General features: G+C 51.3%; 56 protein-coding genes and 1 riboswitch (2 of these 57 running past the window's edge). Of the genes, 29 read left to right on the top strand and 27 right to left on the bottom strand.

The features are described 5' to 3' along the window. Positions 1-245: the 3' end of a PQQ-binding-like beta-propeller repeat protein gene (locus RQP18_RS04275; RefSeq protein WP_342388926.1), read on the top strand. The gene continues 1,105 nt to the left of window position 1, outside the view; only the last 245 of its 1,350 coding nucleotides appear in the window; the start codon falls outside the window, past its left edge; it ends in the stop codon at positions 243-245. A 141-nt stretch (positions 246-386) separates the two neighbouring features. On the opposite strand, the gene RQP18_RS04270 is transcribed toward RQP18_RS04275, so the two are convergent. From RQP18_RS04270 to RQP18_RS04260, 3 genes are all read right to left on the bottom strand, one after another. After that, on the bottom strand, positions 387-1,970 hold the full coding sequence (locus RQP18_RS04270; protein WP_342389364.1) for an SLC13 family permease: 1,584 nt from the start codon (positions 1,968-1,970) through the stop codon (positions 387-389). Between the two features lie 159 nt (positions 1,971-2,129). Then, the gene (locus RQP18_RS04265) at positions 2,130-3,530 is read right to left on the bottom strand and encodes a YfcC family protein (RefSeq protein ID WP_342388925.1); all 1,401 of its coding nucleotides are present in this window, start codon (positions 3,528-3,530) and stop codon (positions 2,130-2,132) included. Further along, a complete protein-coding gene (locus RQP18_RS04260) occupies positions 3,505-4,728 on the bottom strand; it encodes a M20 metallopeptidase family protein (protein ID WP_342388924.1) in 1,224 nt (407 codons plus the stop codon). The genes RQP18_RS04265 and RQP18_RS04260 overlap by 26 nt, the downstream gene beginning before the upstream one ends. Before the next feature lie 1,153 nt (positions 4,729-5,881). On the opposite strand from RQP18_RS04260, the gene RQP18_RS04255 reads away from it, so the two are divergent. Then, positions 5,882-7,183 carry an acetamidase/formamidase family protein gene (locus tag RQP18_RS04255; RefSeq protein ID WP_342388923.1) on the top strand — a complete coding sequence of 434 codons (1,302 nt, stop codon included), beginning with the start codon at positions 5,882-5,884 and terminating at the stop codon, positions 7,181-7,183. A gap of 47 nt (positions 7,184-7,230) precedes the next feature. Here RQP18_RS04255 and RQP18_RS04250 read toward each other — a convergent pair whose 3' ends face one another. The 4 genes from RQP18_RS04250 to RQP18_RS04235 all read right to left on the bottom strand — a co-directional run bounded on the left by RQP18_RS04250 (position 7,231) and on the right by RQP18_RS04235 (position 12,013). Further along, entirely contained in the window at positions 7,231-7,599 is a 369-nt protein-coding gene (locus tag RQP18_RS04250) for a PH domain-containing protein (protein WP_342388922.1), read from the bottom strand. Positions 7,600-7,782: 183 nt separating this feature from the next. Then, on the bottom strand, positions 7,783-9,120 hold the full coding sequence (locus RQP18_RS04245; RefSeq protein WP_342388921.1) for a sodium/glutamate symporter: 1,338 nt from the start codon (positions 9,118-9,120) through the stop codon (positions 7,783-7,785). Between the two features lie 95 nt (positions 9,121-9,215). Next, complete coding sequence (locus tag RQP18_RS04240; protein ID WP_342388920.1) at positions 9,216-10,199, bottom strand: LLM class flavin-dependent oxidoreductase; 984 nt, start codon at positions 10,197-10,199, stop codon at positions 9,216-9,218. 35 nt (positions 10,200-10,234) lie between these two features. After that, complete coding sequence (locus RQP18_RS04235; protein ID WP_342388919.1) at positions 10,235-12,013, bottom strand: SLC13 family permease; 1,779 nt, start codon at positions 12,011-12,013, stop codon at positions 10,235-10,237. A gap of 245 nt (positions 12,014-12,258) precedes the next feature. Here RQP18_RS04235 and RQP18_RS04230 point away from each other — a divergent pair, with 245 nt between their 5' ends. The 3 genes from RQP18_RS04230 (at position 12,259) to RQP18_RS04220 (ending at position 13,701) form a co-directional block, all read left to right on the top strand. Then, the gene (locus RQP18_RS04230) at positions 12,259-12,474 is read left to right on the top strand and encodes a hypothetical protein (protein ID WP_342388918.1); all 216 of its coding nucleotides are present in this window, start codon (positions 12,259-12,261) and stop codon (positions 12,472-12,474) included. A gap of 86 nt (positions 12,475-12,560) precedes the next feature. After that, positions 12,561-13,034, top strand: coding sequence for a glutathione peroxidase (locus RQP18_RS04225; RefSeq protein ID WP_342388917.1), 474 nt, complete (start codon positions 12,561-12,563; stop codon positions 13,032-13,034). Between the two features lie 73 nt (positions 13,035-13,107). Continuing rightward, the gene (locus tag RQP18_RS04220; RefSeq protein ID WP_342388916.1) at positions 13,108-13,701 is read left to right on the top strand and encodes a pyridoxamine 5'-phosphate oxidase family protein; all 594 of its coding nucleotides are present in this window, start codon (positions 13,108-13,110) and stop codon (positions 13,699-13,701) included. 107 nt (positions 13,702-13,808) lie between these two features. Here the strand turns inward: RQP18_RS04220 and RQP18_RS04215 are convergent, their stop codons facing one another. Next, positions 13,809-15,263: a protein adenylyltransferase SelO gene (locus tag RQP18_RS04215; RefSeq protein WP_342388915.1), complete on the bottom strand. Its 1,455-nt coding sequence runs from the start codon at positions 15,261-15,263 to the stop codon at positions 13,809-13,811. Positions 15,264-15,440: 177 nt separating this feature from the next. On the opposite strand from RQP18_RS04215, the gene RQP18_RS04210 reads away from it, so the two are divergent. The 8 genes from RQP18_RS04210 to RQP18_RS04175 all read left to right on the top strand — a co-directional run bounded on the left by RQP18_RS04210 (position 15,441) and on the right by RQP18_RS04175 (position 22,844). After that, positions 15,441-16,625 carry a M20 metallopeptidase family protein gene (locus RQP18_RS04210; RefSeq protein ID WP_342388914.1) on the top strand — a complete coding sequence of 395 codons (1,185 nt, stop codon included), beginning with the start codon at positions 15,441-15,443 and terminating at the stop codon, positions 16,623-16,625. Between the two features lie 30 nt (positions 16,626-16,655). Next, on the top strand, positions 16,656-17,366 hold the full coding sequence (locus RQP18_RS04205) for a DUF5058 family protein (RefSeq protein WP_342388913.1): 711 nt from the start codon (positions 16,656-16,658) through the stop codon (positions 17,364-17,366). A gap of 25 nt (positions 17,367-17,391) precedes the next feature. Then, positions 17,392-18,108, top strand: coding sequence for a small-conductance mechanosensitive channel (locus RQP18_RS04200; protein WP_342388912.1), 717 nt, complete (start codon positions 17,392-17,394; stop codon positions 18,106-18,108). After that, on the top strand, positions 18,109-19,359 hold the full coding sequence (locus RQP18_RS04195; RefSeq protein ID WP_342388911.1) for a M20 family metallo-hydrolase: 1,251 nt from the start codon (positions 18,109-18,111) through the stop codon (positions 19,357-19,359). It begins immediately after the preceding gene. Positions 19,360-19,610: 251 nt separating this feature from the next. Next, positions 19,611-20,678: an LLM class flavin-dependent oxidoreductase gene (locus tag RQP18_RS04190; protein ID WP_342388910.1), complete on the top strand. Its 1,068-nt coding sequence runs from the start codon at positions 19,611-19,613 to the stop codon at positions 20,676-20,678. Then, entirely contained in the window at positions 20,675-21,241 is a 567-nt protein-coding gene (locus RQP18_RS04185; RefSeq protein ID WP_342388909.1) for an NADPH-dependent FMN reductase, read from the top strand. The genes RQP18_RS04190 and RQP18_RS04185 overlap by 4 nt, the downstream gene beginning before the upstream one ends. 102 nt (positions 21,242-21,343) lie before the next feature. Continuing rightward, on the top strand, positions 21,344-21,577 hold the full coding sequence (locus RQP18_RS04180) for a DUF3953 domain-containing protein (RefSeq protein ID WP_342388908.1): 234 nt from the start codon (positions 21,344-21,346) through the stop codon (positions 21,575-21,577). Between the two features lie 151 nt (positions 21,578-21,728). Further along, the gene (locus RQP18_RS04175) at positions 21,729-22,844 is read left to right on the top strand and encodes a M24 family metallopeptidase (RefSeq protein WP_342388907.1); all 1,116 of its coding nucleotides are present in this window, start codon (positions 21,729-21,731) and stop codon (positions 22,842-22,844) included. 47 nt (positions 22,845-22,891) lie between these two features. Here RQP18_RS04175 and RQP18_RS04170 read toward each other — a convergent pair whose 3' ends face one another. The 4 genes from RQP18_RS04170 to RQP18_RS04155 form a co-directional block, all read right to left on the bottom strand. Beyond that, on the bottom strand, positions 22,892-24,895 hold the full coding sequence (locus tag RQP18_RS04170) for a CocE/NonD family hydrolase (RefSeq protein ID WP_342388906.1): 2,004 nt from the start codon (positions 24,893-24,895) through the stop codon (positions 22,892-22,894). A gap of 1 nt (position 24,896) precedes the next feature. Continuing rightward, complete coding sequence (locus tag RQP18_RS04165; RefSeq protein ID WP_342388905.1) at positions 24,897-26,414, bottom strand: BCCT family transporter; 1,518 nt, start codon at positions 26,412-26,414, stop codon at positions 24,897-24,899. A 268-nt stretch (positions 26,415-26,682) separates the two neighbouring features. Continuing rightward, positions 26,683-27,426: an SDR family NAD(P)-dependent oxidoreductase gene (locus RQP18_RS04160; RefSeq protein ID WP_342388904.1), complete on the bottom strand. Its 744-nt coding sequence runs from the start codon at positions 27,424-27,426 to the stop codon at positions 26,683-26,685. Between the two features lie 161 nt (positions 27,427-27,587). Then, the gene (locus RQP18_RS04155; RefSeq protein ID WP_342388903.1) at positions 27,588-28,511 is read right to left on the bottom strand and encodes an AEC family transporter; all 924 of its coding nucleotides are present in this window, start codon (positions 28,509-28,511) and stop codon (positions 27,588-27,590) included. Between the two features lie 202 nt (positions 28,512-28,713). After that, a riboswitch (TPP riboswitch) is annotated at positions 28,714-28,810 on the top strand. 81 nt (positions 28,811-28,891) lie between these two features. Here RQP18_RS04155 and RQP18_RS04150 point away from each other — a divergent pair. Beyond that, positions 28,892-29,479 (top strand): YkoF family thiamine/hydroxymethylpyrimidine-binding protein, encoded by a 588-nt coding sequence (locus tag RQP18_RS04150; RefSeq protein ID WP_342388902.1) that lies wholly within the window; start codon positions 28,892-28,894, stop codon positions 29,477-29,479. 48 nt (positions 29,480-29,527) lie between these two features. Here the strand turns inward: RQP18_RS04150 and RQP18_RS04145 are convergent, their stop codons facing one another. Then, a complete protein-coding gene (locus RQP18_RS04145; RefSeq protein ID WP_342388901.1) occupies positions 29,528-29,959 on the bottom strand; it encodes a VOC family protein in 432 nt (143 codons plus the stop codon). 183 nt (positions 29,960-30,142) lie between these two features. On the opposite strand from RQP18_RS04145, the gene RQP18_RS04140 reads away from it, so the two are divergent. Beyond that, on the top strand, positions 30,143-31,630 hold the full coding sequence (locus RQP18_RS04140) for an aldehyde dehydrogenase family protein (protein ID WP_342388900.1): 1,488 nt from the start codon (positions 30,143-30,145) through the stop codon (positions 31,628-31,630). A 274-nt stretch (positions 31,631-31,904) separates the two neighbouring features. Here RQP18_RS04140 and RQP18_RS04135 read toward each other — a convergent pair whose 3' ends face one another. From RQP18_RS04135 to RQP18_RS04125, 3 genes are all read right to left on the bottom strand, one after another. Further along, complete coding sequence (locus RQP18_RS04135; RefSeq protein ID WP_373446159.1) at positions 31,905-32,579, bottom strand: O-methyltransferase; 675 nt, start codon at positions 32,577-32,579, stop codon at positions 31,905-31,907. 64 nt (positions 32,580-32,643) lie between these two features. Then, positions 32,644-33,903 (bottom strand): MFS transporter, encoded by a 1,260-nt coding sequence (locus RQP18_RS04130; protein ID WP_342388898.1) that lies wholly within the window; start codon positions 33,901-33,903, stop codon positions 32,644-32,646. A 36-nt stretch (positions 33,904-33,939) separates the two neighbouring features. After that, complete coding sequence (locus RQP18_RS04125) at positions 33,940-34,473, bottom strand: DUF1572 family protein (RefSeq protein ID WP_342388897.1); 534 nt, start codon at positions 34,471-34,473, stop codon at positions 33,940-33,942. Between the two features lie 187 nt (positions 34,474-34,660). Here RQP18_RS04125 and RQP18_RS04120 point away from each other — a divergent pair, with 187 nt between their 5' ends. The 4 genes from RQP18_RS04120 to RQP18_RS04105 all read left to right on the top strand — a co-directional run bounded on the left by RQP18_RS04120 (position 34,661) and on the right by RQP18_RS04105 (position 36,785). Continuing rightward, positions 34,661-35,578 (top strand): haloacid dehalogenase-like hydrolase, encoded by a 918-nt coding sequence (locus RQP18_RS04120; protein ID WP_342388896.1) that lies wholly within the window; start codon positions 34,661-34,663, stop codon positions 35,576-35,578. Positions 35,579-35,805: 227 nt separating this feature from the next. Then, positions 35,806-36,081 carry a hypothetical protein gene (locus RQP18_RS04115; protein WP_373446129.1) on the top strand — a complete coding sequence of 92 codons (276 nt, stop codon included), beginning with the start codon at positions 35,806-35,808 and terminating at the stop codon, positions 36,079-36,081. Positions 36,082-36,212: 131 nt separating this feature from the next. Next, positions 36,213-36,431: a hypothetical protein gene (locus RQP18_RS04110; RefSeq protein WP_373446128.1), complete on the top strand. Its 219-nt coding sequence runs from the start codon at positions 36,213-36,215 to the stop codon at positions 36,429-36,431. Between the two features lie 177 nt (positions 36,432-36,608). Continuing rightward, complete coding sequence (locus RQP18_RS04105) at positions 36,609-36,785, top strand: hypothetical protein (RefSeq protein ID WP_342388893.1); 177 nt, start codon at positions 36,609-36,611, stop codon at positions 36,783-36,785. Between the two features lie 45 nt (positions 36,786-36,830). Here the strand turns inward: RQP18_RS04105 and ric are convergent, their stop codons facing one another. Further along, complete coding sequence (gene ric / locus RQP18_RS04100) at positions 36,831-37,523, bottom strand: iron-sulfur cluster repair di-iron protein (RefSeq protein ID WP_342388892.1); 693 nt, start codon at positions 37,521-37,523, stop codon at positions 36,831-36,833. Between the two features lie 209 nt (positions 37,524-37,732). Here ric and RQP18_RS04095 point away from each other — a divergent pair, with 209 nt between their 5' ends. Beyond that, the gene (locus RQP18_RS04095) at positions 37,733-38,596 is read left to right on the top strand and encodes a PPK2 family polyphosphate kinase (protein ID WP_342388891.1); all 864 of its coding nucleotides are present in this window, start codon (positions 37,733-37,735) and stop codon (positions 38,594-38,596) included. Positions 38,597-39,545: 949 nt separating this feature from the next. Here RQP18_RS04095 and RQP18_RS04090 read toward each other — a convergent pair. Together RQP18_RS04090 and RQP18_RS04085 are read right to left on the bottom strand one after the other, a co-directional pair. Then, entirely contained in the window at positions 39,546-40,328 is a 783-nt protein-coding gene (locus RQP18_RS04090; protein WP_342388890.1) for a glucose 1-dehydrogenase, read from the bottom strand. A gap of 87 nt (positions 40,329-40,415) precedes the next feature. Beyond that, positions 40,416-41,249 carry a dihydrodipicolinate synthase family protein gene (locus RQP18_RS04085; protein ID WP_342388889.1) on the bottom strand — a complete coding sequence of 278 codons (834 nt, stop codon included), beginning with the start codon at positions 41,247-41,249 and terminating at the stop codon, positions 40,416-40,418. A 207-nt stretch (positions 41,250-41,456) separates the two neighbouring features. On the opposite strand from RQP18_RS04085, the gene RQP18_RS04080 reads away from it, so the two are divergent. From RQP18_RS04080 to RQP18_RS04065, 4 genes are all read left to right on the top strand, one after another. Beyond that, positions 41,457-42,143: a DUF1028 domain-containing protein gene (locus RQP18_RS04080; protein WP_342388888.1), complete on the top strand. Its 687-nt coding sequence runs from the start codon at positions 41,457-41,459 to the stop codon at positions 42,141-42,143. A 27-nt stretch (positions 42,144-42,170) separates the two neighbouring features. Then, a complete protein-coding gene (locus RQP18_RS04075; protein WP_342388887.1) occupies positions 42,171-42,335 on the top strand; it encodes a hypothetical protein in 165 nt (54 codons plus the stop codon). A gap of 99 nt (positions 42,336-42,434) precedes the next feature. Then, positions 42,435-43,328 carry a hypothetical protein gene (locus RQP18_RS04070; protein WP_342388886.1) on the top strand — a complete coding sequence of 298 codons (894 nt, stop codon included), beginning with the start codon at positions 42,435-42,437 and terminating at the stop codon, positions 43,326-43,328. 352 nt (positions 43,329-43,680) lie between these two features. Further along, on the top strand, positions 43,681-44,754 hold the full coding sequence (locus RQP18_RS04065) for a YkvI family membrane protein (RefSeq protein ID WP_342388885.1): 1,074 nt from the start codon (positions 43,681-43,683) through the stop codon (positions 44,752-44,754). A gap of 38 nt (positions 44,755-44,792) precedes the next feature. On the opposite strand, the gene RQP18_RS04060 is transcribed toward RQP18_RS04065, so the two are convergent. Continuing rightward, the gene (locus RQP18_RS04060; protein WP_342388884.1) at positions 44,793-46,292 is read right to left on the bottom strand and encodes an aldehyde dehydrogenase family protein; all 1,500 of its coding nucleotides are present in this window, start codon (positions 46,290-46,292) and stop codon (positions 44,793-44,795) included. 151 nt (positions 46,293-46,443) lie between these two features. Between RQP18_RS04060 and RQP18_RS04055 the strand changes: the two genes are divergently transcribed. Further along, complete coding sequence (locus tag RQP18_RS04055) at positions 46,444-47,649, top strand: hypothetical protein (protein ID WP_342388883.1); 1,206 nt, start codon at positions 46,444-46,446, stop codon at positions 47,647-47,649. Between the two features lie 11 nt (positions 47,650-47,660). Here RQP18_RS04055 and dapA read toward each other — a convergent pair whose 3' ends face one another. From dapA to RQP18_RS04030, 5 genes are read right to left on the bottom strand one after another with little or no spacing between them, the layout of a single operon-like run. Continuing rightward, entirely contained in the window at positions 47,661-48,542 is an 882-nt protein-coding gene (gene dapA / locus RQP18_RS04050; RefSeq protein WP_342388882.1) for a 4-hydroxy-tetrahydrodipicolinate synthase, read from the bottom strand. Further along, positions 48,526-49,947 carry a Na+/H+ antiporter NhaC gene (gene nhaC / locus RQP18_RS04045; RefSeq protein WP_342388881.1) on the bottom strand — a complete coding sequence of 474 codons (1,422 nt, stop codon included), beginning with the start codon at positions 49,945-49,947 and terminating at the stop codon, positions 48,526-48,528. Before nhaC ends, dapA begins: the two co-directional genes overlap by 17 nt. Before the next feature lie 17 nt (positions 49,948-49,964). Continuing rightward, entirely contained in the window at positions 49,965-50,708 is a 744-nt protein-coding gene (locus tag RQP18_RS04040) for a hypothetical protein (RefSeq protein WP_342388880.1), read from the bottom strand. Then, positions 50,705-51,721 (bottom strand): proline racemase family protein, encoded by a 1,017-nt coding sequence (locus tag RQP18_RS04035; RefSeq protein ID WP_342388879.1) that lies wholly within the window; start codon positions 51,719-51,721, stop codon positions 50,705-50,707. The genes RQP18_RS04040 and RQP18_RS04035 overlap by 4 nt, the downstream gene beginning before the upstream one ends. Beyond that, the gene (locus RQP18_RS04030) at positions 51,718-52,896 is read right to left on the bottom strand and encodes an NAD(P)/FAD-dependent oxidoreductase (RefSeq protein ID WP_342388878.1); all 1,179 of its coding nucleotides are present in this window, start codon (positions 52,894-52,896) and stop codon (positions 51,718-51,720) included. The genes RQP18_RS04035 and RQP18_RS04030 overlap by 4 nt, the downstream gene beginning before the upstream one ends. A 134-nt stretch (positions 52,897-53,030) precedes the next feature. Between RQP18_RS04030 and RQP18_RS04025 the strand changes: the two genes are divergently transcribed. The 4 genes from RQP18_RS04025 to RQP18_RS04010 are packed head-to-tail and all read left to right on the top strand — an operon-like array spanning position 53,031 to position 56,218. Then, on the top strand, positions 53,031-54,395 hold the full coding sequence (locus tag RQP18_RS04025) for a sigma-54 interaction domain-containing protein (protein WP_342388877.1): 1,365 nt from the start codon (positions 53,031-53,033) through the stop codon (positions 54,393-54,395). A 51-nt stretch (positions 54,396-54,446) separates the two neighbouring features. Continuing rightward, positions 54,447-54,722, top strand: a complete 276-nt coding sequence (locus RQP18_RS04020; protein WP_342388876.1) for a (2Fe-2S)-binding protein — start codon at positions 54,447-54,449, stop codon at positions 54,720-54,722. Further along, on the top strand, positions 54,715-55,047 hold the full coding sequence (locus RQP18_RS04015; protein ID WP_342388875.1) for a (2Fe-2S)-binding protein: 333 nt from the start codon (positions 54,715-54,717) through the stop codon (positions 55,045-55,047). Before RQP18_RS04020 ends, RQP18_RS04015 begins: the two co-directional genes overlap by 8 nt. After that, complete coding sequence (locus RQP18_RS04010; protein WP_342388874.1) at positions 55,040-56,218, top strand: NAD(P)/FAD-dependent oxidoreductase; 1,179 nt, start codon at positions 55,040-55,042, stop codon at positions 56,216-56,218. The genes RQP18_RS04015 and RQP18_RS04010 overlap by 8 nt, the downstream gene beginning before the upstream one ends. A gap of 121 nt (positions 56,219-56,339) precedes the next feature. Here the strand turns inward: RQP18_RS04010 and RQP18_RS04005 are convergent, their stop codons facing one another. Both RQP18_RS04005 and RQP18_RS04000 read right to left on the bottom strand, forming a co-directional pair. Further along, entirely contained in the window at positions 56,340-56,540 is a 201-nt protein-coding gene (locus RQP18_RS04005; protein ID WP_342388873.1) for a hypothetical protein, read from the bottom strand. 97 nt (positions 56,541-56,637) lie between these two features. Further along, a protein-coding gene (locus RQP18_RS04000) for an ArgE/DapE family deacylase (protein ID WP_342389363.1) crosses the window boundary here: on the bottom strand, positions 56,638-57,671 show its 3' portion. It continues 223 nt past the right edge of the window; 1,034 of the gene's 1,257 nt are visible here — the last part of the coding sequence; its start codon lies off the right edge, out of view; its stop codon occupies positions 56,638-56,640.

Genomic DNA, 57,671 nt, shown 5'->3' with positions numbered 1-57,671 from the left:
CCTATGAAGACGAGGCCGCCAAGGCGCCACCTGTGGCCAAGAACGGAATCGTCTACTTCTCCAATGTAGAAGGCAGGGTCGTCGGCATGGACGCCGAGACCGGCGAACCGGTCAAGGAGAAGGTGCTCGGCGGCACCCTCGCCCCCGCCGGCCCCATCATCGTCAATGACACCCTTATCGTCGGCAGCCAGGACAGTTATGTCTATGTCGTCCCGTTGAGCGATTTCGCAGATGCGAAGGAGTAGAATGATGTGCTGGGACGGTTTTCGTTTCTAATTGTCACTCACTGGAATACTCAGCGACAATTGGACAAACTGACAGGCACTCCCCGCCCTATCCAGACAGAATGCCCCGCCTCATAGAGGCGGGGCATTCTTTTTAATTTGTTATCCACTGAAGTTCAGCAGGTCGATGCCGAAAATGATCGGCATCAGGAGGTAGACGAAAGTCACTATCAGGATGACGCCAAGGATGTTCAGGGCGAATCCTGTCTTGGCCATCTCCTGGATGGTGATCTTCTGGGTACCGAACACGATGGCGTTCGGCGGGGTGCCCACCGGCAGCATGAAGGCACAGTTGGCCGCCATGGCTGCAGGCACCATCAGTGTCAGCGGATGGACTTCAAGTGCGATCGTCAGTCCGGCGAGTACCGGCAGGATCATCGTGGCTGTTGCGGTATTGGACGTGATTTCCGTCAGGAACAGGATACCCAGCGCAACAATGAAGATGATGATGACGATATGGATGCCTTCCACAGCCGTCAGAAGTTCACCGAGCCACTGGTCGACCCCGGTCTCCACGATGGCGGCTGCCAGGGCGAGACCGCCTCCGAAGAGGAGCAGTACACCCCACGGCAGGTCACGGGCGACGGACCAGTCCAGAATACGTTTCGACTTCCTTTTTGTCGGCAGCAGAAACAGGATGACCGCTGCCATCATGGCGATGGATCCATCCGTAAGCATTTCCGTTACAGACCAGTTGGACCAGATGAACCCGCGCGTGATCCACATGAATGCAGCGAACAGGAAAACGACGAGAACGAGAATTTCTTCCCGGGTGATCCTGCCCAGCTTGTCGAGTTCGCTCGTGATGATCTCCCGTCCGCCCGGCAGATGGTCCATGCCATGCTTGAATGAAAAGAAATGCATGTATGCCCATGCCAGGAGCAGGAAGATGATGACGATTGGAACACCAAACAGCATCCATTGCGCGAAGCTCATCTCGATGCCGAAGAGCTCCTGGAGCTGTCCCGACATGATGATGAGGGGCGGTGTGCCGATCAGCGTACCGAGGCCGCCGATCGTACCGGCATAGCCGATGCCGAGCACCAGTGACTTTTCAAACTTGCGCAGGTTGTCATCCAGATCATTTTTGGATAGGGAGTGCGCCTCGCTGATGATCGCCATGCCGATCGGAATCATGATCATGACCGCTGCGGTGTTGCTGACGAACATGGACAATATGCCTGTCGCTATCATGAAGCCGAGCAGGATGGTCGCAGTCGTCGTACCGATTGCCTTTATGATCGTAAGCGCAATCCGCGTGTGCAGGTTCCACCTCTCCATTGCAATGGCCAGCAGGAATCCCCCCAGGAACAGGAAGATGATGTCATTGCCGTAGGCACTTGTCGTCGTATCGCTGTCCATGATGCCACCCAGCGGGAAGAGGAACAGCGGCAGGAGGGATGTCGCAGGAATCGGAATGGCTTCCGTAATCCACCATGTCGCAATCCATAATGTCGATGCCACTACGAACACTCCGGCTGAATCGAGCCCATCCGTCTGCAGGAAGAGCAGTGTGAGTATGAACAGCAGGGGCCCCAGAATCAGGCCAACCATCTGCATGCGGCCGTATGATTTGGCAGGCCCCTCATTTTCAGGTCCACGATTGCCCTGTTCAGCATGCTTCTTGGCTTCGTCCACACTGAAGAATTTAAGCAGCGACTTCGTCCGCTTGGACTCCCGCCACATGTTCCGATATGTATTTTTCAACTTTGACAATTTTTAAACCTCCTCGAAAACGCTTTCTATGAACACTAGATGAAGATATCATATTTTTTTGAATATTGCCATACCAATTTTACACAATTTAGAAAGCCGGCAACCATGAATGGATGCCGGCTTCCCCTTCTATAGTGGACCCCAGTTGATCATGACACCGATGGCCAGGACGGCCATTGCGATGACCGACCAGATGATGAACAGCGGCAGCAGCCACTTCGCCCATTTTATCCATGGCACTCCTGCGACTGCGAGACTTGCCATCAGCGGCCCGGAAGTCGGGAAGATGCTGTTGGAAAAGCCGTCACCGAACTGGAATGACTGTACAGCCACCTGGCGTGTGACGCCGATCATGTCTGCAAGCGGTGTCTGGATCGGCATGATGATCGCCGCCTGCCCACTCCCCGAAGGGACGAAGAAATTGAACACGGTATTGGCGATGAACATGCCGATGGCCGCAAGCACGGGTGTCAGCGCACCGAGCGGTACGGATAGTGCATTGACTATCGTATCCAGTATGTTCGCCTGTTCCATCACCACAAGCACTGCACGGGCCACACCGATGATCAGCGCACCGTAGACAAGGTTCTTGCACCCTTCCAGGAATGTCAATGTCAGCTTATTGTAGTTCATGCCTGCAATGATGCCGGCTACAACGCCGATGATGATGAAGAAGGCTGCCATGTGGTTCGTCGTCCACTGGAACTGGATGACGGCGAATACGAAGAACGCAAGTGCCGCGGCCACCCAGCCGAGGATGAGCTTATGGCGTAAGGTGAACGGCGCATCTTTCATATCCGCTTCGTCCCCCTCGTCTTCGAGAATGCCCATCAGGCTGCGTGAGGGATCACGCATGATGCGTTTGGCATACACCCACGTATACCAGATCGTCACGCCCACCAGCAGGACGAACGAAATGACCCTCAAGAGCATGCCGGAGAAAAGTGGCAGCTCTGCAATCGCATGCGCGATGCCGACCGTATATGGGTTCAGGAATCCGGCAGCAAAACCGATGAAGGTCGCGCCGAACGTAATGGACACCGCAACGATCGCATCGAGCTTGAGGGCGCGTGCCAGCATGACGCCAATGGCGACGAACGGGATGACGGAGTTCGCCACCGCACCTGTTGCGCCACCGAGTGCAAACAGGACGGAGATGACCGCGATCAGCATGAACTCCCTGCCGCGCATCTTGTCGACTGCACTCATGATGCCCCCAGTTATCGCCCCGGAACGTTCCACCACTTCGAACATCCCGCCGGCAAACAGTACCAGGAAGATGAGGCCTGCCGACTCGACCATGCCGGTCTGCAGTGCCATGAAGACATCCATGAAGCCGACCGGGTTCTGTGCAGTACTTTCGAATGTGCCCGAGACCACGCGCTCGACGCCGTCCACCTGCTCCCTTTCAAAGGCGCCGGCAGGCACGAAGTATGTGGCAATCGCCGTCGCCACCAGCACGAGGAATAGAATGACATACGTATCCGGCATTTCAAGACGCTTTTTATTTGGAGGATTCTGCTGTTTCACAAGCCGCAACCTCCAGTCCATTCATATGGTGCAGTACCGCGAGGATGAACACCTTGCCGATTTCCGTCATGGCCCGTTCATCCACATCGAATTTCGGATGGTGGTGCGGATAGACTGCACCGATCTCGGGATTGCGTGCACCCACAAAGAAGAAGGATCCCGGTACATGCTCAAGGTAGTAGGCGAAGTCCTCGGATGTCATCATCGGCGCCTTCTCAGTAACGGCCATATCCGGTAGATGGGCTTCTGCAAGCGCCTTGAGCTGCGCCGTTTCCGCTTCACTGTTGATCAGCGGTACACAGCCATATGTAAAGTCCACCTGTGCCGTCGCTCCGTTCTGCGCAGCCGTCGACTCGCTCATCAGGCGGATCCACTGCTCCATCACAGCTTTCGATTCCGTATCGAATGTACGCGTCGTGCCTGAAATAGTAGCCGTGTCCGGGATGACGTTCGTCGCCTCCCCGCTGTGGAACTTGCCGATTGTGACGACGTTCGATGCGTTCGGGTCCATCTTGCGGCTGACGATCTGCTGCAGGTTCATCACAAGCTGGCTCATCGTGACAAGCGGGTCCACCGTCGTATGCGGAATCGCTCCATGTCCGCCCTTGCCCTGAATGGTGATGTCGAAATTGTCTCCGCCTGCCATCGCATTGCCCGGTCTGAAGCCGATTGTCCCATAGTCATCATCTGCCCAGACATGAGCGCCATATATGTAGTCGACGCCCTCCAGACAGCCATCGGCAATCATCAGCTGCGCGCCGCCCGGCGGCAGTTCCTCTGCAAACTGGTGAATGAAGACCACCGTCCCTGCCAGCTCTTCCCTCACACCGGCCAGAACGGTCTCGACCGCCATCAGCGCCGCCGTGTGCACATCATGACCACATGCATGGCTGACACCATCAATCGTCGATCTGTACGGGACATCCTTCTCATCCTGTATCGGCAGGGCGTCAAAATCCGCGCGCAAAGCCACCGTCGGCCCCGGTCTGCCCCCCTGCAAAGTGCCGACCACACCATTGCCACCGACGTGCATCCTGTATTCAATGCCGAGTGATTCCAGGTGCTGTCTGACATACTCCGGTGTAAACTGCTCCTTGAAGGACAGTTCCGGATACATGTGCAGATGTCTGCGCGTCTTCACCATCTCCGGATATAGGCCTTCCAGCTGTTCAAATAGTTCCTTCTGCAATTTCATCATTCCTCCGTTTTTATTATGATACATATTATTACATAATTATTCACATAAATAAATGTATTTTTAGTTTTCTGCATAATAAAAACACCTTCAGTATATGAGGTGTGCCATCAGAGCGGTCATTCATATGATTGTCCTATAAAAAAAGGCATCCCAAATGACTTCTGTCTCTCTTGCATTTGGGATGCATATATCTCCTTGCTCACTTACTCCTTTGTGGTGTGGATGAGACCACAGTGGATGTTACGGACGGAGAATGATCCTATACCGATCCTCTTAGCTTCATTCTATATCTTCTACAAAGTTCATTTTTTTCTCACACCAAACAAATCCTCACTTCTGGATTCGAATCAGCTGCCTAACCACGAATGGCCCCCGACCAAGGTGCAGCTGACTGAACGAGTGTCAAAATACAGTTCATTAAAGTTGTGCTACGAAACCATGATGAAACGCTCACGTCAATGCATATGCGATGATACATGGAATATGTGGTTTCCAAAAAATATTTATTATTATGATAAAGCTTCATGCACCCTACGCTACCCTCCTTCTGACCGGTTTGAAACTTTATCTAATAATCAAATAACATAGCAAACTTTCATGTGATACAAGTTCATTTTTCCCCTTTTTTCTGTCACTATTAACTTGCTTCCATTATATATCACACGATGTGTATTATCAATACAAATTATACAAATATTCTGAATCATTGAAATATTTACTAGAATTTATTTTCATTTTTCAAAGCTGATATGAAATTATATATTTTGCATTTTGACCCGTCCCCTTCCTGAAATGGATATAGGAGCAATGTGTATGCATGATATATGTAGAGAAGTGAATATAAACCCGTCTTTATTATCTTCAAATAGAGACAAATACACCTTTGAAAATTCTTTCTTCTACAATTATTCAGTATATTCACTATGATGTGTTCAACATCCTCTTTACCGAACAGCTTACTAATAATTACCAGGTTTTATTTTTGTAAATTATTTTAAATTAGAAGTTTCATGGAAAATTATTTATTATTTCCCTGCTTTGTGTCCTTATATTATAGCATCGATAAATTTTCAGAAAATAGTGCGCTTTGTCTTATTCCCCTGACCTTCCTCCATGCTAAAATATAGGTAATAAAACAAAGGGGATGATTCAAATGACAGAAAGGCAATCAAAGCAGACAGTCTATGTCGACCAGTTTACCAACGGAATCCTCAATCCGGGAGATGAAATGCAGTATGTCGTCAAAGATGGTGGGCATATCGTCGCCAATACGGCACCCGGCTGCTGGGGACCGATGATCACGCCGGAACTCAAGGGCGGACACGAAGTGACGAAGCCCGTCTTCGTCGAAGGTGCGGAAGTCGGTGATGCCATTGCAATCCACATCAACTCGATACGGGTGACATCGATGGCTACCGCCTCCGGCAACGACAAACCGATGGAAGGCAGGTTCACAGGCGACCCCTATGTTGCCGGCATCTGCCCGAACTGCGGTGCAAAAAACCCGAGGTCGAAAGTAGAGGGCATCGGCCAGGGGGCGGTCAGATGTGTGGAGTGTGGAGAAGATGTCACCCCCTTCACCTTCGCCAATGCCTATACGATGGCATTCGATGGGAAGCGGACGATCGGTCTGACGTTGGATCAGGAAGGTGCGGAAAAGATTGCGCATGAAGCGAAACGGTATATGTCGACGCCGGAAAACTCCATACAGAATCCCGTCGTCACTTTTGCGCCCCATGACATCGTCGGTGCCGTGGCGCGTGTCATCCCATTTCTTGGACAGCTGGGAACGACTCCTGCCAGACCGTTTCCCGATTCCCATAATGCCGGAGACTTCGGTCAGTTCCTGATCGATGCGCCCCATGAATACGGCATTACGGAAGATCAGCTGATCGACCGCACCGACGGCCATATGGATATCAACCGCGTCCGCGAGGGTGTGACAGTCATCTGCCCCGTCAAAGTGAAGGGCGGCGGCGTCTATCTTGGAGACATGCATGCCATGCAGGGCAACGGAGAAATTGCGGGCCATACGACAGATGTCGCCGGCATCGTCGATTTGAAGGTCGAGGTCATAAAGAACCTCGTCATCGAAGGGCCCATCATCCTCCCGCTTGGCGAAGACCTCCCCGCCCTCGCCAGACCGTTTACAGAACAGGAGCTGGAGAAGGCGAAGGCACTTGCAGCAGAGTGGCGGATTGAGGAGATCGAAAAGAGCTACCCGGTATCATTCGTCGGCACCGGCGCCGACCTGAATGGGGCTACACTCAACGGCATGGAGCGGGCAGCCGCCCTATTCAATATCGACGTGCCGGAAGTCATGAACCGGGCGACCATAACCGGCTCCATCGATATCGGACGGAATCCGGGTGTCGTTACCGTCACGTTCCTCGCCCCGAGGGAGTACCTGCTCAAGGCCGGCATCCTGGATCATGTTGAAGAAATGTACAGATAGCAGACAGAAGAAAACGCCTTCCATCAATCGCGGATAGGCGTTTTCTTCTATTTCAGCACCGCTTCAGCGATCAGACGGTCAAATTTCCGGATATCCACTTTTTTGCCCAGATTGATCTTTATGTGGCCCACTTTCGTCCAGAGTTCCACTTCGGCGTTCACATCGAACATGCCCGCCGCATTTTCCGTCGACCACATGTCTATGGAGCTGTATGGGAGGGAGTACATCTCGACCTTCTTGCCCGTCATGCCCTGGGCATCGCGGATGATCATACGCCTGTCGGTGAAGATCGCCGCATCCCTCAATGTCTTGTATGCAGCAATAGGGCATTCGCCCCCTATCAGAATATCATCGATATCATTCGGAATGTCCGTTTCGAACTGCAGTGTCCATGCAAGTATGTTTGCCGTTTCCATAATCCGGCTCCATTTAATATATTATATTTCCAGTATAATACAAATCAGTGGATTTTGTCCTGTGGTGGATGGATTAGGGGCCTCCAATCGTCATTCGTCGGAGTCACGACTGACAGTTGGGCGCCCCACTCTCTTCCCTTAAAAAAAGACCCGCTCATCCGAGAGGGTCTTCATTTTATCTACTTATGCATTCCTCTTCAGGTGCAGCCATCCTCTCGAGTAGGAGAAGATGATGATGGCCAGGCTCAACACAATCGTAATCACCGAAAACAGCCAGTGCTGTCCGTTCAAAATGAACAGCGGTGCAAAGGTGATGAGCGCAATTTCGACGGGCGCAATCGGGATATAGGCAAGCCCATAGTCCTCGAGCGTTCCGCTTTCAAGCTTCGGATCGACGATGCGGAGCAGCGCAATACCCATTGCAACAGCCCCCGTAATCCAGCCAAATGTAAATATTCCCTTTTCAAACCAGTGCTCCTGGAAATAGTACTGGGAGACGAACCGGTAGAAAGTATATGTGAACAGTATGCCGAAAGCCATCAGTATGAGGAACGGCACCAGGTTCTGTGCAACGACCGTCAGGTTGATGGAGGCGATGCCGAAGGCGACGAGGACATCTGTTGCACTGCCGCTCACTTTGGACATCACGCTCTTGTCGATGTACTTGTCCATGTCGGCTGCCTGGAGCAGCAGGCTCAGGGCGAGGCCGACGAGGAAAGCGAGGGAGAATGCCGGAATGGCAAGCCCGTCATAGAGGGATTCCCCGAACTGGCTCAAATAGTAGCCGATCATCGTGACGAAGACGACGAGTGCCATATGGAAGACGAGCGGGTCGATGGAGATGGCGGAAACCGTATCCTTCCCGCCCCATACACGCTTCTCCTCCGGGATGAGCCCTGTCCTGAGCTCCTCGGGCAGCTCATCGAATCTGGAAATATAGTTCGCATATCCTTCATTCGCACTTTTCCTGATCAGCGCCAGACCGACCCCGATGGCCAGGATGGCACCGAGCGTTGCGGATGTCATCGCAAGGGAAGTGGCTTCTTCCCAGCCCTGCTGGGCGAATGCATCCCCGAGTGCGGCTGCGGTGCCATGGCCGCCGACGAAGCCGGCGGCAAGGATGAGTCCGAAGCCGTTGTGGACGTCAAATGCCGGCACGAGCAGCACCAGCGCAAACAGCAGTCCGAGCCCCCACATCAAGAGCATCGCAATCTGTGAATAGGACCACAGTCCGCCGACCTTGTTGATCATCTTCCTGATATTGAACCGACCCGTGGTCAGCGGGATCGCAGCGAATACGATCGCGATCAGTACACCGGGATAATCCCCGATGAACTCTGAAAATGACAGCCATCCGAGCATGTTCGGTCCGAAGATCAGTCCGAGGATCCCCGCGATGATGCTTGCCGGCATGAATGACCGCTGCAGGATGCCGATGCGTGCGCGCAGGAACATTCCAACGAGCAGCAGCATCGCAATGAGACCGAGATCGGTCACAAGATTCCATACTGTAAATTCCATGATGCAACACCTCTTTCTAAAGTCAACTAAGCTAATATAGCACAAAAATCGTTGACGATGAAAGCGATTGAGTGAAGCACTTTTACAATATCATATTAAGGCTGCTGCAAATAAATTTCGGCAAGCCGTTCAAATGAACGCTTCTTCTCCTCCCAGTCATGGAGGTTGCACAGGATGAGCCAGTCGTCGCATTCGTACAGGCCGCTGTAGTGGTCAAGCTCTGCCCTGACCGTATCCGGGCCGCCGATGATCATACGCCTGCGGTTGTTCCTTATTTTTTCACGTTCCGCCTCCGTCAGTGCTTCATACTTCTTCTGCGCCGCTTCCGGCGTCGGCACCTGGCTGTCGAGCCCCTTCTCCACATTCAGGAGCCAGATGTCCTGGCTCTGCGCCAGCGCTTCTGCATGGTCGTCATCCTCACCGCAGATCACGAATGCACATGCACGTGCGACGGGGTTTTCCATGAACCCCGGCTCGAATGCATCATGATACGCGCGGAATGCCTCCACGCCGCGGTCCGGCCGGATGAAGTGGCCGAAAACATAGCCGATGCCGAGGATTCCGGCAAGTACGGCACTGTTTTCCCCGAGGCCGAGCGAATGGAGTTCCGGGCGCGCGGTGGTCCGTGGTGCGGCCCGCACTCTGGCGCTGCCGTCCAGATACTGTATCAGATCCTTCAGTTTATCCGGGTATTCGGCCATCTGGTTCGGCTTGCCGTCCGCCAGCAGCTTTCGGATGAACTCCCCGCCGCCGGGCGAGCGTCCGACGCCCGCCTCGATACGCCCGGGAAACAGCGACTCGAGCTGTGCAATCTGCGATGCCACCTTGAAGGGGCTGTATTGCGGCAGCAGGATGCCCCCGCTGCCCACCTTCAGCGTTCTGGTCCGGCTCGCCACCGTGGCCATCATGATCTCCGGCGCACTCGACACCATGCCGCGAGTGGCATGATGCTCTGCGAACCAGTAGCGTTTGTATCCAAGGCTTTCCGCCGTCTGTGCCATATCAATCGTGTGTGCTGCCGTCTGTTCAGCCGTCTTGCCCTTTGGCTGCGGCATTTGATCCAGGATGCCCAGTTTCATCTTTTTCTATCCTTTCCTTCTCTGTGTACTTTATTTTAGAACCATACGGTATAGATGATCAGTGTGGAGATCACCATCGTCATCAATGACAATGGGACGCCCACTTTGATGTAGTCGGTGAACTTGTAGCCGCCGGGACCATAGACGATCAGGTTCGTCTGGTAGCCGATCGGTGTGATGAAGCTTGCGGAAGCCGCGATGGCGATGGTCACGGTGAGTCCCATGTAGTCCATGTTCATCTGCGTCGCCATCTCCATCGCAATCGGAAACATCAGCACGGCTGCCCCGGTGTTGGTGATCAGTTCAGTGAATATGTTCGTCATGATGTATAGGATGGCGATGACACCTAGAACCCCGAGCGGTCTTGCGACCATCAGCATGTTTTCGGCCAGGAACTGGGCGAGGCCCGATTCCATCATCGCCGCCCCGACGCCGAACGCACTGGCAATGAGCAGGATGACGTTGAACTGGATATAGCTCAACATCTCATCGGCGTTGATGAATTTGAAGAGCATCAGCAGGATGACCGCAATCAGCATCGCCTCGAACATCGACAGGAATCCGAGCGTCACAGAGGCGATCATGACGAGCAGAAGTGCAAGGCCCGCCCATCCTTTCGCACTGCTCTGATGCAGCGGTTCCGGCGGCGTCAGGGAAGTGACGACATAGAAGTCGATGGAATGCATGTGCGTCTCCAGAAAATCATTGCCGGCGAGCAGCAGCACCGTATCGCCCGGCTTCAGTATGATATCCCCGACACGGCTCTTGATCCGCTCATTATTGCGATGGACAGCAATGACGCCGGCACTGTATTTCGAACGGAACCGTGCGGATTTCACGGATTTCCCCACCAGTCCCGACTGATGGGAGATGACCGCCTCGACCAGCTCGAACTTGTCGTCCTTCAGGCTGTCCAGTGTCTGGTCCGTGCCCGTCTTCAGCGTGATGCCCTTCTGCTTCTGCACGGATGCGATCGTATTGATTGTACCGGAGAACAGCAGGTGGTCCCCCTCTTCGATTACGGTACTCGGCGTCACGGGAAAGATGCGGGTCTCATTGCGGATGATTTCGATGATGTATATCCCCTTCAGCGAGTTGTTCACCGCTTCGACGATTCGGCCATTGACGTGCTCGTAGTCCTTCTCGATCACCGCTTCCGCCAGAAATTCCTTCACTTCCTCGCGGATCTGCTCCTTTGCCCCGAGCGTGTTCGGCAGCAGACGATACCCAAGGGTGAAAATGTAGACCAGGCCGGCAAGCGCAATCGGCAATCCGACGACCGACAGCTGGAAGAATCCGAAGCCTTCCCGTCCTGACTCGATGAGGAGGCCATGCACCACCAGGTTCGTCGATGTGCCGATCAGTGTGATCGTCCCGCCGAGAATCGTCACATAGGACAGTGGGATGAGGAATTTCGATGGCGCAATCCCATTCTTCTGACACCAGTTTTTGATGATGGGCGTCAGTGTGACCACGATCGGCGTATTATTGAGAAATCCCGAAAACAGCGAGATCGGCGCAAGCAGCTTGATCATCGAGCGCTTCGTCCCCCTGTGGTCGCTGAGCAGGCGGTCGATGTAATTTTCTATGATGCCATGCTTCTGGATGGCACCGGCAACGATGAAAAGAAGCAGGACGGTGAGCATCCCTTCATTGGAAAAGCCGCTCAGCGCCTGTTCGGTTGAAATGATTCCCGTCAGCAGAAAGACGACCAGAAAGAAGAAGACGATCAGGTCGGCACGGGCGACTTCAAACAGCAGGCCAAGGAGCATCAGTACGATCATCAGGGCAACAAAAATCATTTCAGCTGTCATCGGCATTCCCCTCCCGTTTCCCCATGGATGAGTAGTTAGAATATATCATAGCATAACCGCCCGATGCGATAGGACGAATTTGTTTGAATATAACAGACATGTATCCAGTTTATGTAATATGAAAACGATTTAATTGTAAAAATTCACCCCATAATGATTAACCGCCCCAAAAACGGATATGTAAGACTATCAACGCATTGAAAAATAAATTCATGGGATACTCATACGCAGAGGAGGAAAGGAAGATGGAAAAGTTTTCGAGCCAGCAGATTGAGAAGCTGATCGAAATAAAACGCGAAAAGGGAGAATTGAAAGACCAGGCGGACTGCATGCACAGGGATATCGTCAAATGCTATCTCAACGGCAAGGCACACCGCTATGTCTGCATGGAATGCGGCTTTGCAGACAAAAGCCGAGCCGCCTTCTTCTCCTATCCCCAATCCGACAGGCAGATGGGATAACCGATCCTGGAGTACAAGCCGAATCAATGGTGCTTGTGTCCAGGATTACATATAATGTAGGTATCATCCCATAAAGGAGTGTTCGTATGAGTATCTATGATATAGAAGTCAAAAAGGCGAATGGCGAGACGTATTCGCTCGACAAATATAAAGGCAGACCGTTGCTGATTGCGAACACCGCAAGCCAATGCGGCCTGCGCGGGCAGTACGATGAACTCGAAACACTGCACCAGGAATACAAGGATCAGGACCTCGTCGTCCTCGGCTTCCCCTCCAACCAGTTCAACAACCAGGAACCCGGATCGGCACAGGATGCAGAGGAAGCCTGCCGCATCAATCATGGCGTCACTTTCGACATCCATGACATCATCGATGTCAACGGTGAGGATGCCCACCCGCTGTTCAAGCACCTGAGAAGCGAAGCGGGGGGCATGATGGGCGACAAGATCAAGTGGAACTTCACCAAATTCCTTGTAGACCGTGACGGCAACGTCGTGACACGTGTGGCCCCGACCACATCCCCGCTCAAAATGAAGAAAGACATCGAAAAAGTACTCTGACATGACAGTGAGCACGGACCATCAGATCTCGTGCCCACTCTTTTTATGTCCGCATATGGAAAGGAAGACTCCAATGTCCCAAGGCGAACGCAACCTTCAGACCCACTATGGTACGAAAAGACGCGCCGATGCATTCTACACGAACCAGATGATCGATCATGTGAACCATGAGATGACCCGGTTTATCGCAGACCAGGAAATGGTCTTCATCTCCACGGCTGACGCCAAAGGCAACTGCGACAACTCATTCCGCGCCGGCGATCCCGGATTCGTGCGGGTTCTGGATGCGCACACCCTCCTCTACCCCGAATACCGCGGCAACGGCGTGATGGCGAGCCTCGGCAATATTACCGAAAACCCGCATATCGGCCTGATGTTCATCGACTTCTTCACCCACCACATCGGCCTCCACGTCAATGGCAGCGCAGCAATCATCGAAAATGAAGACCTTCCCGCCATCGGCCTCGACGCCGCCACAATCGAACAGATGCACACAGAGGAAGGAGGCCGCGCCGAACGCTGGGTAAGAATCCGCGTGGATGAAGCCTACATACACTGCTCCAAACATATTCCCCACCTTGTGAGACAATCCGATGTCACCGACTGGGGCACCGATGATGAGAAGAAGAAGGGCGGCGACTTCTTCAATGTGAAGGGGCGGAAATAGGGTGTGTGCCGGTCAACTGCCACTGAGCATTCCGGCCGATGGCAATCAAATGCATCCCCCCCACGCAAAAAGCGTATTCCCACCGGGAATACGCTTTTCTTCATATATCATGTGCCACAAAATGTCATATGGACCTTGTCATCATCTTCGGGCGGCTCCTTGTACTCCTTGTCGTGCCCATCATCGAACGGGTTCGTCAGCACCTCGATCAGCTTGGATGCCTTGCTGTAGTCGCCCTGCTCCACGGCGAGGTCGAGCGCCTCCTCCACCAGATGGTTCCTCGGGATGACCGCCGGATTCACACTGCGCATGAGCATGTGGGCAGCCTCCATCGTTGCATCCTGTGCTTCCAGTCGTTCCTGCCACCTGCCGTGCCAGTCGTTGAAGCGCTCGCTGTCGCTGAATTCCACGCCATCCGGGTCGTCCAGAGACAGCGCCCTGAACGTCTGTGTATAGTCGGCTTTATGATGCGCCATCAGATCGAGCAGTTCCATCGCCAGGTCATCATCCGCCTTGCCGCCGACCAGCCCCAGCTTATCCCGCATGCCGGCCTGCCAGTATTCATTATACAGTCTGCCGAATGCACTCAGGGAGTCCTGTGCGATCTGCACCGCCTCCTCCTTATCCTCATCGAGGAGCGGCAGCAGCGTTTCTGCAAACCGTGCGAGATTCCACTGGGCGATGCCCGGCTGGTTGCGGTAGCGATAACGCTTGTTGACATCGATCGAGCTGAAGGACGCCTCCGGATCATACGTGTCCATGAAGGCGCATGGACCATAGTCGATCGTCTCTCCGCTGATGGTCATATTATCCGTATTCATCACACCATGGATGAATCCCACCAGCTGCCACTTGCTGATGAGGGATGCCTGGCGGTCGATGACCGCATCCAGGAACTTCAGATACTTTTCATCGTCGTCCTCACCGGCAAGCTCCGGATAATGGCGTTCAATGGCATAGTCGGCAAGTATTTTGACGTTGCCCTCCCCTTCGGTGCGGGCGGCGTATTCGAACGTGCCCACCCGCATATGACTCTCAGCCACACGGGTCAATACCGCACCGGGCAGCATCCTGTCACGGCTGACCGCCTCTCCGGTCGTCACCAGGGCCAGCGCACGGGTCGACGGGATGCCGAGCGCATGCATTGCCTCGCTGACGATGTATTCCCTGAGCATCGGCCCAAGGGGTGCACGCCCGTCTCCCATGCGGGAGAACGCTGTGCGTCCAGCCCCCTTCAGCTGGATGTCGAACCGCTGTCCGTCCGGCGTAATCTGCTCGCCGAGGAGAATTGCCCGGCCATCACCGAGCATGGTAAAGCTGCCGAACTGGTGGCCGGCATAGGCCTGTGCAATCGGCATGCCGCCATCCGGAATCGTATTGCCTGAAAAGACATCGCCGGATGCCGTCTGAAGATTTCTCGGATCGAGTCCCAGCGTTTCGGCCAGCTTCCAGTTGAACAGGACGATTTCCGGAAACTCCGCGCGCTCCGGCTTTGCTGACTTATAGAATATCTCGGGTAGACTGGCGTAACTGTGTTCCAACTGCCATCCACTTTCTGTCATATGATCCCTTCCCTTTTTAAAAAACATGTTATCTACCTATATATTAACAAAATAAAAGCCCAGTTCCTAATCCCACCATCTTGAATCGGTATGTAGGAATATCTGACATGGAGTTGACACGCCCCTCCTTATTGATTATTCTGAATACTATATTAATTCAGAAATGGGATGATTACATTGCAGGATAAAATGTTTGAACGGTTCGAAGCGCTCTTTCCGGATATGGTCGAATTCCGGAGGGATCTACATATGTACCCGGAGCTTTCCTTCCACGAGGTCGATACACCGAAGAAGGTCGCCACCTTCCTGAAGGCGCTGGGGCTTGAGGTACAGACGGAAGTCGGCGACCGTGGCGTGGTCGCCACTCTGCATGGCGGGAAACCGGGGAAGACCGTCGCCCTCCGTGCCGACTTCGATGCACTGCCGATCCATGAGGAAAACGAAGTGGCCTACCGCTCCAGGATCGACGGGGTCATGCACGCATGCGGCCATGATGTCCACACATCCGGCCTGCTGCATGTCGCGAAGGTACTGAGCGAATTCAGGGAGGAGCTGCCGGGGAATGTCGTCTTCATCCACCAGTTCGCCGAAGAGCTTGTGCCCGGGGGTGCCAAGTTCATGGTGGAGGATGGCTGCATGGAAGGGGTCGATGCAGTCTTCGGTGCCCATGTGAACTCGAAGGAACCGCTCGGCCGGGTCGGCTACCGGCCCGGTCCATCGATGGCGAACGGGGACAATTTCGAAATCACCATCCATGGCAAGGGAGGCCATGCCGGCATGCCGCACCTGACCGTCGATCCTGTGGCCATCGGCGGGCAGCTGATGGCATCAATCCAGCAGATCGTCAGCCGCCAGACGGACCCCCTCGAATCTGCAGTGGTGACCGTCGCCACCTTCCAGGGGGGAGACAGCTTCAATGTCATTCCCGACACGGCCCTGCTCAAAGGGACCGCCAGAACCTTCAAGCCGGATGTGCGTGAAAATGTGGAAGCCGCTATCCGGTCGGTGGCGAAGTCGACATGCGAAGGCCTTGGTGCCACAGCCACGGTGAACTACATCAAAGGCTATCCGGCAGTCGTCAATGACGAAGCCGAGACGGCGCGCTTCGCCCGTGTCGCCAAATCTTTATTCGGCGAAGAGCTGGTGTACGAGATGACACCGATGATGGGCATGGAGGACTTTTCCTACTATCTCCATAAAGCCCCGGGATCGTTCGTCTGGGTCGGCGGCGCGATGCCGGACGCGTCCGACATATACCCGCACCACCATCCGAAGTTCAACGTCAACGAGGAGTCGATGCTGTACATCGGCAAGCTCTTCATTGCCACCGTCCTCGACTATCTGGAGGACGATGCATCATAAGCAGTGCCATAAACAAAGGAGGATTTATCAATGGGAGATATTCTACAGATCGCAAACAGTACCGCATTCTGGATTTTCGCATTCATCATCGTCGCCATCGTCGCCTTTCAGGCCATCATATTCCTATGGATTGCCGGACGTTCCGCACCTGAGGCGGATATGACGAAACACGAGGTCAAAACGGCCATCCGCGCCGGATTCATCAGCTCGATCGGACCGTCATTCGGCATCGCCATCGTGCTCATATCCCTCATCGCCCTGATCGGTTCGCCGATCACACTCATGCGCATCGGCATCATCGGTTCAGCAGCCACTGAATCCAGTGCCGCAGCCATCGGTGCTTCGGCGTTCGGGGTTGAGCTTGGTGCCGAAAACTTCCCGATCGAGGCACTCGCCGCCGTCATGTGGACGATGTTCCTCGGCGGTACGGGCTGGCTCATCTTCACGATGCTGTTTACGAAATCGATGGGCAAAACGCAGGAGAAGATCCAGAAGCGCAACCCGAAGATCATGGCCAGCGTCGCACTCGCAGCAATGCTCGGGGCATTCGCCTATCTTGCCAGTCAGCAGATGGTCAACGGTCCGAACCACGCGGTGGCCGGAGTCGTAGCACTTGCCGCCATGGTCGCCATGATGAAATATGCCGACCATCGCAATCTCAGCTGGCTGAAGGAATGGGCACTCGGATTTGCACTGCTCATCGGTATGACGACCGGCTATCTGACAACATTCATCATGTAAAATTAAAAAACAAAGGGGTCTTTCAATGAATAATGTAGCAAATCAGACAGCAAATGTTGCTGTTGATTCACGGATTAGCGGAACAGAGGCTTCATCGATGGAACTGTTCTACAGACGCTCCCACTTCTGGGGCAGGCTGACGCTTCTCGTCATCATCATCATGTCACTCATCCCACCACTCTATATCTCATTCGTACTGGATGCGCACCCGGGCTGGGGCGTCATCGCGACCGGACTCGTCGGATATGCATCATTCATCGGTATCATGTGGGTACTCGAGCCGATCACATACTACCCGACACTCGGCGTCGCCGGCACATACCTTGCATTCCTGACGGGCAACATCGCCAACATGTGTCTGCCCTGCTCGTCTGCAGCACAGAAATCGGTTGGTGCAGTACCCGGCTCCCAGAAGGCGGAGGTCGCGGGTGTATTCGGAATCGCAGTCGCATCACTCACCAACATCATCCTGCTTGTCATCATGATACTCGGCGGTACATATCTGATTTCGATGTTCCCACCGTTCGTCGAAGGCATGTTCGGTTTCGTCCTGCCCTCCATTTTTGGGGCGGTGCTCGGGCAGTTCGCCTATCGCACTCCGAAATACGGCGTCATCGCACTCGTCATCGGTATGGCTGTACTGTTTTCACCCATCTTCAGCCTGATCAAGATCGCACTCTGCGTGGCACTCACCATCGCCGTCGTGCTGTTCATGGAAAAACAGAAGGGAAACCTCGATTAGATGGATAAAACAATCAACACAATCAATGCATCACGGTTATCGGAACGCATCCACGCACTCGCGGAAATCGGAAAGATCGAGGAGACCGGTGTCAACCGCCTCGCCCTGTCCGAAAAATACAGGGAAGGCATGGACCTCGTCCGGAAATGGATGGATGAAGCCGGCCTCGACACACGCTATGACAACTTCGGCAACCTCATCGGCAGGCTCGAAGGAAAGGATGAAAATGCCCCTGCCGTCATGCTCGGCTCCCACATCGATTCGCAGCCATACGGCGGCCGGTTCGATGGCACCATCGGTGTGCTCGGCGGATTGGAAGCCGTCCAGACGATGATGGAACAGGGCATCGAACCCGATTTTCCCGTTGAAGTCATGTCCTTCTGCGATGAGGAGGGACACCGTTTCGGGGTCGGCCTGTTCGGCTCCCGCGGCATCCTCGGGAAGCTCGAACCCGACGAACTCGAACGCGCAGATGCAGAGGGTGTGACACGGCGGCAGGCGCTGATCGAATTCGGTGCCGATCCCGATAAGCTCCATGAGTCCGAATATGATTCTGCCGACCTCAAAGCCTATGTGGAGATGCATATCGAGCAGGGGCCGAACCTCGAAGCCGCAGACACGCCCGTCGGCATCGTCAGCGGCATCGCCGGACCCAGGTGGCTCACCGTCGAACTGACGGGATTCTCAGGCCACGCCGGCACGGTGCCCATGGCAAAGCGCCGCGACCCGCTCGTCGGCGCCTCCTACATCATCGCCGCCTTCAACAGCCTCGTCCAGTCGGAACCCGGTGCCCCGTCCGTCGGCACCGTCGGCGATCTCGAAGTCTTCCCGGGCGGCCGCTCCATCATCCCCGAGCGTGTCAGCTTCACCATCGACCTCAGGGACAGCGACCTCGAACGCAGAAATACTTACGAAGAGGCACTCGTGAACATCATCGAAAGGACCGCATCCGAGCACGGGCTCGAATACACCATCCATGACGACGGCGGCACCACACCAAAGGAAGCCAGCCAGGAAATCATGGATATCATGAAGGCAGAGAGCACCGACATCGGCATCGATCCACCCGTGCTGATGAGCGGCGCTTTCCACGATGCCAGCAACATGGCGGATGCATGCGATATGGGCATGATCTTCGTCCGGTGCAGGGACGGCATCAGCCACAATCCGGCTGAGTACTCCACAGACGCAGACATCGCCGTCGGCACCGAGCTGCTCTACCGCACCATGTTGCATCTTGCGAAGGAATAAAATGCATATGAAGCTCCAATCCGTCCCCCTTGTGTGGGATGGGTTGGGGTTTTTTGTATGAGCATGTTGATGCCGCCAATTGTCATTCACCGAAATGCTCAGTGACAATTGGGATGCACAATCACTCCCAAACATCAGTCCTGCGCCGTATTTTTATTCCCATCCATCCCTTTCCGGACGGATTATTTCTCATTTTCTCGATTTCATTACATAATAAAAGTAATCATCTGACATATGAAAGGACGTCTTCAATGGAACAGTATCGCATCAACAAGGATAACGGCCTGGAATTCGGGCTCTATACACTGGGGGATCACCTCCCGAATCCGCAAACAGGCCAGAGGATTCCCGCTCAGCAGCGCATCAGGGAGATCATCGAACTTGCGAAGCTCGCTGAAGAGGCGGGCATCGACTTCTTCAGTGTCGGCGAGAGCCACCAGGATTATTTTGCAACACAGGCCCATACGGTGGTCCTCTCCGCCGTCGCCCAGGCGACCGAGAAAATAAAGATCTCGAGCTCCTCGACCATCATCAGTACGCTCGATCCGGTAAGGGTCTATGAGGATTTCGCGACCATCGACCTCATCTCGGGCGGCCGCGCTGAAATCATCGCCGGCCGGGCCTCCCGCGTCGGCCTCTTCGACCTGCTCGGCTACGACCTCAGCGATTATGAGGCACTATACGAAGAAAAATTTGACCTGCTGCTGAAAATCAACGAGAATGAAACAGTCAACTGGGAAGGTGCATTCCGTCCCGCCCTTAAAAATGCACGGGTCCTCCCCCGTCCGCTAGATGGCTACCTGCCGATCTGGCGCGCTGTCGGCGGCCATGCCGCAAGTGCCATCAAGGCCGGTGCCGCCGGTGTACCGATGCAGATTGCGATGCTTGCGGGTCCGACCCAGAACTTCAAGGAAACGATCGGCATGTACCGGGACACGGCACGGCAATATGGCCATGACCCGGACCAGCTCCCCGTCGCCACGGCCGGATTCTTTCATGTCGCCGAAACAACTCAGCAGGCACAGCGGGAGGTTTATCCGCATATAAATGAAGGTATGAAACTAACAAATGGTGCCGGATTCCCGAAACGCGGCTTCGCCATGGGTGCCGACAGGCGCAATGTACTGAACGTCGGCAGCCCGCAGGAAGTCATCGAGAAGATCCTCTATCAGCATGAACAGTTCGACCACCAGCGCTACATCGGGCAGATGGACTTCGGCGGCGTTCCATTCGACCAGCTCATGCGGAACATCGAATGGATCGGAAAAGAAGTACTTCCTGCCATCAGAAAATACACCAAAAAGGAGGCTGACCAATGAAAATCGTAGGACTCTCCGGCTCGAACGTCGGCTCCAAAACACGCACCACCATGAAATATGTATCCGAAAAACTGACCAGCCAGTACCCGCATGTCGAGTGGACGTTCATCGACCTCGCGGACTACAGCGTCCAGTTCAGCGATGGACGCAACTACCTCGACTATGAGGGGGACACTGCATATGTCACAAGAACCATCATGGAAGCGGATGCCATCATCATCGGCACACCGATCTTCCAGGCTTCCATTCCGGCAACACTGAAGAACGTCTTCGACCTGCTGCCGATCAATGCACTGCAGGACAAGATCGTCAGCTTCTTCGTCACCGCCGGCACATCCAAGCACTTCCTCATCCCCGAAACCCAGCTCAAACCGATTCTGAGCTACATGAAGGCACAGACGGTGAGCACGTATGTCTTTATCCAGGAGAAGGACTTCATGAATAAGGAGATCATCAATGACGACATCATCTTCCGGCTCGATGCACTGGTCGAGGATACCGTCATGCTGACCGATACGTACAAGCGCATCCGTGAAGAGAAGGAATCGATGTATGATTTCTAAGAGCTATGACCTGGGTGCTCCCAGGTCATTTTTTATGTTACATTCATAATAAGTTTTATATTACATATTTATCCATTCTAAACTTCAGCCTGGAGGGATTACTTGATCTTTGTACTTAGACTCATCTTTTCTATAACCACCGCTGGACTCGCCCTCTACGGGCTGTTTACTGACAACTATGAGCTGATGCCATGGATGTTCCTCTCCATGTCTTTCCTCCTCCTGGCCATGGGAATCGACGAGTTCCTGAAGGGTCGTAAAGTATTTGGAGTCTTTTCCCTCATTGCTTTTGCTTTTGTCCTGTACGTCTCGTTAGACGGATTCTTTCTATACTAGATTTCAAGGATGAAAGTTTTTTGATGCTATTTCTGATTCCAAACCGGTCCCAGGGGCCGGTTTTTTCTTGGCATATAATCTCTCCTCAAGACAGAACTCACCCTCACAGAATGCTATACTGGGGAAATGAATACATATAGGAGGAAATCATATGCCAATCGACTACAGTAAAAGAATGCAAACACTTATGGGGCGTTTGAAATCGAAGGCGTTGGATATCGCACTCATCACCGATCCGACGAACATCTTCTACTATACCGGTTTCTACGCCGATCCACATGAGCGCTACATGTCACTTGTGATCCATGCTGAACACGGGAGCTCTGCACTGTTCCTCCCTGCCTTGGATGAAGAGATGGCAAAGGAGTCGGCAGAAGTGGACGAAATCCACCCGATATCTGACGAAATGGATCCTTTTTATATCATCAAAGGTATGATGGAAGAAGATATCTCAAAAATCGGCATTGAAATGGATGTGATGACGGTCAGCCACCAAAATGGTCTCAAATCCATCTTCCCCGGTGTGGAATATATGGACATCACCCCCTCCATCGACCGCATGCGCACTCTCAAGACACAAGCGGAAGTCGATGGCCTTAAGAAGGCGGTGGAGATTATAGAAACAGTTCTTGAAGAAGGACTTGCAACCATCCATGAAGGGATGACGGAAGCGGCGCTCACGGCTGAATTCGAGTACCTGATGAAGCGGCACGGCGCAGCAGGCCCTTCATTTTCCACCATGGTGCTCTCAGGCGAGAAATCGGCCATGCCCCATGGCAAACCGGGAGAACGCAAACTCCAGGAAGGGGACTTCCTGCTGATTGATTTCGGCGTCATCACGAATGAGCGGTACTGCTCCGACATCACACGCACCTTCGTCATCGGCAAGCCGACCGGGAAGCAGAAGGAAATCTATGAAACCGTGCAGAAGTCGACACAGGCAGGTGTCGATGCAGTCAGGGCCGGCGCTCCACTGAAATTGTTCGATATCGCAGCCAGGGATGTCATTGAAGCAGCTGGATACGGTGAATACTTCAACAACCGGGTCGGTCATGGCCTGGGGATAGAAGTGCATGAAGCACCTTCCATCCACCATGAAAATGAACAGCTTGCGGAGCCGGGCATGGTCTTCACAATAGAGCCGGGCATATATATTCCCGGCTTCGGAGGGGTACGGATTGAAGAAGAGGTATACATCAATGAAGACGGTGAGCCGGAAGTGCTGACATCCTTTCCAAGAAATCTCAGAAGCATTCAAATAAGATAGTAAGACGCAAAGAAGCCTCCGACGGTGTCGGAGGCTTCTTCTTTAGTCTATGTGTAGTTCCTTCTGATCTTCTTCTCCCATGTTTTGGAGAAGCATTCTTCGCCGTTGTTGTAGGCGACAAGCTCATTCACGAGATAGTAGTAATCTGCGTCACATGACATCACACTTTTCGTCTTCATTTCCGTGTCGATGTCATCATCCTTCACAACCACGTTCCAGTCACATTCCACTCTAGCTGAAAGCGGATCGTTTTCCCTGATTATATAGGCATTGCGGTTTTCAGTGCCGTAAGTGATGTTGAGGCCTGGCAGTGTCCTCAGACCTTCGTCCGAATAGTCTTCCAGCACCCATTCATCCTCCGTCAACCGCTTGATGACTTCACGTGTTCTCGACCCTTCGCGATGGATCTGCTTCTCAAGCGGTGCTGCCGTTTCCGCCTGCTCATGCTTCAGCGAAACCGCTTCAAAATCATTGACAACCGGCAGTTCCAATTTCGAAGCTTCGAGATCCACAGTGAGTCCCGCAATTTCCTTGGCCGGCCAGATCTGCGGCCAGTAGGTCGGTGATAGGGAAATTTCAATCGAATGGCCCTCCGGAACCTGATAGCCGATGACATCGAGCGTGAACGCGACATCGATATATTCATCGATCGGCAGATCTTCAGGGAACTCATGGCTCCTGTAATGGTTCAGGTTCAGCTGCCCCCGCGTGATGAGCGTCTTCTCACCATCCGGGTGCACATCCGAGATTCTTGCATGGACGTTTGCTTCCTTGACATCGGACTTCACTTTCAATTTTGCCACCGGCTGTCCGGCAATGTTCACCGCTTCCTTCTGCGGCTCCAGAATGATGGAAGTTGCCAGTGCGTTCTCGATCGTCTGGTCATCCGGCAGGTCGCCGTCCTGTCCGAACGGACAGTATACACCTGAATAGAGGCCATGGTGCTGGATGTTCTTCAACCGCTGTTCACCGGTACAGCCATTGAACAGGTCGAGTATCTCCTGGTCTTCCTTGAACAGATCGAGCCATCTGCCTTCACGGTACTCATAGGAAGTTGCAGGCTTCACGCTGTCCTGGAGGTAGACGAGGAATTCATCGGTGTGATCGACATCTCCATCAACTTCCATCCATTTGTCCAGCCATTCCACCACTTCCTGGAGATAGCCCATCTGGGGACCCGGAATCGCCATATCAGGGAATTCATGTGCCCATGGTCCGACGATGCCCTTTTTCGGCACATCGAGATTGTCCATCAGACGGAAGAGTGCATCCGGATAGCCGTCCGCCCAGCCACTCATCGTCAGGACCGGGATTTTGATGTCACTGTAGTCCTCCCGGACCGAACCGTGCTTCCAGTATGCATCGCGCGTCTGATGGGATACCCATTCCTCTACGAATGGCGGCGTATTCTCCATCCTGTCGAGCCACATGTCATACCAGCCGTCCCCGACGAATTTTGGGAAAGGCGGCCGCGCATTATAGGCGAACATCGTCGATGCCCACCAGAGCATGTCGGAGGCCATCATTGTGCCGCCCCTGTAATGGACATCATCCGCATAGCGGTCATCCGTGGAGCATAGGGAGATGATCGTCTTCAGCGCCTCGGGCTGATGTGCCGCCACCTGCAGGCCGTTGAAGCCGCCCCAGGATTTGCCGATCATGGCGACTGAACCATTCGACCACTCCTGATTCTCGATCCAGCTGATGATGGCGAGTGCATCATCCTGTTCCTGCTGCGGATACTCATCTTCGATGATGCCTTCCGAATCCCCGGTGCCCCGGATATCGACCCGTATGGACGTATAGCCGCACCCGGCAAAATACTTGTGGCGGATCTCATCCCTGAGCGCTGTGAACTCGTCCTTCCTATATGGCAGGAACTCGAGGACGGTCCCTTTCGTTGTACCCTTGATATTCTTCGGCTGCCAGAGCTTGCCTGACAGCTTGATGCCGTCAGGCATCTCTATCCATGTATGGTGGGTCACTTCCACTTCATACGGGAAATCTGTACGTTCCTGTATTTTATTGTAATCAACATCGAAAACACCCAATTTATTTCTCCTCCTCATAAACATGTTCATCATTCTTCAGCCATTTCATCAAGGAAATGACGAGCAGTGCGTAAATGATAACAACAGGCACTGCCACGACTACAGCCGATGTCTGTACAACACTCAACCCGCCTATGAGCAGCAGTGAAATGGACAGAAATGCCATGATCAATCCCCACAGGATGGTGTGCCATACCGGCGGTTCAATGCCATCCCCTACTTTGATTGAAGCAGTGGATGCAAGAATATAGGATGCCGAATCCAGTGATGTCGCGAGGAATATGAAGCCCAGTACGACAAAGAAGAGGATTGCGATATAGCTGAATGGCAGTGTTTCGAGCACATTGATGATGGTTGATGCATCACCGTTCTCTGCCATGCTCCCAAGCACATCCAGTTCACCCGTCTGCTGCAGGTTCATCGTATAGCCGCCGAAGATGCCGAAGTACAGCCAGCTGCCGAGGGAACCCCATCCAAGAATGTGGAGTATCAGGCTCTTCAATGTGCGGCCCTTTGAAATCCGTGCGATGAACAGTCCCATGAACAGGGCTGTTGCGGCAAACCATGCCCAGTAGAATACCGTCCAGGCCTGCGGGAATCCGCCGCCGCCAATAGGATCTGTATAGAAGCTCATCCTCAGGAAGTTCTGGGACATGATGCCGAAGCTGTCCGTAAAATATGTCAGTATGAATCCCGTAGGTCCTACAAGGATGACGAAGATTGCGAGTGCAAGCGCAAGATATACATTGATGTTACTCAACCTGCGTATGCCCTTGTCCAATCCAAGGGAGGCGCTTGTAATGTAGATTATGGCCCAGATGACCATGATGATGATGCTGAGTGAGACAGACTGTTCCACACCGAGAAGATGACCGATGCCGGCAGAAACCATCGGCACCCCGAGGCCGAGTGATGTACCCAGTCCACCAACAAGACTCCAAATCACAAGGATGTCTATAATCTTGCCGAGGATGCCGTCGGAATGTTTGCCGAGTGCACCTTTTACTGATTGGCTGACCTTCAGGGATTTATTCTTCTTATTGAAGAATGAATACGCAATGACGATCGTCGGGAAAGCATAGATGCACCATGCGGAAATACCCCAGTGGAACATACCGTATGCAACAGCCCATTCGGCCGCAGTCTCACTGCCAGGTTCAAAGCCGAACGGTGGGCCTTGGAAATAGTACATCGGTTCGATGATCGACCAGAACATGATGCTCGTTCCCATGCCCGCACAGAACAGCATGGCACCGTAGCTGAAGTTGTTGAACTGGGGAGGTCCTTCCCCAAGTTTGACCCTGCCGTATTTGCCGAAGGCAATCCACAGCAGCAGGACGAAGAGTCCGAAGGTCATGAACTGGAAGATCCAGTCCATCCGTGTATTGATCGCCGTAAGCATGCCGTTGAGCATCGTTTCTGCTGAAGACTGGAACACGACCAGCAGTATGGTCAGTGACAGCAGCACAACGATGGACGGCCAGAAAATAAATGAATCCAATTTTGCTTTTTCTTTCATCAAAAGCCTCCTAAAGTTTATTTAAAAAAACTAAAATTTATGTATCTCTCACGGGTGATATCCTGAATCAACCTAACAAATATAACGGAAGTAATCAACGTTATTGCGAAAATTCATTAAAATTAAAAATGTTTAGAATATATTAATAATTTAATTGCCAAACTATTATATTACTTTTTACATCAAAAAGGAAGGCCGGAATAAATATGCTTGAAGAAGACACAAAAAAAGGCACCAGACCGAAGTCTGATGCCTCATAACCACTACATTACTGGGCTGTATAGCCACCGTCCACGAGAAGTGTCGTGCCTGTAGTGAATTCATTTTCTGCCAGGAATACGACCGCGTGCGCGATTTCTTCCGGTTCACCGAGTCTGCCGATTGGGTGCTTGCCGACGAGAGTTTCATAATAATCTCCCAACGCTTCCCTGTTCACCATTCCGGACTCGACGTAGCCGGGAGCAACTGCACTTACCCGGATGTTGTCCTGGGCATATTGTAAAGCGACGGATTTCGTCATCAGATTCACAGCGCCTTTGGACGCATTGTACGCGAATGCTGTCGGCTCGCCGACACTGCCGAGGATGGAGGCTGTATTGATGATTGCACCGCCGCCAACCTTCTGCATTTCAGGAATTGCGTATTTTGAACCGAAGAATACGCTGTCCTGATTGACTTTGATTACTTTGTTGTAGTCTTCGTAGGAAAGCTTGTGCGTCTCACCCTGAACACCGATTCCGGCATTGTTGAACATGACATCCAGTCGTCCAAACTTTTCAACCGCGAGAGCAACGACATTTTTAACATCCTCTTCAACGGAAACGTCCACTTTCTCAAAAAGGACATCCCCGTACTGTTTGAGGCTCTCTTCTGCCTTCTTACCAGACTCTTCATTATAATCTGCCACAATGACTTTCGCGCCTTTGTCCAGGAACGCTTTCGCTGTAGCCAGACCGATGCCTGATCCGCCACCTGTTACAATCGCAACTTTGTCTCTAAGATCCAAAATCATTTCCTCCTTTGATGACTATCTATGATTTACTATACATATACCTCACATCCGTTTGTATGAAACCCGGCATACATGTCTGAATCAAGTCGGTTGGAAAAGATTTTTGAGTATAATTGTCACTCACCCGAACACTCAGTGACAGTTAAGCCACCCCACTCCTCCTAGAACAGCTGCATGGACAGGTAGATGACGAATGTCACGGTGATGCTGCTGAGCACTGTGGAATAAAGGACCACCTGGGCATGGAGTTCCGGTTCCACATCGTATTCGAGCGCGAGCGTCGCAGTATTCCTCGATGTCGGGAACGCACTCGCAATGAACAGCGACTGGGCGATGACACCGTCGATGCCAAGGATGAATATGAGTGCCAGGGCGACGGCCGGCCCGATGACCAGTCGGCCGAGGGCACTCCACGCGATGACCCTGTGGAACGAGCGGATTTCGATCTGTGCGAGCTGCATGCCGAGCAGGAGCAGCGCGAGGGCGGCAAACCCGCCGGCCAGCTGCTCGACCGGCACGCTGATGAAACTCGGCAGTTCGATGGTGAATGCCTGCAGAATGAATGCGGCCACAAGCGCATAGATGATCGGCAGCCTGAGCAGTTCGCGGAAAAGTTCCACGATGGACTTCGCATTCGACCGCAGGTTGTACAGGCCATACGTGAATGTCAGCAGATTCTGTACGACGAGCACGATGATCTGCACTGATACGCCCACCGGGTTGGCGCTGAATACAAGATGACTGACCGGCAGCCCATAGTTGCCGGAGTTCATCAGCGACACGCTGTTTTTCAGAGCGGTCCGTTCCCCGCCGCGAAGTCCGAGCAGACGGACGAATATTTCACCGACGACAATCATCGAAGCGATGAACAGCGTCAGATACAGTGCGAGTTGTCCCAGCAGTTCAAAGTCGATGTCCGCCTCATAAATATTCAGGAATACGGCAGACGGCAGAAAACAGTACGTCACGAGGTTCGCAATCGGCCTCAGACGAAATTCAAACTTCTTCTGGAGTATGACGCCGACACCAAGCAGAATCAGAATCGGCAGGATGACATCCAGAAATACAAGGGAGATGTAGGCCATAGCCTCCCTCCTTTCCAATCTCACCCCTATATTCTACCATTCTGCACCAGCTCTTCTCTAAAGCACTGCCTCTTCAACCGCTTCCAAACTAGGATATACGCCTTAGGGCTGAGTCATCCTAACTGTGGAGGCAATGGACAGCCCCCACTTTACACGCCGCACCTTCATCCGCTATCATGGAAATTGTAATGAAAACTGCATACCGATGCACTGGGGGCGCCTTAGGCTGAGACGGAGAAACCGGACCCTTACCACCCGATCTGGATAACACCAGCGTGGGGAAGTGCAGCCTTGTATGTACGCACCACTCCATACATCCGCTGCATTCCCTCGGGAGTGCAGCTTTTTCATTTTCAATAAAATCATTGGAGGCATGATGTATGGTACAGGAATGTGGAACGGAACGGATTGCAGGTTGCCAGTTCAACCTGAGTGTGATGAGCGACGACTTCGCTGATGTGATCCTCGGCGCACTGGATCAGGTCGTCACATCGAAAGTATGGAAAGACACGGATGATGTCTCGACGTGTGTGCGGGGACGGATCGAGCACGTTTTCGATGTGGTGAAGGCGGTCTATCTGCAGGCGGCAAAAACGGGGAAACATGTGGAAATGAGCGGCACCTTCTCCATCGGCTGTCCGGGCGACTCCTCCGGGGATACGCATATGGATGTGTCATCAGAGCGTATGAATGAAGCAGCGTCAACAGACATCCAGCAGAAAGCAGGATGCAAGTTCGCGCTCTATCCGATGAATACGACCAATTATATGGACGTCATCTACGAGCAGATCGACCTGTCGAAGGAAGCGGGTGTCACGGTCAGCCCAAGCCACTACGCCACACGGCTCGACGGTGAAGCCGCAGATATCTTCAATGCCATGGAGTCGTCGTTCACGAAAGTGCAGGAAGCGATAAGCCACACGACGATGACATTCACGATTTCAGCCAACAGTCCGTCAAACAGATAGGACGATATGAAAAGGAACGCCCCATCATGGAGCGTTCCTTTTTCCGTATCAGATGATCAGCATGTCATTCTCATCGAATTCCCAGTCCGCGCCATATGCCACTTCCCAGCAGTAGCCATCAAGATCCGCGAAGTAGCCGCTGTAACCGCCCCACTCGGTAGGAGCTGGGGGACTGATGATCTCACCACCCATTTCTCCGGCCCGCTTCAGCACCTGGTCCACTTCCGCTTCGGATTTTGCATTATAGGCAAGTGTAATGCCATTGAACTTTCCTTCCGTGTCGACTGCTTCGCGCCCTGTCTCCCCCGCCAGCTTCTCCAGTGGATAAAGGGCGAGCTTCGACCCCTTCATCCTGAAGAATACGATTTCGATCGCATCTTCGTGTCCCATGATGGAAGCCTCAAACCCCATTTTACGATAGAAATCGACTGCGTCCGAAATATGTTTTACACCGAGCGTAATCAGGTTGATCCTGTCCATGGCAATTCCCCTTTGCGATTAGGATGCGTAAGTCTAGAGCATTTTTATACTATAAATATACCATAAAATAGAAATGGATGCGGACTTGGCCAATGCCGGCCGGCTTCGTCCAGAATGTTTTGCTCCCCGCCTTGCCGGGAATTGATATTAATGGATAATCAGTAATATAAGGAGGCAGTCACATTGGCACTTAAACTCGCGACACCACTGACAGTGAATGCATATATCAACGGCGAAATAGTCGAAGCACAGAGTCACGAACCACGTGAGAATCCGGCGAAACCGGATGAAACAGCGGGCTATTGGCCGCAAAATACAGTAGAAGAGGCACAAAAAGCGATCGATTCTGCAGATGAGGCGTTCAAATCCTGGAAGCACACGGAGATGAAGGACCGCATCGAACGCATGCAGAAGGGGATTCAGAAGATAAAGGACAACCAGGAAGACCTGGTCAAACTGCTTTCCCGTGAGCACGGCAAGCCGGTCTATGATGCAGAAGGCGAAATGACGGTTTCCCTCATGTTCATGGAGTACGCAGTGGAGAACGCAGAACGCGTCTATAGTGAAGCGGTCAACGAAGATGAGCGTGGCAAGAACATCCTGCGCCATGATCCGATTGGTGTGGTATCCGCCATCAGTCCATGGAACTATCCATTGGCCCTCTCCACAGAGAAGATTGCACCGGCACTGCTCGCCGGCAATACGATGGTACTGAAACCGAGCCCGATGGCGCCGCTTGCAGTGACGCTTGTGACGCAGCTCATCGCAGAAGAATTCCCTGCAGGCGTCCTCAATATCGTCAACGGTGACGCAGATGTCGGCATAGAGCTCACTTCAAACGATAAAGTGCGCAAAATCGCCTTCACCGGCGGTACGAATACAGGACGCCACATCATGAAGGCTGCAGCAGACACGATCAAGAACGTGACGCTTGAACTCGGCGGCAACGACCCGGCCATCTTCCTCGATGATTTCGATGTGAATGATGAAGCGGCCATGCGTCGGGTCGTGATTTCTAACTTCCTGACAGGCGGACAGATCTGCATGATTGCAAAACGCATGTATGTGCACGAATCCATCTATGACCAGTTCGTCGAGAAGTATATGGAAGCAGCGGATAAATGGCTCCGCATCGGCGACCCGACACTGAAAGAGACCACAGTCGGACCCGTCAACAACAAAGCACAGCTCGAATTCGTCCAGGAGCTCATCGAAGACTCCAAACAGAACGGCTATGACATCAGGCAGGTCGGCAATGTTGCAGACGAGGAGTTCTTCAACAACGGCTACTTCATGTATCCGACTGTCGTACTCGGTGCCGACTATGATTCCCGCATCGTGGCCGAAGAACAGTTCGGTCCGGCAGTACCAATCCTGAAATTCAAGGATGACGACCATGCGGTCGAACTCGCCAACGACAGCGAACTTGGACTGACAAGTTCTGTGTGGGGTGAGGAAGAACACGCAATCGAAGTCTCCAAACGCATCGAAGCCGGTGTGACGATGGTCAACACCGCAGCAATCCAGGGACTGGACATCCGCTATCCATTCGGCGGTGTCAAACAGTCCGGCATCGGCCGTGAATACGGCGAGGAAGGCATGCTTGAATACGTGGACTCCCATTCCATCAACGTGCCGAAGACGAAGGACCTTCCGCATATTCCCCAATAAAATTTAAAATATCCGGGCGACCTGAACAGGTCGTCCGTTTTTTATTCTCCATAAAAAATCTCCTTTGAATGGGGGATTGCCATTCAAAGGAGACAGGTAACGAATCGGGATTGATTGAAACCAGTTGATATTTGCAAGGGATTTACGGGGCTTCAGACAACCGGAGGTGGATCTGAAGCTGATTCCATCATATCAACGGAATATTGATATTCGTTTAAAGGAAAGTAAAGATTCTGTTTAGATAGTGGTATGGCAGATGGCATGCCATTCCGTCCTATTTCACAACACCCATCAGGAAGCCGTCATACCCCTTCTGGCCGACAGTCTGGATGGCGGTCGTCTCGATGCGGTCATCACGCTCCAGCATATCGAACATCTGACGGATATACGGCACGGCCTTCTCTTCCGTGTCATCGATGATCCGTCCCTGCCGGACGACATTATCGACGATGATGACGCTGCCCTTGTTGGAGAATTTCAGAGCCCATTTGAGGTATTCCGTATTGTTCTCCTTGTCTGCATCAATGAAGATGAGGTCGAAACGCGAATATCCACGCTCCATCAGCTTCGGCAGCCTGTCGAGTGCCTGCCCTTCGATGACATCCACTGATCCAGGCAGATCGGCTGAGGCGATGTTCCTGCGCGCCACTTCTGCATGATTCGGATCCGCTTCAATCGTCGCCATGCGGCCGCCCTCCGGCAGTGCACGGGCAAGCCATACAGTGCTGAAGCCGCCGAGGGTGCCAATCTCAAGGATGGATTTGGCATCGACCATCTTTGCCATCAGGTAAAGCATCTTGCCATGTGCCTTCGACACTTCGATGTGCCGCATGCCTGCATCATCGGTCTCTTTCAATATATGCTCCATCGTGTCATCCGTCGTCTCGAGCTTCTCTTCGAAATATTCATCGACTGCCTTCCATGTCTCTTCCATTTTCTGAGCCTCCATCATTTTATTTTTCCTCGTTTACCCGCACAGATGGGGGCGGAAAACTCGGATTTTCCCGTACGGTTCAATTTTTTTCTGGATGCATCAGATAAAGTGCCGGTATGAGGCCAAGTGCCAGCACTCCGCCGGCGATGGACAGGAAGCCGAATCCGGCGCCAGCGGCCACGATGCCGGACAGCGCCCCGCCTGCTGCGCCCGAGAGCGCAATCAGCACATCCACCGTCCCCTGCGTCTTCGCCCGGGAATCGGGTACCGTCGCATCGACCAGGATCGTCGTTCCGCTGATGAGGCCGAGATTCCACCCGACGCCGAGCAGCGTCAGGGAAATGGCCATCATGGCAAGTGACTCCCCTGGTGCGACCGCTGCAATGATGCCTGCGATAAGCAGGATGACAGCCGCTGCAATGGTCATCGCCACCCGGCCGATTTTGTCAATCAGTATGCCGGTGAAGAGCGACGGCAGATACATGCCCGCAATATGGAAACCGATGACCATCCCGATCGCACCGAGATCATGGCCGTGGTTCCCCATATGTACAGGTGTCATCGTCATCACAGCCACCATGACGATCTGCGTCACTACCATGATGAGGGCGGCGAGCACGATGCCGCGCTGATCGTTTTCCGTCCGCTCCGTCTCATCGATGGTTCCGACTCTTTGACGCTCCGCTTCGAGTACCCGGGCCACCTTGAACGGATCCGGACGCAGGAATAGGAGCAGTACGAGCCCTGCCGTGATGAATGCCGCACCCGCCAGGATGAATGGGCCCGCGAGTTCCGGCACGTTGATCATTCGTGCAAAATCGCCCATCACCCCGACAAGGTTCGGCCCGGCCACGGCACCGAGTGTCGTACTCACCATGGCGATGCTGACGGAAGTCGCCCGCTGGTGCTTCTCAGCCAGATCCGTCCCGGCATAGCGCGCCTGCAGGTTCGTCGCCGTGCCGGCACCATAGATGAAGAACGAGGTGAACAGCAGCATCGGACTCTCCATTATCGCAGCTGCAACGACACCCGCAGCGCCGAGTCCTCCGGCCATGAATCCTGCCGCGAGACCCGTCCGGCGCCCCATTCTCTGCGACAGACGCCCAACGAGGAAGGCCGCCAGTGCGGAGCCGAGCGTGAACAGTCCGACCGGGAGCCCCGCCAGTGAATCCGTGCCGAGCATATCCTGCGCCAGCAGTGCGCCGACCGTGATGCCCGCAGCCAGACCCGCCCCGCCGAAGATCTGCGATATGACGACGATCAGGAGCGTCCGCCGGTACAGCCTTGCCTTCTTGTCTGGATTGCCTATGTATACATCGAGCCCGTGATCTTTATTCATATGGTCCACCGCTTTCCAAAATAAAGGAAGCGCCTGCTACGCTTCCCCGTCCGTCTCTCTTTTCAAGTATTCCTCGGATTTCCCCTTCGGTATGCTCAGCGACTGCCAGTCCTCCCCTTTAATCTGCTTGCCGATGAACATCATCTGTCCAATATGCGTCGCATAGTGCGAATGCTGCCGCTCCAGCGCTTCCAGGATCGTGTGGTCTTCACCCCGGATCTTCTGAGTGCGCAGCAGATCTTCCACCGTGAAGCTGTTCAGTGCATTGAAGAAAACCTGCCAGCCATCCTCCCAGGCGGCGATCACATCCGCTTTCGTATCGAGGTCATCCTCGAATTCATCATCCCGTCCGCGATCCGCCTTCTCCCCGTCTGACGTGAATACACCCGTCCACCGGGAATACATGTTGCCCCGCAGATGCTTCGCCAATATCGCAATCGTATTCGATGCCTCATTGTATCTCCAATGCATATCCGCATCCGACAACTGATCCAGCGTCCGGTCGCCGAGGCGTTTTATCTCCTTGAACCGTGTGCGGATGACATTCAGGAACTCCTGTTCAAATTTCATGGTCCTCTCCCCTTCATTTTTAGAAAATTGTTACTTTCACTATAGCGGAAATGGAAGCGGTTGCCAATGTTTTATAGGGGACGGTCCAATCGTCATGATCGAACCACGAATGACAATTGAATCATCCAGCTGTCAAAATCCCTGATAAATGGATAGAATAAAATTAATATGAAAGGGGACGATATACATGAAAAGACTGCTTGACTGCAACGCTTCCGACTTCATTAAAATGACGGGACAGGATCTGAAACAATCGATCAAGGCAAGCGAAGGCCGCACCATGCTGGCTGAAACGATGGCGGCCGTACCCCCGCTCTATCCGGATGTCACGAATGCGGAACTCACCGCATCATTCGGCGCCGATCTGCTGCTCTTCAACGTATTCGATGTATTCCACCCTGAAGTCCAAGGCTTCACCCCACGAGAACCGGATCAGGTCATCCATGAAATAAAGAATCTCATCGGCAGACCGGTCGGCCTCAATCTCGAGCCGGTCGATCTCGCTGCCGAACAGATTGAAACGCTTAATGCCGTGGACCGGGGACGCATCGCTTCAGAGGAGGCGCTCGCACAGGCGAAGGCACTCGGCTTCGACTTCATCTGCCTCACCGGCAACCCGAAGACCGGCGTGACGAACGCCGAAATTACGAATGCCATCAGCCGTGCACGCAAAATCTTCGGCAGTGACGCGCTCATCATCGCTGGCAAGATGCATGGCGCCGGTGTGACGAGTGAAACCGGCAGCGGCATCATCTCCGAATCTGCTCTCGACGCCTTCGTCGATGCCGGCGCAGACGTCATCCTTATGCCGTCACCCGGAACAGTGCCGGGCATCACCACCGAAGACGCACAGAAATATGTTTCATATGTCCATTCGAAAGGCGCGCTCGCCATGCTCACCATCGGGACCAGCCAGGAAGGTGCAGATGAATCGACCATCCGCCAGATCGCTATCGCTGCCAAAATGGCCGGGGCAGACATCCACCATATCGGTGACGCGGGATGCTACGGCATCGCGGTGCCCGAGAACATCATGACATACGCCATCACAATCCGGGGGCGCCGTCATACCTATGTACGCATGGCCCGCTCCATCAATCGCTAGAGTCTGCTTGAGGACGGACTTTATTCCTTTAATATCTCATTACGAAATAATTGTAATCTTTGGTATTATAGGACCAAGAAAAAATACACATGAGACGCTATCGCAAAATGGAAGAGGAATAAGGAGGCAACGCCTATCAGCACGATTCGGCCGCTGCAGATCATGCGCTATGGTCTTGTCGGGTTCGCGCTCGTCATGGACCAATTTCCACAACTGCCCTTTGCCACATGGCAGACCCAGCTGATCAATGCATGATCGCACTGATCTATATGATGACGAAGCTCAACGATGGAGCCTCGGAGGAAAAGAAGGCAGATTCATGGACGGAGGCACTTACCTTCTATTTGTGTATATTCGGCTTCATCACCTTCCTGAATCTGATCGGCGGTGAATCATCGATCGGCCTCAGCTTCGGCAGTGATTCATTCTGGCTTGCAGCCCTTGGGGCATTTCTGAAAATCTACGGGACATATGAGGCGGCCACAGCTCCCAAAGACAGCTGAACTAGCATAGCCTACTACTCAACAAAGGGGATGAGAACATCAGGATCCAGAAGATACTTTCAGCATTCGTAGTCATCATTTTTTCAGTCATCATCGTTCTCGACCAGTTTCCCTCCCTGGCGTACTCGAACATGCGCACGATTGCCACACTACTTGCCGTAATGGTCGTACTGGCAATCAGCGGCAGCATCTACGGCCATATCGACCGGAAGAAGACAGGGAGGAAGCACAACCGGGTCCGGCTGTGCTTCCTTTTTTTAGCGTATGAACAGATGTCTGACGAATGTGCCCACCACCCAGAGAGCAAATTCGATGAAACTCTCCGGGTGCTTCTGGATTTCCAGCCTTGAAGGCACATAGTCATTGTCCGCGTGTTGCCTCAAGTAGTCATCCGGCCCCTTATAACCCCGATGCATCCGCCATACCCCCTTTGTTTCATCATACCCTTTCCCATTCATCCAAAAAACAGATTTCAGAAGGTTATGGTAAAATATAGAAGAAAACCATCATCCAAGAAAGGACATCCCATGAACAAAAAAATATTCGGGGACAGAAAAGTCCTCATCGGTTTTGCACTATCCTTCCTGTTCAGCCTCCTCGCCATCACCCTTGCTGCAAATGACGTCGGCTACTGGATCGTCTGCGTCGTCCTTGCGTTCATCCTATTATTCGCAAGCACCACCAGAGCACAAAAAAGCCAATAAACAAAAATATCCCGGGAGCGGCCTCCCGGGAATCCTTCATACCCCTTAGATTGCTTTTCTGACACGCTCGAACAATTCGTGGTTCTCCAGATGTACGTGGTCGAATGTGTCCTTTTCAAGCTTTTCGAGCCGCGCATACACAAGTCTATACGTCCCGCATGCATTGGCGTGCGGCGTAAAGTCGCTTGTAATGTCACGGATTTCCTTCAGGATATCTCCCACAGCTTCATGCTCCCCTTCGAGCTCACTCACATGCGGCCGCACTTTTTCAGCCAATTCAGGTGTCGGGTTTTCCATGAATTCGATGATCATCGGAAATACATTTTGATCCTCGTCTTCCGTATGCTCGACCATTTCATGCTTCAGTATCCGATACAGCTCCTGTATTCTCACCAGATGCGGTTCATTCGGCCCATGCTTGCGGGCAAGCTTCGTCACATACGGTGTCAGGGCCGCAAACTCGTCCATCAGCTCCTGGTGGTACCTGTTCTGGATGAACTTCACGATCCCCTTCTCATCCAGATACTTCGGCTGAATGCCGGCCGCTTCATGCTGCTCGATATGGTTGATCTCCTCAAGCATGCCCTCGAGGTCCAGTCCACGCTCCTCCACTGCCTGGGATATCGGCATCTTGCCGCCACAGCAGTAGTCGATTCTGTTTTTCCTGAATATATCTGCACTCTTCGGAATTTCCTTGACGATTTCGCTGACCCACATCTCACGGTTTACTGTAGTCATATTAACCCTCCTGTTTTAAACATACATTTTAAATACATGTTTAATATAACACATCATTATCCTTTGTGACTCCGCTTTCAATGTGAAGTATTGAACATTTAGTGACAGCGTTTTATTTGGGAAATAAAAGCCCCCCTTTCCGCTTGTATACGGGTTTAAATCAATAGTCCGGGGGTACACTTTTATAAAATGGCAAAGGAGCAATCCCGATGAATTTAGATGATTATAGACTGACAGGAAACAGGAAAATAGATCTTGGAGAAATCCCTACCACCGAGGGCAAGACGGATGAAAATGAAAAGATCAGGGACGAAGTCATACCACCGCTTGTCGACCGGCTCCAGCTCCTGCATCAGAAGCTGAATGCCGAGGAGAAGCATGGGATACTCGTTGTGCTGCAGGCACTTGATGCCGCTGGGAAGGACGAGTCCATCAGCTACATCTTCTCGAATTTGAACGCACAGGGCCTTAAGGTCACGACATTCGGCAAACCGACCGAAGTGGAACAGAAGCACGACTACCTGTGGCGCATGATGCCGGCGCTCCCCGCCCGCGGTGAGATCGGCATATTGAACCGTTCGCACTATGAGGAGGTCATCGCCCCGCGGGTGCATGACAATGTACTGCTTGATGGGGACTATCCGGCGGGTGTCGATGAGGAATCCATCTGGCCCATGCGGTACAAACAGATCAAGAATTATGAGAAATACCTTCACGACAACAACATCCACGTTGTGAAATTCTTCTTCCACATGTCGAAGGACGAGCAGAAGAGGCGCCTGGTTGAACGCATGAAGGATCCGGACAAGCAGCACGAATTCTCCTTCTCCGATGTCGAGGAACGGGAATATTGGGATAAATATCAGGAGGTGTTCGAGGATATGCTGAACGAAACATCCACCGAATATTCCCCTTGGTATGTCCTCCCCGCCGATGACGAGTGGCATACACGCCGGCTCGTCAATGAAGCCATGATTGACCTGATGGAGAAGCTCGATCCGAAATTCCCGGAAATGACCGGCGAGGACAAGAAGAAACTCGAGGAGTATATAGAGAAGCTTGAGAATGAATAGGACCATACAGAAGATACCCTGGAGAAATCTTCTCCAGGGTATCTCTTTGTACTCTGTTAGGGGCCGCCCGTCAAGGTTTATTTTATTGTCGTACTATATTCTGTATCAGTCGCCGTCCTCACCTGTCTCCACGGTTTCAATGTCCCGGTTTCCGATTACAATCATTTCGACTGTTTCGGAAGCGGCATTATCAAGTGTCACCTCAAACTTCAAAGCATGCTCGCTTTGAATCAGCCATCTTTTTCACCCACATCTTCGAAGCTTCTGCTATCGAACCCGCTTCTTCTGTCCGTTCTTGTTTATTAGCAACTTCTTCCTTGGTGATATCCGTTTCCTTATCGGCATCATCTTCGGATTTGACCTCTTTTTTCTCTACCCTTGTCGCTTCTTCTGTTGAAGCCTCTTCTGAACTTCAATCTCTTCTTCTTTTTCCGCAATCGGCTCCTCTGGACTCTAACCTGTTTTCCTATAATTGATTTTTATTTCATCGTGATGCACTTCAGATGACTCTTTCCAATGGTTTGCTTCCCCGACCAGGAACCAAGGTGACCTGTTCATCGTGTTGAATATTTACATCATCCTCATGCCACAAATATAATATAACATATTTTTACACTTTAGTACTAATTCGAGATAAATTTTATATTTTTTATGTAAGTTTTTTAAAATATACATATTATTCTTTTTTATATAGTAGATTAATACACTTGTCTAAGACCAACCAAATTATCGCCCTCTTCCTTTTCCAGAGTCCTTGGTGTCTTTACCTTCCCATCTATTTATGTTATTTATTTTAAATTAATATGCACCCGTTATTTTTAAATCATATTCAATATTTCCATAAAATGTATTAGATTTGTAATAAATATTTTCACTGAACATCTCCACAAAAAATAAAAATATCCCGCCTCCAATTGGAGACGGGATCAAACATCCACTGTTCATGCATCTAATATTTGTACGACTGGCCACCGTCGATCGGGATGACCGTGCCGTTGATGAACTCGGATTCCTGGCTGAGCAGGAAGGAAACGAGAGCAGCGACTTCTTCGGGTTTACCGAAGCGCTTCATCGGATTGACGCTGACGAACTCCTTACCTGCCTCTTCCCAGTTCTCGCCGCCCATCTGACGCAGTGAGCCTTCGACCATGGCGGTCATGATGGCGCCTGGCGCGATGGCGTTGACGCTGATGCCGTATTCACCGTATTCGACGGCGGAGTTGCGTGTGAGCCCGACGACGCCGTGCTTGCTTGCGGAATAGCCGGACTGGTTGCCGACGCCGCGGATGCCGCCGACGGAGGCGGTATTGACGATTGTGCCGGAGCCCTGTTCCTTCATGACTTCAAGCACATATTTCATGCCGAAGAACACGCCGTTCAGGTTGATGTCGATGACCTTCCTGAACTCGTCGATGCCGTAGTCCTGCGTGAGGTTCTGTTTCCCTTCGATGCCGGCGTTGTTGAAGAATCCGTCGATGCGCCCGAATTCCTCGACCGTCTGGTCGACGTAGTTCTTCACTGCCGCTTCATCGGAAACATCTGCTGTAATCAGCAGTACATCGGCATTTGAATTCTTTTCCTTAACGAGATTCTGCGTCTCTTCAAGTGCTTCAGCATTCAGGTCGACGAGCGACAGTCTCGCGCCTTCCTCTGCTGCATAGACCGCGGCCGCCTGGCCGAGCCCGCTTGCTGCACCTGTCATGAGAATGACTTTTCCATCAAGTTTACCCATAAAATGACCTCCTATAGATAGGTTCTTGCCACGCCATTCTCTTCCCGGCTCCTTGTGTTCCAAAACCTCAACAGGTGGACGAATGCCTCAGCCTCCTGCATTGCCGATCGGTGCTCTGCATCCACCCATCGATGCACCCGCCTGGTTGAGCAATCTTTTCAGGTTCACGACGGCATTACCCTCATATACCTCTTCCAGGATTTTCTTCACACGTCCATTCTCCTTTGCACCGGCTTCCTGTCCGGTGACGAGACCTTCGAACCATTCCCTGATTTCTGCCGGGGCGACATTTCCTGCCATGGAGGATAGACGGTCATATCCGTATGTCGTCTTCTCCTCAAGGTTCCCTTCCCCGCCGGCATAGAAATAAAGATCCTTCCCGTGCTGATCCTTTTTGACCCGTTCGATCTTCTCCCTGTCGCCGGCGTCCTTTATGCCGATGACGGAATCCAGCCTGGCAAGTTCAATAATGCTTTCCGCCGTCAGGTCGAACCCGGTCCTGCCCGGGTTGTTGTAGAGGATGACCGGTTTGCCGGCCAGCTCGATGAGGCGCTTTGAATAGGCCAGCGCCTCCGCCTGTGACGGCCGGACATAAGGCGGGTAGCCGAGCATGATGCCGGCCATTTTTGTTTCACGCACCGCTTCAGCCAGCTGCTCCGCTTCCTTCTGTCTGATTGATGCGACACCGAATATGATCTCCATACTGCTGATGAGCACTTCCTCCTGCTCCAGCGCATTCACCATTTCAAGCTTCTCTTGGAGGTTCGTGCTGTGCTGCTCTCCGGTCGTCCCGGAGACGAGCACCGATTTGACACCCTGTCCATGCAGGTTTCGGATATGGTCCATCGTCCCTTCGATATTCAAGGATTCATCGTCAAAAAAAGCGGTCGGAACCGCAACATGAAATTTTTCTGTCAGCATTCTTTTATCTCCTTTATCCTCTATTCGGCATGAATCGATGCCGTCGTGCAGTACTGCCAATATCACAAGTGTACCACGATTTCAGAATCATTTTGAAATCTGACCTGGTTTCCAATGATTAACATGCATGCAACCCGGCTATCTATATAATACAGGAGGTTTATGGAATAGAACCCACATACTACATATAGAGGAGAGTTGATCTACATGCTTGAACTCAATACGTTTTCCATTACAGCACGGTGCGGGAAAACCGGACAGCTGGGTGTCGCGGTATCGACGAAGCTGCCGGCGGTGGGCATGCTTTGCCCATTCGTCAAAGCAGGTACCGGTGCCATCGCGACCCAGTCGTTCGTCAATCCATACATCGGCATCCGGGGCCTGGAGTACCTCTCTCTGGGCATGACCGCAGAGGAAGCCAAAGAGAAGATCATCGCAGAAGAACAGGACCTTGAACTCAGGCAGTTTGCGATCGTCGACCGGCATGGCAATACGGCTGCATTTTCAGGTGAGCGGTGCGAAGGCTACTATAACCATTTCGAAGGGGATGGATTTGTCGTGGCCGGCAACATGCTGGTGAATGAAAAGACGCTGACGGACATGAAACGCACATACGAAATCCATTCCGACCTGGAACTCTCGGAACGGCTGCTGCGCGTCCTCCAGGCCGGACAGAGGGCAGGAGGTGACAAGCGCGGAAAACAGTCTGCAGCACTCAAAGTATATGACACGGAAGACTATCCGCTCGTCGATCTCCGTGTCGATGAACATGAAGACCCCGTGGCGGAACTCACGCGCGTGTATGATGTCACCAGGGAAGAACTCTTCCCGTTCATGCCACAGATGCCGACAAAACAGGATCCAGGCGGCAGCTTTAACCCGGATGAGGTGTAGAATAAATAGAATGGAAAGGAGCATTCGATGAAGAAGATATTCAGTATTATGCTGATGGCAGTGTTTATTGCAGGATGTGGCGGTACAGACAATGGCGCTGAAGACGACCTGTCGAGTACAGAAGACAAGCCGACTGAAACGACAACGGAAGATGATATGGAGGAATCAACGGATGAACCGGATGCAGACTAGAGTTCCGAGGGTCCGTCAAGCAGGAAAGTGACAGGGGAGCCAAGCGGTCATTCCGATCCGGATGAGGTGTAGGCAAGTCAGAATATAAAGGAGCATTCGATGAAGAAATGCTTGAGTATTTTGCTGATGACGCTGATGATGCTTTTGATTGCAGGATGTGGTGGTACCGACAATGGCACTGAAGACGACCTCCCGGATACGGAAGACAAGACGACCGAGACGACGACTGAGGAAGTGACGACCGAGGAATCCGCTGCTGGAGGTTCAGCGACGGAAGAAAGCACGGAAGAAGCGCTGGAAGAGACGACTGAGGAAGCAACTGAAGAAAACCAAGCGGAGACGAATGGTACGGAAGAAGCAGCGACTGGAGGTTCTTCAGGTGGGTCTTCCGCCTCAGGACCGTATGAATATAACGTCGTCACAGATTCTGTGGGTGAGGCATGCATCATGAACCGCCTCGCTGCAGAATATTGTGACGGGGTGACGATGCAGGAGAAGTTCCTCGCCTACCATCACCTGAACTTCACAAATGAGCTGCCGATTTCACCGAACATCGGCTGCCTCAAGTGCATGGTGGACTATTCATTCGCTGTCATGGACGGCAGCCAGGAACCGATTGGCATCAATGAAATGGATGCGAAGGGCGCACCATTCACGCCGGAACTCGGGACTTTCTTGGAATCCTACGCCTATGAACTCGCCAACTTCTTCAATGGACACCCCAACCGCCTGATGGAATATATCGGGCAGCAGAGTCTGGCGATGTCATATATCCACAATAACAATATCTCCGGCAACTACGCTGACCATACGACACACGCCGTTGATGTGCAGAACATAGAAGACATGGGGGATGGCACATATAAAGTGACCATGTACCGTGAATATGAGCATGTCACCTCCAACGGCGTCGGAAGCGGCACGGTCGAGTACACAGTACAAGAAACGCCATATGCATTTGAAATCGTCAATTTCATGGCGGTGGACAATTGACCAGTAGAAGGCCACTAGAAATAGTGGTCTTCTACACTTTTATTACTTTCAAAAATTGCCAATGATTGACTTGAAAATTTCATCATTTATGAAAATCGTTGGAGACCTTGCCACCACTTGTGCGACCCTTGTTTTTAAAAGCGCTTACAAAGCATACTATAAAATTAAATTTCATTTCATTTATTATATAGTTTCGCTATAAATTTACAAAAGCAAGTTTGACATCGCCACAACAGGTATGTTTATTATAGGTAGTGTGAAATAACTTTCAAAAGAGATACATAAATTTATATGACCATCCCCCCTCATGCATATCGGGATGGATTTAAACTTGGGAAAATGGAGTGATTATTTGAGTAGTCAACAGGAACCTCTCAAGATCGGGTTTGCCTATGTCGGTGTGGTACTGGGTGCAGGATTCTCCACCGGACAGGAAATGCTGCAGTTCTTCACCAACTACGGAACAATGAGCTATTGGGCGGTCATACTGTCCGGCCTGGTCATCATGTTCATCGGCCGTCAGGCATCAAAACTTGGAAATCGTCTGGATGCAGAATCGCACCTGGAACCGATCAACGAAATGTTCGGAGAAAAACTCGGGAAAATCATCGACTACATATTGATATTCTTCCTATACGGCGTCATGGTCATCATGCTTGCCGGTGCAGGGTCGGCCTTCTATGAAAGCTTCGGCGTCCCTTCATGGCTCGGCTCGCTGATTCTGGCAATCGCAGTATTCATCACATTGAATTTGAGCTTCAACAAAATCCTCGTGGCACTCGGCGCAGTGACACCATTCCTGATTGCGTTCGTCATGATCATTGCGGTGTACAGCTTCCTGAACCCGAGCGTACCCTTCAGCGAGGCCAACACGTACACGGATGTAGCGAAATCACCATCGGGTGTCTGGTGGTGGGACGCGCTGACATACAGTGGAATCGTCCTGGCGATGGCGTTCAGCCTGCTGTCCATCATGGGCTCACAGGCTTCCGGGATGAAAGCGGCACGTAAGGGCGGACTCTTCGGCGGCATCATGCTGCTCGTCCTCCTGATACTGTTGAACGGCGGACTGCTGGCACGCATCGATGTGACCCATGCGGCAGAAATCCCTTCACTGATACTGGCAAGGGAGATCCACCCGATACTCGGACTGGGACTTTCACTCGTCATGCTGCTGGTCATCTACAACACGGCAGTCGGCATGCTCTACCCATTCCTGATACGCTTCTCGGATCCATATACGAAACGCTACAGGATCCTGCTCGGCGGCGGCCTCGTCATCGGCTACTTCCTGAGCCTTGTCGGCTTCGTCGGCCTCGTGAACTTCTTCTATCCAATCCTTGGATATGTCGGGCTTCTGCTCGGTGCAGCATTGACCGTCAGATGGCTGAGAAGCAAGTTTGCAACGAAACAGACGGCACAATAGACATAGAAGCGGACACCTCACGGTGCCCGCTTCTTTTTTCATTTCTGTTTCATATTCACAAACACGCTCTTCACTTCGATATAGTTGGAAATGCCATAGTCGCCGCCCATCTCCCTGCCGACACCGGACTTCTTGTAGCCGCCGAACGGCATTGTTTCCCACTCGAGGCCGAAGTCGTTGATCCATACGGTGCCGCTCTCGAGCTTGCCGGAAATATAGTGGCCGGTACGGATGTTCTCCGTCCAGACGCTTGCGGCAAGGCCATACTCGCTTGCATTCGCACGTGCAATCACTTCATCGACGGTATCGAATGGCAGGATCGACATGACGGGGCCGAAGATCTCCTCTTTCGCAATCGTCATGTCATCTTCCACATCAGCGAATATCGTCGGTTCGACGAAATAGCCTTTATCACCGGTATGGTTGCCGCCCGTGATGAGCCGTGCATTCTCTTCCTTCCCTTTTTCTATATACCCCATGACAGTATCCAGCTGCTTTTTGGAAACGAGCGGGCCCATGTCGGTCGAAGATTCGATGCCGGGACCGAGTTTCACCGCTTCCGCCCTGCGCTTCATTTCCTCTATGACTTTTTCATATATCGGACGCTGGACGAATACACGTGTCGTCGCACTGCAGTTCTGCCCGTGATTATACATCGTGCCATCGAAAATGCCATCGAGCGAGCTCTCAAGATCCGCATCCTCGAGTACGATGCTCGGGGACTTGCCGCCGAGCTCTAGCGTCACACCCGTAACATTGTCCGCTGCATTCCTCATGATGGTACTGCCTGTCTTCGTCGACCCGGTAAACGCGAGCTTGTCGACTTTCGGATGCACATTGAGTGCACCACCCGCCACACTGCCGGAGCCGGCAATGATGTTGACGACGCCTTTAGGGAACCCGGCTTCATTGAACAGCTGGCCGATATAGAGTAGCGACAGCGGTGTTTCGGCTGCCGGCTTGATGACGATTGTACACCCGGCAGCCAGTGCCGCCCCCATTTTCCAGCCTGCCATCGCAAGTGGGAAGTTCCATGGAATGATCTGTCCCACGACACCGACCGGTTCATGAAGTGTGTAGGTGACGTAGTCCGGAGAAACATTCGTCGTCTTGCCGAATATCTTCGTCGCCCAGCCGGCGTAATAGCGGAAATGCTGGACGGTGCCGTCGACATCATCCTCCAATGCGACATGATACGGTTTCCCGTTATCCAGTGCCTCGAGCTGTGCCAGCTCCTCACGGTGTGCTTCCAGAAGGTCTGCGAACTTATAGATCATACGCTCCCGCTCCGCGGCTTCCATCCGCGTCCACGGCCCTTCGTCAAACGCCTTTCTCGCCGCTTCCACCGCATGGTCCACATCCTCCTCCTGTGCTTCACTGAGCGTCACGATTACTTCCTCTGTTGCCGGATCGACCACATCAAATGTCTTGCCGCTTGCGCTTTTGACATACTCCCCATCAATGAAGAAGCCTTCCAGCTGATCGAGGAATTCCTTTACTCTCGGTTTCAGTTCTCCTGTTGGCTTTAGATCTGTCATTTTTCACCCTCCTATATAAATTTATATAAAAAACTCTCAACTTCAAAAAACAGGTTGGCATAATAATTTCTTAATGAATATATGCATGTTCTGGAAAATATTCTGACAAGTTGTATAATTATTGTAACAGGTCATAAAGGGAGGCATTCCAATGCTTATACTGGAAAACCATATTACCAATACTACGTCTCTATCTCTCAACCACTACCTTTATCACGGCATAAAACTCTTTAAATCCAATAACTATGAGCTGGTCAGATACATACACGATCAATGCAACGATAATCCCCTGATCTATATTGATGAAGAAAAAATGCCTTTGGAAGTACTGGCACACCATCATTCAAATCAGGAATCATCCATCATGGATGAACTTCTCATGCACTTCAATTGCTCTCTTGGGCGCCCGGACAGGGAAATCATGCAGACACTGCTCCATTCACTGAACCCCTCTGGTTTTTTGGGAGCATTTTCAATTGAAGTATCAAAACTCCTCAACGTGCCTATAGAAGTAGTGAATACAAATATTGAAAGACTCAAGTCCTATGAGAACCTTGGGATCGGTTGCTGTGACGTAAAGGAATATATTGAATTCCAACTCAAGACTAGAGGCCAGTATAATGAAGGGCTCTTTTCACAATTTTTTAATCATCTTGATGACATCCATCAACAGCAATATGACTTCCTTAATGACGGTCATGTAGGAAAAGATACGTTTTTGGACTACATGACTGTCATCAAAAGCTGTAGTCTATCGCCATTGACGCCTGATGTGAACATGTTCATAGAACCGGACGCCGTCATTGAATCGACAACCAACAGCACTCTGAGAATAAAAATCTCTGACTATCTGATGGATAGTATTGTATTTGAACCTGTCCGTCTTCGGACGGATGATTCTGATTTCAATGACAGGATGGCACGTTACAAGCAGGAATATGAAGAGCTCGTCTCCATCTTGAATGCACGAACACTATACCTGAAGCAAATTCTCTCTGTCATCATTCACGTACAGGAAGCATACCTTCTCAAAGAAAAGGAGTACCTCAACCCCCTGGACCAGACAGAACTGGCAGAACAGACCGGGCTAAGCCCCGCCACCATCAGCCGACTGATTGCTGATAAGCACATTGCCACCCCGCGGGGCGCTCTGCCGATTAAGGCCCTACTGTCAAAGAAGGTTACAGGCAACACCTCAGCAAGCCTTGTAAGATTCATGATCAGCCAGATTGAAAACTTCAGAACGGTTTCCGACAGTAAGATTGCGGAGCATTTGAAACAATATGATATCCATATTTCACGACGTACAGTGAACAAGTATAAAAATGAAATACTCTCCCAACTGAAAGAGGTGTAGTGCCTCGTTTTCTAATTCAGCTTTTCCATATGGCCCTTCAACTGTTCTATCTCCTCATCTGATAGACCAAGCCTTGGCTTTCTGGATGGTCCTCCGCTCAGACCTTTCAGATCCATTGCCTTTTTGACAATCTGCACAAATTTCCCTGAGTTTTCAAGGAACTCACATAGTGGCAACAAATCCTTATATATTTCTTTAGCTTTATTATAGTTGCCCGCTTCTACATGCTCAAGCATTTTGGAAGCACTGTTCGGGGCGATATTCCCTGCTACAGAAACCCAGCCGGTGGCACCATGCAGGAATGATTCGAGAGCCATATCGTCAGAACCACAGAATATTGTCAGATTGGAATTTCTGGCAATGTCACGAACTTTCCTGATCTCTCCACTGGATTCCTTGATGTAGTTGACATTCTCCAGTGTCTGGTCGATTTTATATAGCGTATCAAGTTCAATATCGACTCCTGAAGTGAACGGATTATTGTAGATCATTACCGGGGTCGAGACTTGATCATTCACGTCCTTGAACTGATGGTAGATTTCATTCATGGTCGGTCCACCATAGTACGAGTTTATCAGCAGGAGGCCATCCGCCTGATGTTCTTCTGCATGGGCTGCAAATTTCAGTGCCTTATCCGTACGTTCATCCGATATGCCGACGAGCAGCTGTGTATCCGTATCTTTGACCATACCGCTGACCATTTCGACGATCTTCATCTTTTCTTCATCATCCAATGATACAAATTCCCCTGTACTGCCGACAATGACAATGCCGGAAACTTCCTGATCCAAATAGTATTTTACATTTTCCTTCATCCCATCGTAGTTCACGGAAAAGTCCTCATTCATCGGTGTAATCAATACTGGAAAGACGCCTTTAAGCTGTTTGTTCATTTATATTCTCCTTTTCTGTTTTAGTTTTTTCCTTGCCTAAAATGAATTTGCCTGTGTAGCCGTAGATCAGAGTGATGATTATGACGAGGAACCCATACCAGAAGAATGGAAGATACGCCAATGTGGATACACCCAGCGTTGCAGCCATGAACACGCCTCCATCAGACCATGGCACCATCGGTGTGGTCACTGTCCCACCGGCTTCCGTATTTCTCGATAGCAGTGACCGGTCCAGATTGAGGCGGTCGTAGTTTTCTTCGGTAATCTTTGTACCAGTGAGCAGGGAAACGTATGCTGCACCACCAAAGAATACACCGAAGAAAGCTGCAAGCATCGTCGTCAATGTTACATTGCCGGTATTTGTCGCCCAGTTGGCGAATATATTCCCAATGACTTCCAGCGCTCCGATTGCCTGCAGGAGCCCTCCGACACCCAAAGCAAGAATAATCAGCAGGATGACTTCAAGCATGAAAGTAATTCCTCCGCGGTTGAGCAGGTTGTCGATGAAGGCGATGCCGGTCGAAAGGCTGCTGCCGGAATAAAGTGCCTGGATTGCTTCGATGAAACCGTAGCCCTGGAACCATGTTGCCCACAGACTGCCAAGCAATGCTCCAAACAGGATGACCGGTACCGAGGGCATCCTCATGACAAGCAGTGCAATAACAATGGCTGCTGGAATCAGCATCACCCAGGAGATATTGAAAGTGCTTGCAAGTCCCGTCATCGTCTCTTCAGCAATGGAAAGATCTCCGCTTCCACTATATAGCACCGCACCGACAATCCAGTATAGTATTGCCGCTATTATAAACGCCGGAAGCGATACATAGGACATGGACTTGATGTGACGGAACAGGTCCACTTTTGACAACGAGGCTGTCATCACTGTCGTATCCGACAGCGGAGACATTTTGTCCCCAACATAGCACCCTGAAATCACCGCTCCGGCAACAAGGTAGATCGGCAGTCCAAAACTTTCACCGATGCCCATCATTGCGATGCCTGCTGTACCGGCCGACCCGAAGGAAGTTCCCGTCGACAATGCTGTGATTGCGCAGATGATCATCGCCGCCATAAGGAAGATGCTCGGACTGATGATATTCAACCCATAATATATCAGGGTAGGAACGACTCCCCCGGCAATCCATGTCCCGATCAGGGCACCGACTGCAATAAGTATCAGAATGGCCCCCATCCCTTCATAGATCCCTTTCAGAATACCTTTCTCCATGTGGAAGTATGAGTTGCCCAGATAAAGGCCGACCCCCATAATCATGAACCAGATTGTAAGCAGTGCAAGTTGAATCGGCAGTTCCAACAGCAGTATGAACGAGAACATGATGACAACGAACATCACGAGAATGAACGCGAGTATCTTCCCGCTCGGAAGTTTTCTCTCCTTTGTCATAATAAAACCCCTTTGTATTATTTGATGATGAATCCCTCTGTATATATATCCGTATCGTCAATGTAGAATTGCGAATTTGAAATGAAGTGGAATGGATGACCATACTCTCTTTCAAAAGCGTCAATATCCACTTTTGCTCCATTAAAATGTCTGATGGACCCCCACCTGTTCTGTTCATGTAAAACTGACAGCACTTCATGTACTGGGTGGGCGACCATTTCTCCATCCCCATCAATCACTACCTGGCTGCTTCCATTAAGATATACAGTGTAATCCCAATCATTTTGTGCTGTGAGCCGCCTTTTGATTTCAGATATATTCTCTATCGATAGTACCACTTCCGTTTCAAGCAGCCCGATCATCCTGCCATCGACCGCATACGCCCCCTTCCACCCATCAACATGTGACAGGTCGGAGATATTCAGATGATTCCGGCTCAATATAATATTTTCTTCGTCATATATCACCTCGTAAGTATCCCTGTATGGCAACCCGCCGCGTTCGATCAAAGTGTTAACGAGTCCCTTAAGCAGGATTTCACAGTTGTGGACTTGAAAATGGGTCTTGACCGTTACGTGCAGCTTCTCTTTTTCAATATCATAAACCAATAGATTCATATACTTGCTGCCACGCGGTTCGTTGAGCAGAAGCTTCTCCATATCGTAATCACCCGCTGTGCATCTGACTTCATTCCCCTGCACCATGCGTATCAGTTGTCCATGAACATGCACATCATAGCTGTTCACCACTTTTCTTATCATTCAACCACCTCCTGGAGTTCAGGAATCAAAAGATACCCTTGACTGAGCGGATCGTCTTCATTCATATAGAAGTCATGACGTCCCATGAGCCATGCAGAGCCGGTGATCAACACTTTCAGATAAGTGGCCTCCCCTGAGGATTCCTCTGATAGTATTTTTGCGGTAAATTGCGAACCAGTGATGCTTTCATGGACAATGCCCTCTCCCACCTCCATACGATCCAGATGATGCAAGGTGGCTGCTTTCGCACAAGTGCCGGTACCGCAGGGTGAACGGTCGATACCGCCTGGAGGCACTATGACTGTATTTTTTACAGGATCACCATCCTCATAAAGCTCCATATGAGTCAATTTGTCGATGAATGGATAGGATGGGTGTCTGACTTCGTATGTTTCATTTATGATGTCCCGAATTTCCATCGCTTTCATGACGAGTTCTTCGGATTTTCCGACTTCCAGCGAGAGCCCTATATCCGAAGCCTTGATGATGCCATAGAAGTTTCCGCCATACGCAATGTCACACCGTATATCCTCCAACCCATCATAATCCACATGAACCGTCTTCAGATGGAAGGAATCGGTACTGATGAAGCTGACCGCTTCGACCTTCCCATCCACCACCTTGCATTCGGCCTCGACGATGCCTGCCGGCGTATCCAGTACGACATTTGTCACAGGTTCCTGTCGTTCTATATATCCGAGCTCGACAAGCGCCGTACATGTGCCGATGGTGTCGTGGCCACACATTGGCAGATAACCACCCGTCTCAATGAAGATGACACTGAAATCCGCCTTTGGATCAAGCGCGGGGAGCAGGATGGTTCCGCTCATCACATCATGTCCCCTGGGAGGGTTGACCAGGAACTTGCGGATGTGGTCATGATTCTCTTTCATATCTATCATCTTCTCCTGGATCGTTTCTCCTTTCAGTGCAGGCATGCCTGCCACGACTGTCCGTGTCGGATTACCGCCGGTGTGGGTATCGATGGTGATGAACTGTTTGCTGTTTATCATGAGTGCACCCCTTCCTTGAACCTTCCGATGCTGAGGGGAGTCAGGTCCTCCTTCAGATTATCCGCCAGCATTTCCGCCATCCATTTTCCTGTAATTGCACACAGCCCAATGCCATCCCCTTCGTGACCCGCAGCTACATAAAAACCGCTGACGTTGGTTTCCGATATTATAGGGAGATGATCGGGCGTCCACGGTCTGAGTCCGGCGTAACTGCGGATCAGGGACATGTCCTTCATCTCAGGAAAGAAGTGGATGGCTCTTTTTGCAATCAGCTGTACAATCTTATGATTCACCTTATTATCGTACCCGACGAATTCCCTGCTGCTTCCAAGCAGGAAGTTCTGGCTCTCCGTTGCTTCATGAACCAGAGCAATACCGTAGGTGTTCATTTCTTCATCAGCCACCCTCTCCCTGCCAAACTTTGTCATGAGATATCCGAACTCCTGGATTTTTCTCGTCCCCATCAATTCTGTTCGGGAAGAGACAAGAATATGTCCCTTTCTTGGTTTTATCGGAACATCCACTCCCAGCTTCTCCCCGATTGCTGGCGCAAAGACACCTGCAGCATTAACAACCCTCTCCGCCCTGAATTGTTTTTCATGAGAATGGACGTTAAACCCAGTGTCCAATTTTTCAATGCCCGTGACGGGTGTATGTTCATAGACTTCACATCCATACCTTTCTGCCTGGTGGGCAAAAGAGAATGTCAGCATATAGGGATTAAGTGTCGCATCATTCGTGCATTCAATGCCCCCGACCAGATGATCCGAAAAATATTTTGAATCATTCTTCAAATCCGCTTTCGTCAACTTTCTGAAGAGCGGCCTGCCTCCATTTTCTTGGTTATGGTAATCCACCCATTGATAGGCCTGCTCGAGTTCTGCTTCATTTTCGCACAGGAATATGCTGCCGGGCTGACGATATTCGAATGGCATCTCCAGCATGTTGGGTAGATCATCGATCAAAGCCTGGCTCTTGATGGCCATGCGGCTGTCGAACCCGGGCTCCTTGTCGATCAGCAGTACATTGCCATCGCATTTTGATGATGTGCCGGAGGCAAGCGTACTGCTTTCAAGTATCGCAACCTTCATTCCCTGCTTTGATGCATAGTAGGCGATGCTCGTACCAATAATACCGCCCCCGGCAATCACCACATCATATACTGCATGGTTCATATCACTTTCCTCCCCTCTTACTGCAGTAAAGAAATAAACATGCCAACTTTAAAACCTTCAATTCTTTGTTAATTTGCTTAAAAGTGTAAAGAATCATATAATTAGTTAAATATTCTGACAGAGGAGTGTAGGCAGTGTTTGAAAAATTTCTGATTGAAGAGTTGATCAATTTCCATAACCACTCATTCACCATCATCGATAAGGAAGAAAGGATTATACATTTCAGTAAACGTGCCGAAGAAATATTCGATCTTGCACAAAAGGATGTAATTGGACGCCCGATTACGGAAGTCTTCCAAAAGGATAAGCTCGTTATGCTGAAATCGTTGAGGGAGAATAGGACCATTGAAAAAAAGATGCACTTGGCTACGCCAAACGTATACGTAAACATAAAATCGATTCCCATCATCATCGAGGGTAAAGTGGAAGGCGCAATTGTTTCTGAAGTGAACGTCACGGAAGAGGTCAAGCAGAAAGAGGAAATAAAGAAACTTCAAGGGCAGGTCCAGACACTGTCAACAAATGTACGACAGCTGAATAACGATGAGAGCTTCAGGGGCATAATCTATAAAAGTTCAGCAATCGAAAGTGTCAAAGCCCAGATACAGAAAGCCGCCAACACACAGGCCAACATATTGATTACAGGTGAAACAGGAGTTGGAAAAGAGTTATTTGCACGATCCATTCATAATTTGAGCAATAAGGATAAGGAATTCATACCAATCAATTGCGGAGCCATCCCGGGTCATCTTTTCGAATCAGAATTGTTCGGTTACGAAAAAGGTGCCTTTACAGGAGCAAATCGTCAGGGGAATAAAGGAAAAATTGAACTCGCTCAAGGGGGAACACTGTTCCTCGATGAAATCGGTGAAATGCCGATAGATATGCAGGTGAAATTTCTGAGGGTGCTTCAGGAGAAGCAGTATTTTAAATTGGGAGGAACCAAAGAGATGAACGCAGACTTCAGGCTCGTTTCTGCTACCAACAAAAAGATATCGGACCTGCTCAGTGGCGGCGACTTCAGATCTGACCTACTCTATCGGATCAACGTCGTCAACATTCACATACCCCCTCTCAGAAAACGTCCGGATGATATCGAATCACTATTCTTCTACTATCTATACAGCATCTCTGAAAAATATGGCATCGAAATGCGATATGCAGACCAGGAACTACTTCAACGTATGAAGACCTATCATTGGCCAGGCAATGTTAGGGAGCTTATCAATGTCGTCGAACGGCTGGTCATCTTCTCCAATGACACAAAGCTGAATGGGGGAATCTTCACCCAATATCTTGAAGAAGTTGGCGAAGAAGCCCCCATCCTCTATCCACAATTGCCACAGGAGGAGGTCAGACTAAAGGATTTTATCGACCAGACTGAGGCGGATTATTTAAGGCGTACACTTGAAAAGCACAATAACATTGACCAGGCCTCAAAAGTTCTCGGCATCAGCCGTCCGACACTATATGCGAAGATCAAAAAATACCAGCTGTAGCTGGCATGAATATTTCTTAGATTCTTCATACGTAGAAAAGGGGGAATGGAAATGAAAAAACAAGAAGATTTTATCATTTGCCGCTGTGAAAATATTTATATGTCTGAAATAGATGAAATACTAAGACAAGGTGCTGATAATGCGCGGGAATTGAAGCTTAAATCGAGGGCTGGCATGGGCTTTTGCGCATCCAGGACGTGTGGACCATTTATAGAAGCACTGACCCAGGACCATGAAGAGGCACCAACTTATATCAATTTAAAGGCCCAGCCTCCAATCCGTACAGTTTCCATTGAAGATTTCATTAAGGAGGACGCCCATGACTAGACGCATCATTCATCATAAGATCCTCGGTTCTATGGAGACTGAACTGGTCCCATTTTTTTGGAATGGCCGGGAACTGCATGGACACAGGGGGGAAAGCATCTCCGCCGCCCTGCTTGCCAACGACATCCGGACTCTCCGTAACCATGAGAAGGACGGCAGGCCAAGAGGGTTATATTGCAATATCGGCCATTGTTCGGAATGCCGGGTGACAATCAATGGGAGGAGAAATCAACGCGCATGCCTCAATACGCTGGATGAGAACATGAGAATAGAAGCGCAGGATGCTCTCTCCCATCTAACGGAAAGGGGTAGGGCAGATGCTTGATACAATCATCGTTGGAGCAGGCCCTGCCGGTCTCAGCGCAGCCAATGTCCTGAAGGATACACAAAATGTAATGGTCATCGATGAATATTTTCAAGGAGGCGGCAGGCTCCTTGGACAGTTGTATGAAGAAGGCAAAGGAGAATGGTGGAACGGCTTGGAAATCGCAGAACAGATGCTGAGGGATATTGAGGACAACGTTCAGCTGAAGTTCAACACATCGGTCATCAATATTGAGAAAGACGCACACTTCACCATCTACACCACAGACGGTATTTTCATATCCCATAACCTGATTGTTGCCACCGGAGCACGGGAGAAGTCCACACCACTGCCGGGATGGGATCTCCCTGGCGTAATGACGGTCGGCGCAGCTCAGGTACTGACCAATTTTCAGCGTGTAAGTCCGGGAGAGTACGGCGTCATCATCGGTATCAACCCCTTATCCATGGTCATCGGTCTTGAACTTGGGTATGCCGATATACCAATTAAAAAAATATGTATGCCTCCCTGTAATACCATCAACAATCAGAAACCGCACCAGGCACTTGAAACACTGGTGTCACTTGGTGGGCTTGCCCCTTCAAAAGTGATTTCATATGGCAGCCGTACCTTAGATCGCCTTCCTAAAATCCAAAAAGGCATTCTTAAACTCTTTCCAAAGCGTGGGGTCAAAGCCATGGGGTTGCCCCTTTCCATTAAAGAACAGGTGATACGCATCAATGGGAGAGACAAGGTGGAATCCGTCACCGTACAGAAAACGAATAATGAAGGCAAACCTATTGAAGGTACTGAAAAAGAAATACTTTGTGACTTCGTCTGTATATCCGATGGACTTGCTCCATTGAGTGAAATATGTTCTCTTTTGAATATGAAACATGTATACATCGAATCTCTTGGCGGGTATGTTCCGCTTCACAGCAGATATATGGAAACTGAAATAGAAAACTTGTTTGTCGCCGGCAACATCACCGGGATTGAGAATGCAAAAATTGCCATACTGCAGGGAAAACTTGCAGCTTTACAGATCCAGGATGACAGCGATGGTTCCGAAGCGGTTCTCAGAAAAATCAATGATGAAAGACAAAATGCAAAGGTACGCTTCCATTCAGGTCTTACATCGGGTAAAGAGAGGATGGAGAGTCTATGGCTTGAATATCTTCATTCTTCATAATAGAGAAGTACAGCTCCCAAAGACCTGTTAGAAATACAGGTATTGGGGAGTAATCTAATATATAATTTAGGATTTAGAATGAATACCAAAAAAGCACAGTCGATACGGACTGTGCTTTCTTCTATAATAAATTTATCACTACCGATATGAGATAGCTGACGAGGCCAGCCGCAATCAGTACAGCTGTATTGATCCAGTAGCCCCTTGAACTGTATTCAACCACACCCAATTTCCCGAGCATCGCCGTTATCGAGGCAAAAGCAAAGGCGATTGCCCCGATGCCGAACATGATGAAGGAGATGGTGATGAAAAATCCTGCCAAAATGAATCACCTGTTTTCAAATAATATTACCTGTAGTTTATCATATCATGGCACAGGAAAACGGATAATGGGTATCCACTATCCGTTGTTCGTAATTCTAATCCTTCCTGCTATTGCACCAGTCCATCATAAAATAGGCGATGGCTTTTGTAGTGTCCTTCAGGCTTTCAAGATCCATATATTCATTTGGGGCATGCATGTCTCCACCGGTTGGGCCGTAGCATGTTACCGGGATGCCGAACTCATCAAAGGCTCTGACGTCAGTGGTAGCGGTAAAGGAAAGGTTCTCTACATCACTTCCTTTTACCCGCCTGTGGCTTGCAGCCATTGTTTCATACAGCTCGCTCCCAGTGTCCATCTCGAATCCATGGGCGTTGAACCCGAAGAATTCTATTTCCGGCGGATTCTCTCTGAGCCATTCATCTTCTTCGCTCGCCTTGAGCAGCCAACTTTTGACTTCTTTTTGTATATCCTTCGGATCTGTGCCCGGATAGCAGCCGACACGTGCCTCGAAGACGCATTCGACCGGCACGCTCGACGTCCAGTCCCCACCCTTCATCTTTCCGACATTCACATTCAGTGGATGCGGGTGGCTTTTGAAAGCCGGGTGCTTTTCCTGGCCGTTGATATGTTCCCTGTAGCCTTCAAGAGCTTCTATCACCTTGTATGCCTTCATGACTGCATTCTGTGCCTGCTCCGCTCTTTCCACATGGGCGCCGGCACCTTTGACCGTAACCCTGAGGTAGATTACACCCACCTGGGAAGTGAGTATCCTGTGCTGGGTCGGTTCGGGTATGAGTGCCCCATCGGCTGTATAGCCCGCTTCCAGGAGTGCCAGTGCACCATTGCCGGTGACCTCCTCCTCTATCACGGTCTGGATCTGGACATCGCCCCCCAAGGAGACTCCGGCGGCCTCAAGGGCCTTCAGCGCAAAGATATTGGCTGCCAGACCACCCTTCATATCCAGCACACCGCGTCCGTACATTCTGCCGTCCTTTATCCGCGGGGTATATGCATGACCCTCCCAGTGGCTTTCCGGACCGGCATCCACCACATCGATATGCGCCTGGAGAATCAGGCTTTTCCCATCGCCTTCACTCTTACGCGTACCGACGACTACCGGCCGATCCT

Origin of the sequence: Salinicoccus sp. Bachu38, assembly GCF_038561955.2 — a bacterium.
Lineage (GTDB): Bacteria > Bacillota > Bacilli > Staphylococcales > Salinicoccaceae > Salinicoccus > Salinicoccus bachuensis.
Note: the sequence above shows the minus strand (reverse complement) of the source record. Positions and strands in the feature narration are given on the sequence as shown.

Bases quoted from the DNA above. Each gene is read 5' to 3' on its own strand.
- RQP18_RS04270 (WP_342389364.1), bottom strand. From the start codon at position 1,970: ATGTGGCGGGAGTCCAAGCGGACGAAGTCGCTGCTTAAATTCTTCAGT.
- RQP18_RS04260 (WP_342388924.1), bottom strand. From the start codon at position 4,728: ATGATGAAATTGCAGAAGGAACTATTTGAACAGCTGGAAGGCCTATAT.
- RQP18_RS04255 (WP_342388923.1), top strand. From the start codon at position 5,882: ATGACAGAAAGGCAATCAAAGCAGACAGTCTATGTCGACCAGTTTACC.
- RQP18_RS04250 (WP_342388922.1), bottom strand. From the start codon at position 7,599: ATGGAAACGGCAAACATACTTGCATGGACACTGCAGTTCGAAACGGAC.
- RQP18_RS04245 (WP_342388921.1), bottom strand. From the start codon at position 9,120: ATGGAATTTACAGTATGGAATCTTGTGACCGATCTCGGTCTCATTGCG.
- RQP18_RS04240 (WP_342388920.1), bottom strand. From the start codon at position 10,199: ATGAAACTGGGCATCCTGGATCAAATGCCGCAGCCAAAGGGCAAGACG.
- RQP18_RS04235 (WP_342388919.1), bottom strand. From the start codon at position 12,013: ATGACAGCTGAAATGATTTTTGTTGCCCTGATGATCGTACTGATGCTC.
- RQP18_RS04230 (WP_342388918.1), top strand. From the start codon at position 12,259: ATGGAAAAGTTTTCGAGCCAGCAGATTGAGAAGCTGATCGAAATAAAA.
- RQP18_RS04225 (WP_342388917.1), top strand. From the start codon at position 12,561: ATGAGTATCTATGATATAGAAGTCAAAAAGGCGAATGGCGAGACGTAT.
- RQP18_RS04220 (WP_342388916.1), top strand. From the start codon at position 13,108: ATGTCCCAAGGCGAACGCAACCTTCAGACCCACTATGGTACGAAAAGA.
- RQP18_RS04215 (WP_342388915.1), bottom strand. From the start codon at position 15,263: ATGACAGAAAGTGGATGGCAGTTGGAACACAGTTACGCCAGTCTACCC.
- RQP18_RS04205 (WP_342388913.1), top strand. From the start codon at position 16,656: ATGGGAGATATTCTACAGATCGCAAACAGTACCGCATTCTGGATTTTC.
- RQP18_RS04200 (WP_342388912.1), top strand. From the start codon at position 17,392: ATGAATAATGTAGCAAATCAGACAGCAAATGTTGCTGTTGATTCACGG.
- RQP18_RS04195 (WP_342388911.1), top strand. From the start codon at position 18,109: ATGGATAAAACAATCAACACAATCAATGCATCACGGTTATCGGAACGC.
- RQP18_RS04190 (WP_342388910.1), top strand. From the start codon at position 19,611: ATGGAACAGTATCGCATCAACAAGGATAACGGCCTGGAATTCGGGCTC.
- RQP18_RS04185 (WP_342388909.1), top strand. From the start codon at position 20,675: ATGAAAATCGTAGGACTCTCCGGCTCGAACGTCGGCTCCAAAACACGC.
- RQP18_RS04175 (WP_342388907.1), top strand. From the start codon at position 21,729: ATGCCAATCGACTACAGTAAAAGAATGCAAACACTTATGGGGCGTTTG.
- RQP18_RS04165 (WP_342388905.1), bottom strand. From the start codon at position 26,414: ATGAAAGAAAAAGCAAAATTGGATTCATTTATTTTCTGGCCGTCCATC.
- RQP18_RS04160 (WP_342388904.1), bottom strand. From the start codon at position 27,426: ATGATTTTGGATCTTAGAGACAAAGTTGCGATTGTAACAGGTGGCGGA.
- RQP18_RS04155 (WP_342388903.1), bottom strand. From the start codon at position 28,511: ATGGCCTACATCTCCCTTGTATTTCTGGATGTCATCCTGCCGATTCTG.
- RQP18_RS04150 (WP_342388902.1), top strand. From the start codon at position 28,892: ATGGTACAGGAATGTGGAACGGAACGGATTGCAGGTTGCCAGTTCAAC.
- RQP18_RS04145 (WP_342388901.1), bottom strand. From the start codon at position 29,959: ATGGACAGGATCAACCTGATTACGCTCGGTGTAAAACATATTTCGGAC.
- RQP18_RS04135 (WP_373446159.1), bottom strand. From the start codon at position 32,579: ATGGAGGCTCAGAAAATGGAAGAGACATGGAAGGCAGTCGATGAATAT.
- RQP18_RS04130 (WP_342388898.1), bottom strand. From the start codon at position 33,903: ATGAATAAAGATCACGGGCTCGATGTATACATAGGCAATCCAGACAAG.
- RQP18_RS04125 (WP_342388897.1), bottom strand. From the start codon at position 34,473: ATGAAATTTGAACAGGAGTTCCTGAATGTCATCCGCACACGGTTCAAG.
- RQP18_RS04120 (WP_342388896.1), top strand. From the start codon at position 34,661: ATGAAAAGACTGCTTGACTGCAACGCTTCCGACTTCATTAAAATGACG.
- RQP18_RS04115 (WP_373446129.1), top strand. From the start codon at position 35,806: ATGGCAGACCCAGCTGATCAATGCATGATCGCACTGATCTATATGATG.
- RQP18_RS04110 (WP_373446128.1), top strand. From the start codon at position 36,213: ATGCGCACGATTGCCACACTACTTGCCGTAATGGTCGTACTGGCAATC.
- RQP18_RS04105 (WP_342388893.1), top strand. From the start codon at position 36,609: ATGAACAAAAAAATATTCGGGGACAGAAAAGTCCTCATCGGTTTTGCA.
- ric (WP_342388892.1), bottom strand. From the start codon at position 37,523: ATGACTACAGTAAACCGTGAGATGTGGGTCAGCGAAATCGTCAAGGAA.
- RQP18_RS04095 (WP_342388891.1), top strand. From the start codon at position 37,733: ATGAATTTAGATGATTATAGACTGACAGGAAACAGGAAAATAGATCTT.
- RQP18_RS04090 (WP_342388890.1), bottom strand. From the start codon at position 40,328: ATGGGTAAACTTGATGGAAAAGTCATTCTCATGACAGGTGCAGCAAGC.
- RQP18_RS04085 (WP_342388889.1), bottom strand. From the start codon at position 41,249: ATGCTGACAGAAAAATTTCATGTTGCGGTTCCGACCGCTTTTTTTGAC.
- RQP18_RS04080 (WP_342388888.1), top strand. From the start codon at position 41,457: ATGCTTGAACTCAATACGTTTTCCATTACAGCACGGTGCGGGAAAACC.
- RQP18_RS04075 (WP_342388887.1), top strand. From the start codon at position 42,171: ATGAAGAAGATATTCAGTATTATGCTGATGGCAGTGTTTATTGCAGGA.
- RQP18_RS04070 (WP_342388886.1), top strand. From the start codon at position 42,435: ATGAAGAAATGCTTGAGTATTTTGCTGATGACGCTGATGATGCTTTTG.
- RQP18_RS04060 (WP_342388884.1), bottom strand. From the start codon at position 46,292: ATGACAGATCTAAAGCCAACAGGAGAACTGAAACCGAGAGTAAAGGAA.
- RQP18_RS04055 (WP_342388883.1), top strand. From the start codon at position 46,444: ATGCTTATACTGGAAAACCATATTACCAATACTACGTCTCTATCTCTC.
- dapA (WP_342388882.1), bottom strand. From the start codon at position 48,542: ATGAACAAACAGCTTAAAGGCGTCTTTCCAGTATTGATTACACCGATG.
- nhaC (WP_342388881.1), bottom strand. From the start codon at position 49,947: ATGACAAAGGAGAGAAAACTTCCGAGCGGGAAGATACTCGCGTTCATT.
- RQP18_RS04040 (WP_342388880.1), bottom strand. From the start codon at position 50,708: ATGATAAGAAAAGTGGTGAACAGCTATGATGTGCATGTTCATGGACAA.
- RQP18_RS04035 (WP_342388879.1), bottom strand. From the start codon at position 51,721: ATGATAAACAGCAAACAGTTCATCACCATCGATACCCACACCGGCGGT.
- RQP18_RS04030 (WP_342388878.1), bottom strand. From the start codon at position 52,896: ATGAACCATGCAGTATATGATGTGGTGATTGCCGGGGGCGGTATTATT.
- RQP18_RS04020 (WP_342388876.1), top strand. From the start codon at position 54,447: ATGAAAAAACAAGAAGATTTTATCATTTGCCGCTGTGAAAATATTTAT.
- RQP18_RS04015 (WP_342388875.1), top strand. From the start codon at position 54,715: ATGACTAGACGCATCATTCATCATAAGATCCTCGGTTCTATGGAGACT.
- RQP18_RS04010 (WP_342388874.1), top strand. From the start codon at position 55,040: ATGCTTGATACAATCATCGTTGGAGCAGGCCCTGCCGGTCTCAGCGCA.